Annotated in this window: 47 protein-coding genes and 4 pseudogenes (2 of these 51 running past the window's edge); 28 read left to right on the forward strand and 23 right to left on the reverse strand. The window is 64.1% G+C overall.

All coding sequences use genetic code 11. The features are described from left to right. From tssF to tssB, 5 genes are all read right to left on the reverse strand, one after another. Positions 1-89: the start of a type VI secretion system baseplate subunit TssF gene (gene tssF, locus BHE01S_RS02965; protein ID WP_042260396.1), read on the reverse strand. The gene continues 1,699 nt to the left of window position 1, outside the view; 89 of the gene's 1,788 nt are visible here — the first part of the coding sequence; its start codon is at positions 87-89; the stop codon falls past the left edge of the window. Further along, positions 73-567, reverse strand: a complete 495-nt coding sequence (gene tssE / locus BHE01S_RS02970) for a type VI secretion system baseplate subunit TssE (RefSeq protein WP_042260399.1) — start codon at positions 565-567, stop codon at positions 73-75. The genes tssF and tssE overlap by 17 nt, the downstream gene beginning before the upstream one ends. Before the next feature lie 12 nt (positions 568-579). Then, positions 580-1,083: an Hcp family type VI secretion system effector gene (locus BHE01S_RS02975; protein WP_042260401.1), complete on the reverse strand. Its 504-nt coding sequence runs from the start codon at positions 1,081-1,083 to the stop codon at positions 580-582. A 134-nt stretch (positions 1,084-1,217) separates the two neighbouring features. Continuing rightward, positions 1,218-2,693, reverse strand: coding sequence for a type VI secretion system contractile sheath large subunit (gene tssC, locus BHE01S_RS02980; RefSeq protein WP_042260403.1), 1,476 nt, complete (start codon positions 2,691-2,693; stop codon positions 1,218-1,220). Between the two features lie 21 nt (positions 2,694-2,714). Continuing rightward, a complete protein-coding gene (tssB, locus tag BHE01S_RS02985; RefSeq protein ID WP_042260404.1) occupies positions 2,715-3,290 on the reverse strand; it encodes a type VI secretion system contractile sheath small subunit in 576 nt (191 codons plus the stop codon). Between the two features lie 546 nt (positions 3,291-3,836). Between tssB and BHE01S_RS02990 the strand changes: the two genes are divergently transcribed. The 5 genes from BHE01S_RS02990 (at position 3,837) to tssA (ending at position 11,901) form a co-directional block, all read left to right on the forward strand. Further along, on the forward strand, positions 3,837-4,331 hold the full coding sequence (locus BHE01S_RS02990; protein WP_052405669.1) for a hypothetical protein: 495 nt from the start codon (positions 3,837-3,839) through the stop codon (positions 4,329-4,331). Positions 4,332-4,432: 101 nt separating this feature from the next. Next, positions 4,433-5,797, forward strand: a complete 1,365-nt coding sequence (tssK, locus tag BHE01S_RS02995) for a type VI secretion system baseplate subunit TssK (RefSeq protein ID WP_042260406.1) — start codon at positions 4,433-4,435, stop codon at positions 5,795-5,797. Then, positions 5,790-6,848, forward strand: a complete 1,059-nt coding sequence (locus BHE01S_RS03000) for a DotU family type IV/VI secretion system protein (RefSeq protein WP_052405672.1) — start codon at positions 5,790-5,792, stop codon at positions 6,846-6,848. The genes tssK and BHE01S_RS03000 overlap by 8 nt, the downstream gene beginning before the upstream one ends. Beyond that, on the forward strand, positions 6,845-10,795 hold the full coding sequence (locus tag BHE01S_RS03005; protein WP_042260409.1) for a type VI secretion system protein: 3,951 nt from the start codon (positions 6,845-6,847) through the stop codon (positions 10,793-10,795). Before BHE01S_RS03000 ends, BHE01S_RS03005 begins: the two co-directional genes overlap by 4 nt. After that, positions 10,792-11,901, forward strand: a complete 1,110-nt coding sequence (tssA, locus tag BHE01S_RS03010) for a type VI secretion system protein TssA (RefSeq protein ID WP_042260411.1) — start codon at positions 10,792-10,794, stop codon at positions 11,899-11,901. The genes BHE01S_RS03005 and tssA overlap by 4 nt, the downstream gene beginning before the upstream one ends. Positions 11,902-12,021: 120 nt before the next feature. On the opposite strand, the gene BHE01S_RS03015 is transcribed toward tssA, so the two are convergent. Then, entirely contained in the window at positions 12,022-13,320 is a 1,299-nt protein-coding gene (locus BHE01S_RS03015; RefSeq protein WP_042260415.1) for an L-fuconate dehydratase, read from the reverse strand. Between the two features lie 85 nt (positions 13,321-13,405). Between BHE01S_RS03015 and BHE01S_RS03020 the strand changes: the two genes are divergently transcribed. The 4 genes from BHE01S_RS03020 to BHE01S_RS03035 all read left to right on the forward strand — a co-directional run bounded on the left by BHE01S_RS03020 (position 13,406) and on the right by BHE01S_RS03035 (position 17,876). Continuing rightward, complete coding sequence (locus BHE01S_RS03020; protein ID WP_042260416.1) at positions 13,406-14,167, forward strand: GntR family transcriptional regulator; 762 nt, start codon at positions 13,406-13,408, stop codon at positions 14,165-14,167. 115 nt (positions 14,168-14,282) lie between these two features. After that, entirely contained in the window at positions 14,283-15,794 is a 1,512-nt protein-coding gene (locus BHE01S_RS03025) for a sugar ABC transporter ATP-binding protein (protein ID WP_042260418.1), read from the forward strand. Positions 15,795-15,813: 19 nt separating this feature from the next. After that, on the forward strand, positions 15,814-16,839 hold the full coding sequence (locus BHE01S_RS03030) for an ABC transporter permease (protein ID WP_042260421.1): 1,026 nt from the start codon (positions 15,814-15,816) through the stop codon (positions 16,837-16,839). A 95-nt stretch (positions 16,840-16,934) separates the two neighbouring features. Beyond that, a complete protein-coding gene (locus BHE01S_RS03035; protein WP_042260424.1) occupies positions 16,935-17,876 on the forward strand; it encodes an ABC transporter substrate-binding protein in 942 nt (313 codons plus the stop codon). Between the two features lie 129 nt (positions 17,877-18,005). Here BHE01S_RS03035 and BHE01S_RS03040 read toward each other — a convergent pair whose 3' ends face one another. Together BHE01S_RS03040 and BHE01S_RS03045 are read right to left on the reverse strand one after the other, a co-directional pair. Continuing rightward, entirely contained in the window at positions 18,006-19,451 is a 1,446-nt protein-coding gene (locus BHE01S_RS03040; RefSeq protein ID WP_042260427.1) for an aldehyde dehydrogenase (NADP(+)), read from the reverse strand. An 18-nt stretch (positions 19,452-19,469) separates the two neighbouring features. Then, a complete protein-coding gene (locus BHE01S_RS03045) occupies positions 19,470-20,645 on the reverse strand; it encodes a fumarylacetoacetate hydrolase family protein (protein ID WP_042260429.1) in 1,176 nt (391 codons plus the stop codon). 224 nt (positions 20,646-20,869) lie between these two features. On the opposite strand from BHE01S_RS03045, the gene BHE01S_RS03050 reads away from it, so the two are divergent. From BHE01S_RS03050 to BHE01S_RS36280, 5 genes are all read left to right on the forward strand, one after another. Continuing rightward, positions 20,870-21,595 carry a haloacid dehalogenase type II gene (locus tag BHE01S_RS03050; protein ID WP_042260742.1) on the forward strand — a complete coding sequence of 242 codons (726 nt, stop codon included), beginning with the start codon at positions 20,870-20,872 and terminating at the stop codon, positions 21,593-21,595. A 190-nt stretch (positions 21,596-21,785) separates the two neighbouring features. Next, the gene (locus tag BHE01S_RS03055; RefSeq protein ID WP_042260432.1) at positions 21,786-21,986 is read left to right on the forward strand and encodes a hypothetical protein; all 201 of its coding nucleotides are present in this window, start codon (positions 21,786-21,788) and stop codon (positions 21,984-21,986) included. Between the two features lie 55 nt (positions 21,987-22,041). Continuing rightward, on the forward strand, positions 22,042-22,290 hold the full coding sequence (locus tag BHE01S_RS36430) for a hypothetical protein (RefSeq protein ID WP_157025088.1): 249 nt from the start codon (positions 22,042-22,044) through the stop codon (positions 22,288-22,290). A 104-nt stretch (positions 22,291-22,394) separates the two neighbouring features. Next, entirely contained in the window at positions 22,395-22,700 is a 306-nt protein-coding gene (locus tag BHE01S_RS03060) for a DUF4148 domain-containing protein (RefSeq protein WP_042260435.1), read from the forward strand. A 328-nt stretch (positions 22,701-23,028) separates the two neighbouring features. Beyond that, on the forward strand, positions 23,029-23,376 hold the full coding sequence (locus BHE01S_RS36280; RefSeq protein ID WP_084068506.1) for a septal ring lytic transglycosylase RlpA family protein: 348 nt from the start codon (positions 23,029-23,031) through the stop codon (positions 23,374-23,376). Between the two features lie 47 nt (positions 23,377-23,423). Here the strand turns inward: BHE01S_RS36280 and BHE01S_RS03070 are convergent, their stop codons facing one another. Next, positions 23,424-23,630: a hypothetical protein gene (locus BHE01S_RS03070; RefSeq protein ID WP_157025090.1), complete on the reverse strand. Its 207-nt coding sequence runs from the start codon at positions 23,628-23,630 to the stop codon at positions 23,424-23,426. Between the two features lie 473 nt (positions 23,631-24,103). Between BHE01S_RS03070 and BHE01S_RS03075 the strand changes: the two genes are divergently transcribed. The 3 genes from BHE01S_RS03075 to BHE01S_RS03085 are packed head-to-tail and all read left to right on the forward strand — an operon-like array spanning position 24,104 to position 30,115. Next, a complete protein-coding gene (locus tag BHE01S_RS03075; RefSeq protein ID WP_084068508.1) occupies positions 24,104-25,390 on the forward strand; it encodes an efflux RND transporter periplasmic adaptor subunit in 1,287 nt (428 codons plus the stop codon). Positions 25,391-25,401: 11 nt separating this feature from the next. Continuing rightward, positions 25,402-28,620, forward strand: a complete 3,219-nt coding sequence (locus BHE01S_RS03080; protein ID WP_042260444.1) for an efflux RND transporter permease subunit — start codon at positions 25,402-25,404, stop codon at positions 28,618-28,620. A 1-nt stretch (position 28,621) separates the two neighbouring features. Then, positions 28,622-30,115 (forward strand): efflux transporter outer membrane subunit, encoded by a 1,494-nt coding sequence (locus BHE01S_RS03085; protein WP_042260447.1) that lies wholly within the window; start codon positions 28,622-28,624, stop codon positions 30,113-30,115. A 631-nt stretch (positions 30,116-30,746) separates the two neighbouring features. Here the strand turns inward: BHE01S_RS03085 and BHE01S_RS03095 are convergent. Beyond that, positions 30,747-32,096 carry an ATP-binding protein gene (locus BHE01S_RS03095; RefSeq protein WP_042260745.1) on the reverse strand — a complete coding sequence of 450 codons (1,350 nt, stop codon included), beginning with the start codon at positions 32,094-32,096 and terminating at the stop codon, positions 30,747-30,749. Beyond that, positions 32,096-32,758, reverse strand: coding sequence for a response regulator (locus tag BHE01S_RS03100; RefSeq protein ID WP_042260450.1), 663 nt, complete (start codon positions 32,756-32,758; stop codon positions 32,096-32,098). Before BHE01S_RS03100 ends, BHE01S_RS03095 begins: the two co-directional genes overlap by 1 nt. Here BHE01S_RS03100 and BHE01S_RS03105 point away from each other — a divergent pair. From BHE01S_RS03105 to BHE01S_RS03120, 4 genes are all read left to right on the forward strand, one after another. After that, positions 32,693-33,364 (forward strand): PepSY domain-containing protein, encoded by a 672-nt coding sequence (locus BHE01S_RS03105; protein WP_245639624.1) that lies wholly within the window; start codon positions 32,693-32,695, stop codon positions 33,362-33,364. The two genes, BHE01S_RS03100 and BHE01S_RS03105, sit on opposite strands and share 66 nt — an antisense overlap. 75 nt (positions 33,365-33,439) lie before the next feature. Further along, on the forward strand, positions 33,440-33,907 hold the full coding sequence (locus BHE01S_RS03110) for a DUF2271 domain-containing protein (RefSeq protein ID WP_084068542.1): 468 nt from the start codon (positions 33,440-33,442) through the stop codon (positions 33,905-33,907). Between the two features lie 8 nt (positions 33,908-33,915). Next, a complete protein-coding gene (locus BHE01S_RS03115; protein WP_042260452.1) occupies positions 33,916-36,132 on the forward strand; it encodes a PepSY domain-containing protein in 2,217 nt (738 codons plus the stop codon). Next, positions 36,113-37,096, forward strand: a complete 984-nt coding sequence (locus BHE01S_RS03120; protein WP_042260453.1) for an FAD:protein FMN transferase — start codon at positions 36,113-36,115, stop codon at positions 37,094-37,096. The genes BHE01S_RS03115 and BHE01S_RS03120 overlap by 20 nt, the downstream gene beginning before the upstream one ends. A 260-nt stretch (positions 37,097-37,356) precedes the next feature. Here BHE01S_RS03120 and BHE01S_RS03125 read toward each other — a convergent pair whose 3' ends face one another. After that, positions 37,357-37,737: a hypothetical protein gene (locus tag BHE01S_RS03125; RefSeq protein WP_042260454.1), complete on the reverse strand. Its 381-nt coding sequence runs from the start codon at positions 37,735-37,737 to the stop codon at positions 37,357-37,359. A 328-nt stretch (positions 37,738-38,065) separates the two neighbouring features. Between BHE01S_RS03125 and BHE01S_RS03130 the strand changes: the two are divergent. Continuing rightward, a pseudogene (locus tag BHE01S_RS03130) lies at positions 38,066-38,581 on the forward strand (LysR family transcriptional regulator); the annotation flags it as partial. Between the two features lie 62 nt (positions 38,582-38,643). On the opposite strand, the pseudogene BHE01S_RS36435 reads toward BHE01S_RS03130, so the two are convergent. Continuing rightward, positions 38,644-38,919: pseudogene (locus tag BHE01S_RS36435) on the reverse strand (oxidoreductase); the annotation flags it as partial. A gap of 171 nt (positions 38,920-39,090) precedes the next feature. Here BHE01S_RS36435 and BHE01S_RS39485 point away from each other — a divergent pair. Then, positions 39,091-39,216 (forward strand): hypothetical protein, encoded by a 126-nt coding sequence (locus BHE01S_RS39485; protein ID WP_281177736.1) that lies wholly within the window; start codon positions 39,091-39,093, stop codon positions 39,214-39,216. A 132-nt stretch (positions 39,217-39,348) separates the two neighbouring features. Here the strand turns inward: BHE01S_RS39485 and BHE01S_RS03140 are convergent. After that, positions 39,349-40,155 (reverse strand): annotated as a pseudogene (locus BHE01S_RS03140) (HipA domain-containing protein); the annotation flags it as partial. A gap of 460 nt (positions 40,156-40,615) precedes the next feature. Between BHE01S_RS03140 and BHE01S_RS03145 the strand changes: the two are divergent. After that, positions 40,616-42,031: an ISNCY family transposase gene (locus BHE01S_RS03145; RefSeq protein ID WP_042260455.1), complete on the forward strand. Its 1,416-nt coding sequence runs from the start codon at positions 40,616-40,618 to the stop codon at positions 42,029-42,031. Between the two features lie 385 nt (positions 42,032-42,416). After that, positions 42,417-42,557 (forward strand): annotated as a pseudogene (locus BHE01S_RS36440) (helix-turn-helix domain-containing protein); the annotation flags it as partial. 107 nt (positions 42,558-42,664) lie between these two features. On the opposite strand, the gene BHE01S_RS03150 reads toward BHE01S_RS36440, so the two are convergent. From BHE01S_RS03150 to BHE01S_RS03160, 3 genes are read right to left on the reverse strand one after another with little or no spacing between them, the layout of a single operon-like run. Further along, positions 42,665-44,137, reverse strand: coding sequence for an NAD-dependent succinate-semialdehyde dehydrogenase (locus tag BHE01S_RS03150; RefSeq protein ID WP_042260457.1), 1,473 nt, complete (start codon positions 44,135-44,137; stop codon positions 42,665-42,667). A 29-nt stretch (positions 44,138-44,166) separates the two neighbouring features. Next, positions 44,167-45,564: an aminotransferase class III-fold pyridoxal phosphate-dependent enzyme gene (locus BHE01S_RS03155; RefSeq protein ID WP_042260459.1), complete on the reverse strand. Its 1,398-nt coding sequence runs from the start codon at positions 45,562-45,564 to the stop codon at positions 44,167-44,169. A gap of 57 nt (positions 45,565-45,621) precedes the next feature. Beyond that, positions 45,622-46,920, reverse strand: coding sequence for an NAD(P)/FAD-dependent oxidoreductase (locus BHE01S_RS03160; RefSeq protein WP_042260752.1), 1,299 nt, complete (start codon positions 46,918-46,920; stop codon positions 45,622-45,624). A 388-nt stretch (positions 46,921-47,308) separates the two neighbouring features. Between BHE01S_RS03160 and BHE01S_RS03165 the strand changes: the two genes are divergently transcribed. Further along, positions 47,309-48,835 carry an ABC transporter substrate-binding protein gene (locus tag BHE01S_RS03165; RefSeq protein WP_052405691.1) on the forward strand — a complete coding sequence of 509 codons (1,527 nt, stop codon included), beginning with the start codon at positions 47,309-47,311 and terminating at the stop codon, positions 48,833-48,835. A gap of 67 nt (positions 48,836-48,902) precedes the next feature. On the opposite strand, the gene BHE01S_RS03170 is transcribed toward BHE01S_RS03165, so the two are convergent. The 6 genes from BHE01S_RS03170 to BHE01S_RS03195 form a co-directional block, all read right to left on the reverse strand. Beyond that, a complete protein-coding gene (locus BHE01S_RS03170) occupies positions 48,903-50,552 on the reverse strand; it encodes an ABC transporter ATP-binding protein (RefSeq protein WP_042260461.1) in 1,650 nt (549 codons plus the stop codon). Between the two features lie 2 nt (positions 50,553-50,554). Beyond that, positions 50,555-51,409 carry an ABC transporter permease gene (locus BHE01S_RS03175; RefSeq protein ID WP_042260462.1) on the reverse strand — a complete coding sequence of 285 codons (855 nt, stop codon included), beginning with the start codon at positions 51,407-51,409 and terminating at the stop codon, positions 50,555-50,557. Positions 51,410-51,413: 4 nt separating this feature from the next. After that, positions 51,414-52,364: an ABC transporter permease gene (locus BHE01S_RS03180; RefSeq protein WP_042260465.1), complete on the reverse strand. Its 951-nt coding sequence runs from the start codon at positions 52,362-52,364 to the stop codon at positions 51,414-51,416. An 81-nt stretch (positions 52,365-52,445) separates the two neighbouring features. Next, entirely contained in the window at positions 52,446-53,720 is a 1,275-nt protein-coding gene (locus tag BHE01S_RS03185) for an NAD(P)/FAD-dependent oxidoreductase (protein WP_042260467.1), read from the reverse strand. Then, the gene (locus tag BHE01S_RS03190) at positions 53,717-54,385 is read right to left on the reverse strand and encodes a haloacid dehalogenase type II (RefSeq protein WP_042260756.1); all 669 of its coding nucleotides are present in this window, start codon (positions 54,383-54,385) and stop codon (positions 53,717-53,719) included. Before BHE01S_RS03190 ends, BHE01S_RS03185 begins: the two co-directional genes overlap by 4 nt. Positions 54,386-54,420: 35 nt before the next feature. Then, positions 54,421-55,890, reverse strand: a complete 1,470-nt coding sequence (locus BHE01S_RS03195) for an aldehyde dehydrogenase family protein (protein WP_042260469.1) — start codon at positions 55,888-55,890, stop codon at positions 54,421-54,423. Between the two features lie 157 nt (positions 55,891-56,047). Between BHE01S_RS03195 and BHE01S_RS03200 the strand changes: the two genes are divergently transcribed. Next, positions 56,048-56,932, forward strand: coding sequence for a LysR substrate-binding domain-containing protein (locus BHE01S_RS03200; protein WP_042260471.1), 885 nt, complete (start codon positions 56,048-56,050; stop codon positions 56,930-56,932). 336 nt (positions 56,933-57,268) lie between these two features. Beyond that, a protein-coding gene (locus BHE01S_RS38915; RefSeq protein ID WP_245639626.1) for an MmgE/PrpD family protein crosses the window boundary here: on the forward strand, positions 57,269-57,479 show its 5' portion. Its footprint extends 92 nt past the window's final position; 211 of the gene's 303 nt are visible here — the first part of the coding sequence; the start codon lies at positions 57,269-57,271; its stop codon lies beyond the right edge, outside the window.

Consider the following 57,479-nt stretch of genomic DNA (forward strand, 5'->3'; position numbering starts at 1 on the left):
CGCTGCGCAAAGCCTTCGCTCGCGCGGCGCAGATAAGTCAGCTCGCGCTGGTAGTAGTCGAGCAGTTGCGCATCAAGCGAGTCGTTCATCGACGATCCCGATGGACTGCGTTTCGCCGTCCTGCCCGGCGACGTAGGTGACGACGTGCTCCACGCCGTCGCTGCCCCGCAGCGTTCCCCGAATGCGCAAGCATAGGCGCCAGGGCGCGGCGGCGTCCGATTCGATCTTCACGCGCGGCTCGCGAAGGCGCGGCTCGAACGCGCGGATGGCCTCAGCCACTTCGCGCTCGATCACCGCCCGGTCTTCCGCACGCGCCGCGCTTTGGCCGCTCCAGTCGGGCAGGCCGTAAAGCAGGACGTCCGGCGCGCGCGGCATGCGGGGCGTACCGCGGCGCGTGTTGAGAAGGCGCAGCAACTCCGCGCGCACCGACGCGCGCAAGCCTGCCGCGTCGAGGGTGCGCGCGGCGAGTTCGTCGACGGACTCATGCGCATCGAAGGGCGCGTCGTCGGCCAGCCGCTCGAAGAGCGGCATCGGCGCGACGGCGATAAAGGCGCGGGCGTTCGCCATAGGCGCTGCGCGCTAGCTCGCCTTCACGACCTTGTTCGCGGCCAGGTCCCACGTGGTGGCCGCCGTGCCTTCCTTGGTGGCGTCGTCCTTCTGCGCCGTGAATTCCCACTTGATCTTCGTGAAGTTTATCGAGAGCGTTTCCACGGGTTTGCCACCTGCGCCGCCCGACACGCTCACGTTGCTCAGCACGACATTGTTCAGCGTATAGGTAATGAACGGCATGATCTTGCCGTCGCTTTCGGCGGCGTTGCGGCCCACCACGACGGTCGCGCTCGCAATGGCCTTGCCGGAGCAGCAATATTCGTTGAGCGTGGGCGTGGCGACATCGACGAACTTCGTCACGGTGAATTCGCCGATATGGGGCTTGCCCGACGTGCGCTCCGAGTTGCTGACGTCATTGGTGACCTGCATCGCCACGTTGTGGCTGTACGACATCAACTCGATCTTGTCGGTATAACCTTCCAGCGTGCACTCGCCTTTGATGTCGCTGCCCAGGTCGAGAATGATCGAATCCATGGTTTGCTGCTCCCGAAGCAGTAAAGAATCGCGCGGGCCGCGCATGCGGCGCGAGGCGCGTTCAGGGACCAGGGGCGCTCATGCGCCGCCTGGCCGTCGTCTCTTCAATAAAATTGCTTTTTTCCGCAGATGGATCAGGCGGCCGCCGGCGGCGGCAGCGTCGCCACGAGCCGGATCGACGCCGTGAGTTCCTCGAGCTGGAAGTGCGGCCTCAGAAACACCGTCGCGCGGTACGCGCCGGGTTTGCCCGGCACCTCGGTCACGTCCACGCGTGCCTCGCGCAGCGGATACTGGGCCTTGATTTCCTGCGGCGCGTTGTCGTTGACGAGCACGTAGTCGGCAATCCACGTGTTGAGATAGCTGCGCACATTCTCGCGCGTCATGAAGCTGCCGACCTTGTCGCGCATGATCGCCTTGATGTAGTGCGCAAAGCGCGACGCCGCGAGGATATACGGCAGCATGGCCGAAATGCGCGCGTTCGCCGTGGCCTCGGGCGTGTTGTAGAGCGCCGGCTTGCAGGCGGTCTGGCCGCCGAAGAACACCGCAAGCCCTTCGTTTTTCTTGTGCACGAGCGCAATGAAGCCGAGCGAGTCGAGCTCCTTTTCGCGGCGGTCGGTGATCGCCACTTCCGTGGGACACTTCATGGCCTTGTCGCCCGAAGCCGTCTGGAAGATATGGTCCGGCAGGCGTTCGACCGCGCCGCCGCCTTCCACGCCGCGAATCGCCGCGCACCAGCTGTACTGCGCGAACGCGTTGGTAATGCGCTGCGCGAGGGCGTAGGCGGAGTTGCCCCATAGATACTTCGAGTGGTCGGTGCCGTCCACATCCTCGAAAAAGTTCATGCCCTCCACCGGATTGCTGTCCGGATGATAAGGACGCCGCATCAGAACGTGCGGGAGCGTGAGCGCGACATAGCGCGAGTCTTCGCTCTTGCGGAATTCGCGCCAGCGGGCCATGTCGATCGTCTCGAAGACCTTGGAGAGGTCGCGCGGCACGCCCAGCTCCGTGAAGCTCGACATGTCGAACAGCTGCGGGTGCGCCGCCGAAATGAACGGCGCGTGCGCGGCGGCGGCGACCGAGGCGAGCTTTTCGAGCAGGCTCACGTCGGGCGTCTGGCGCGTGAAGTAGTAGTCGCCCACCAGCACGCTGAATGGAAAACCGCCGAACGTGCCGTATTCCTCTTCGTAAATCTTCTTGAAGAGCGCGCTCGTGTCGACGTCGATCGCCTTCTCGAGATCGTTCTGCAGGTCTTTCTTCGAAGCGTTCAGGAGGCGCAGTTTCAGGCGCGTGCCCGTTTCGGAGCCTTTCACCAGAAAGTGCAGCCCGCGCCACGACGACTCCAGCGCCTGCATGTCGGGATGGTGCAGCACCTCGTTGAGCTGCTCGCTGATCAGCTCGTCGATCTTGCGGATGTGGTCGTTGATCATCGCCACCGTGTCGCGGCCGATGGTCATGTTCTTGTCGAGCACCTGCAGCGCGAACTCGGCGAGCAGCTCGCGCGCATGCTGTTGCTGCTCTTCGTATTGCGCCATGCGTCCTTCGTGCACGATGCGGTCGAGCAGCGTGACCGTACCCGCCTGCGCGGTCGCGGCGGCCTGAATGTCGGACATGATCGTCTCCTCGCGTTGGGCTTAGCTGGCCGGCGTGTCACTGGAAGGGCTGGCGGGTGCAGGGGCCTCGCCCGCGGGCGGCGGCAGCTGCGCAGTCGGCGTGTCCTGCGGGTGCGCTGAACGGATTTCGCTCAACCCCTTCGGGTCATGCACCACTTCCTGGAGAAGCTTGTCCAGTTCGTCGTTGCCGTCGAGCTTGGTGAGGAGGTCGCGCAGGCGCAGCCGCGCGTCGTAGAGCTGTTTGAGCGGGCCGATCTGCTGAACGATGCTCACGGGATCGAAGTCGTCGATATGCGCGAACTTCAGCTCGACGTTGATCTTGCTGCCGTCCGCGGCGAGCGTGTTGTCGACCTGCAGCGTCACGCGTGGCCCGATCGACTTCATCACGTCGTTGAAATTGTCGCGGTCGATGTCGACGAAGCGGCGCTCCGTCATTTTCGGCAACGGCTCGACAGGTTTGCCGGACAGGTCGGCAAGGATGCCCACGACGAGCGGCAGCTCGCGTTTTTCGATGGCATTGCCCGTTTCGACGTCGTACGTGATCTGGACACGCGGCGGTCGGTTCCGTTCGAACCAGTGCTGGGTACTGTCGGCCATGGTCACCTCGGTGGCGGTCGTTCTTATTGCATTGTGTAACGGGAGAGATGCGCGCTTTTCGTCAATCTGCCCTTTTCATGATGCATTTTCTTCAGGACGACAATGCCCCGCAAAACGTAATTAAACGATTGCCACGTGCATTCCCGGTCCTTCAGAAAAAACACTGCTAAAGCATGCCCCGGATTCGTCAGACGAGAGCATTCACGGCGTCAGGCGTTCGCGCTGATCGGTTCTTCAACTTGTCCTTCGTCGCGCGCGTCGTGAAGATGGACGGTCACGACTTTAGGACAGTAAACGGGGAATTTCAAAGTATATTTACGGCGCATAGATCCATCTCCTTTCAAGTTTATTTACGAATTGTTTTTTGAATTGATCGATAAAAATCGTTATTGCAATGTCGCACGGGGCGCTTGTAGACTACGCGCGAAACAGCTTGCGCAGGGCAACCATGCGTCTTGATTAGAAATACGAACTAGCATGAATTCTCCTGCGCGCGGGCAGGAGGCATCGCAGACAAGAGGCGACGCACACAATGGGGATTGCGCAGTGATCACCACGTTATTCGCCGGCGCTTCGCGCGCAGCGAAGCCGTACGGCTGGCGTGCCGCCACGCTGGCGTTCGCGCTCGCGCAGGGGCTCGCGGCGTGTTCGTCGCTGCCCAAGGTCCAGGTAGATACCCTGGCCATTGCCGTTTCCACTCAAGCGAATCAGGACACGCCCATTGCCGTGGACGCCGTGCTCGTGCGCAACCAGCAGCTGCTCGACGCCTTGCTCGGCCTGCCTTCGGCGAAGTGGTTCGTGCAGCGCGATCAATGGCGCCGCGATCATCCCGAGGACATCACGGTCGTGTCGTTCGAAGTCGTGCCGGGCCAGCAGATCGCCGCGGCCCCGTTTCCGTTTGGCGGCAAGCGGGGCGCAGGCGTGGTGGTGTTTGCCGACTACCAGACACCGGGTGCGCACCGCGTGAGGCTCGACACGGGGCCCGCTCACGCGTTGCTGCTGCTCGGCGACCAGGACCTGAGCGTGCAGGCCGCGCATTGAGTAACGAAACTGTGTGACGCAACGGTGTCACACGACGATGTCATACGACGGCGCGGCAACACTGAACGACGAAACGCTTAGCAATAGAAAGCAAACACATCATGCGAACTTCGTTTCCCGATCCGGTCTGCTGGTTCGACGGCATGCCCTTGCTGCCGCAGCATTTCCAGACCCAGGCGCTGCACGCGGCGGGGCATGCCGCCTTGCTCGCGGGCGCCGCGCGGGCGCATTACTGGGGCGTGCTAACGCTCGAGCACGACGCCGCGGGGCTCGCCCAGGGGCTCGTGCGCATCAGCGCGCTGGAGGCGATACTGGCCGATGGCCTCGCCGTCCGCCACACGCCGCACGATCCCGTCCTGGAGATCGATGTGAGCCACGCATTCAGCGCGCCGGACGAGGAAGTCACGATCTATCTCGCGGTGCCGCCGTTGTATCGCAGCGGCCAGCTCGATCCGCAGGCCGGGCGCTACACCCAGCGCGAGAGTCCGGACGTTCCCGACCTTGTCTCGGGCGGCGAGCCGGCTTCGATCACGACGTGGACGCCGCGCCTGCATCTCATGACGGATCTCGGCCGTCACGAATTCGACCGCTTGCCGCTCATGCGCGTGAGACAGCAGGGCGGCGGCGTGGCGATTGCGGACTATGCGCCGCCTTGTCCGTTCGTGCGCGCCGACTCGTTGCTCGGTCAGCGCGTGATGCAGCTGCTGCTGCGCGTGCGCGAAAAATGCGTGTTCCTGGCCGGGCGTCTGCAAGCGGCGCAACGCGCGGAAGAGCGCGACGACGCGGGCCAGATCGAGCGCCAGCTTTGCGCGCTCTGGAGCCGCCTGCCCGAAGTGGAGGCGACGCTCGTCACCGGCATCGCGCATCCCGCCGAGCTGTATTGCGCCGTCGCCGGCATGACGGGCGCGCTCGCGGCGCTGCGTCCCGCGCGTGGCGTGCCCGCCTTCGCGACGTTCGATTACATGGCGCTGCTCGCGTCGTTCGATCCGCTGCTCGCCTGGGCGGACGAAGCGCTCGCGACGATCCGCCAGGGGTATCGCGTGCGTGCGTTCACCGAGGAGGGCGGCAGCTTCTGGATCGCGCCGCCGTTCGAAAGCGGCGGCAACGTGGCGCGCGAACTGGTGATCGGGTTGCGCATGCCGCCCGACGCGGGCGAGCACGACGCAAGCGCGTGGCTCGATCATGCCGTCGTCGCGTCGCGGCCCTATGTGCCCACGCTCGCGCGCCAGCGGATGCGCGGCCTCGCGCGCCGGCGGCTCGCGCGCGAGGAGCGCGCGGCCTACGCGACGGGCGACGACACGACGCTCTTCGCGGTGGCCGTGGAGGATGCGTGGTTCGACCGCGCGCAGCCGCTGTGCATCGAGGTCCGCACGAACGTGCCGGGCCGCGCGCCCTGGGCCGTGCAACTCTTCACGCCCACGGACGCCGCCGACGACGCACCCCCGGCGGGAGCCGATCATGCTTGATGCCAGCGACCAAAGCGACGAGCGCCTGCCGCTCATGCGTGCGTTCGTCGTGGCATTCGCGTTCGCGGAGAACGCGCGCCTGGGTGCGGTCGCGCAGGCGGCGAATGCAGCCAGCGCGGCGAACGCCGCGAGCGCCGAGGCGCCCGTCGATCCCCAGCGCGATGCCGACGCGCTCGCCACGCAGCTGCAGTCCGCCACACGCAAGCTCGCGCGCGACGCGATGGCCTGGACCGGCGCGGCGGGCGAAGCGGACATTGCCGCCGCGCAATACGCCTATGTCGCGCTGCTCGACGAATTGCTGCTGTTTTCGGCGTGGAATGGCGCGAGTGCGTGGGAAACGTATCCGCTCGAAGCGCGCATTTTCGGCACGCGTGCGGCCGGCGAGCGTATTCCGGCTGCCATCGAAACCTTGCTCGCGCAACGCGATCCGGCGCAGCGCGATCTCGCCAACGTCTATCTCGCCTGCCTCACGCTAGGCTTTCGCGGCCGTCTGCGCGGCGAGGCGGGCGCCTTGCGTCACGACCAGTTGCGCCACGCGCTGTTCGCGTTCGCCATGCAGCGCGACCCCGAACCCGACCGGCTCGGCGCGCCGCTCGAACGTGCCGCGCTGGCGCCGCGCGAAACACGTCCGCTCACACAGATGTTTCCCGACCGCGCCCGCCTCGCGCTGTTCGTGGGCGGCGGTTTCGCCGTGCTGCTCGGCGTGTCGCAACTGCTGTGGCTCTACGCGACAGCACCCGTGCGGCCGTCGCTCGAACAGTTCGAAACCGTGTCGATGGCGCAAGGGCGTCCGGCGCAGGCGAGCCATACGAGCACCACGGGCAGGGTGCTGCCGCACGCACGCACGGTGCGCAGACTGCGGGCGGCGGCGCCTGCCGATGTTCGGAGCATGCTGCAAACTCAGGACATCGCCGCGGCGCCGACGGTTTCCACGACGGCGCCCGACACGCTTGCGCTTGCGGCACGGCGCATCGTCACGGTGAGCGCGCAGGACGCCGCCGAAGGCGGCGAAGACAGCGCGGACGCCATGCCACGCGGAACACGGCCATGACGACCACACTGATAGTCGTCCTGATCGTCCTCATCGCGCTGTTGATCGTGGGGCTCGCGGCCGTGCTCGTGGTGCGCTGGGTGCGCGGGCGCGACGAACGCAGGCCACTGCGCAACTTCTCCGCCATGATGCGTGCGGCGCACAACGCGATGGGCGTGCGCGATCCGTACTCGGTGCCGCGCGTGCTCGCCACGGGCGCACCCGCCGCGCTCGACGCGCTGGCGCTTGGCTGGCGCCTCTCGCCCGTCGGCGAGCCGGCCTGGTTCGGCAGGCTCTGGCACGACGCCGAAGGCATTCTGATCGCGGAGCCCGGGGACTCGCTCGGCGCGCGTGCGGCCGCCGAGCGCCGGCGCGGCTCGACCGGCGGGCGTTTGCTGCGCGGCCTGCTGCGCAACCGGCCGGGCCGGCCGCTCGACGCGCTCGTGTGGGTGATCGCGCTCGATACGCTCATCGACGAAAGCGGGAGCGCGCGCACGGATACCGACGCGGCGCTCGAAGCCTCGCGCACGGTGCTCGCGCTGCAACGTCAACTGGGTCAGATGCTGCCGCTCTACGTGGTGGTGACGGGCTGCGATGCGCTGCCGGGCTTCGATGCGCTCGCAGCACGCCTGCGCCGCGAGCGCATCGAAACGCCGCTAGGCTGGGCCTCGCCGTATGCGCCGCGGCGCGCCTTCGAACCCGCATGGATGGACGAAGCCTTCGCCGACATGAGCCGGGCGCTCGCGGCGACGGTCACGGAAATGGGCACGCTCGACGGCGCCCTGGACGGTGACGTGTTCCTGCTGCCGCAGCGCCTCGACACACTGCGCGAGCCGTTGCGCGAGTACATCGAGCCCACCTTGCGCGGCGCCGCCGACGGCACCGCACCGCTCCTGCGCGGCATCTGGTGCGTGGGCGCGATGCCGCAGGCGCAGGAGCGCGCGGAACCCGCCATCACGAATACCGCGCGCGGCGAGGCGCGCGCGGCGGCGGCGCCGGCCTTCGCGTCGCGTCTCTGGCACGACTTGCTGATGCCGGGGCAGGGCCTCGCGCTCGCCATTCCGCGCGTGCTCGCGCTGCGCATGCGGCGGTACCGTATTGCCACGTTCGCCGCGCTCGCGCTCGGCGTGTGCTGGTGCGTGGGCCTCGGCGTCGCCACGTGGCACGTGCGCAGCGATGCGCGCTTGCTCGCGGGCAGCTATGACGCGCTCGCGCTCGCCAGCGTCGCCTGGCACGAAGCGGGCGCGAGCAGCAGCGAAACAGCGGCGGCGAACGCGCTGGGCAGCGCCGCGGACGCCTTCGTCAAGGTGCCGCGCTGGCAGCTCGCCACGCCCTTCATGCCGCTATCGTATTTCGGCCTGCGCCACCGGCTCGACGAGGCGCAATACCACGTACTGAGCGGGCTCGTGTTCACGCCGTTGCACGCACGGCTCCTCAGCCGTCTCGCCGATCTGAACTGCGACGGCGTCATCGGCTCGGGCGAGAACGCGAGCCTCGCGGCGGCCGCGCGGCGTCCCCAGGACCTGCCCGAGTACGCGCGGGGCACGCGGCTCGTCACGAATGCGGCGCAGACCGAGCGGCTGATCACGAACTACAACGAACTGGTGGAACGCGATTCGGGCAACACCGTCATGCTCGCGCAGCTCATGCGCGGCGCGGTGGGCGTGAGCTTTTCGCCCGATCATGTGGCCGACCGCGCGGGGCTGGACGACGCCGTTCGCGCGACCGCGGTGGAGGGCGGCGAGCTGTCGTTCGACGGCACCGAGGCGCGCGCCGCCCAGGCGCGGGCGAGCGTGTGCTTCGAGGACACCTTCGATCGCTGGTTCGACGATATTTATCAGGACTCCTCGCTCACCACGAACGCCGCGCAAATCCAGGCCATGCTCGCCGATCTCAAGGCGCCCGGCGCCGTGCCGACCACCGCTTCGCTCTCCGAACTGGCCACGCGCATCGACACGCTCGCGACTCAGGTCGACACCGCGGACCACGGCTGGGCGGGCACGCACGGGCAGGAACTCGTGCCGGGACTCACGGCGACCTTCGACACCGCAAAGGGGCTGCGCCTGATCGGCGCGACGCCCGTGGCGAGCGTGCTGGAGCACGAACAGAGCGAACAAAGCGCGTTTGCGGCGCGCTGGCTCGCAAGCGGCAACCTGCCTGGCGTGCTGGCCTCCAATCCCGCCACAGGACTGCAACTGGCGCCGGACCTGCTGCCGCTGCGCGACGCGTTGCGCACACTGCTCGGCCAGTCGTTCGTCGCGGGCGAGGGCAGCGCGTCGGCCGAAATTCGCGGCGTGGATGCCGACTCGGCACAGCGCGCGCTGGCGATCCTGCCGGCCTACAAGCAATACTCCGCCGGTCTTCTCGCCCAGGCGCCCGAAGCGTGGCGCGGCGCGCTGCTCGCCGCGGCGGGTAACGCGACCGTGCACAGCATGGTGGCCGCGCTTTCGGCACCGGTTGCAACAACGGCAACGACGGGGATGCCGGCAGCAGGCGCGCGCAATGTCGCCTACGCGCCGCAGACGCAGGGCGCATCCTTCGACATCCTGCGCAAGAACGCGACCGATCTCGTGGAAGCGTTCGACTCGCTCGGCCGCGCCGATCTTGCGCAAGCGGTTGCCCTGCGCGTGAGCGACGCCGCGCTGGACGTGCTGCGCTCGACCGATGGGCAACTGCAATCGCTCGAACCGTTTCGACCGCTGCGCGGCGACTTCTCGGCGTGGAACGGCAACGCCGGCGGCTCGATGCGCGCATTCGGCGCCGCCACGCCTGAAGCGCTGCAAACCTACCTTGCCGCGCAGTCGAGTGCGGTGGCGGATACGGCCACGCTCGCGTCGAGCGCGCTCGACTGGCTGACTACGCAGAATCCGCCGCTTTCCACCGCGGACGCGCGCCTCGTGGCGCGCTGGAAAGCGCTCTTCGCGGACCTCGCGCAATACCGCGCCCGCAGCCCGGCGAGCGCGCTGGTGGCGGTGCCGTCGATCATCTCCAACCAGCTCGACAAGATGGACCTCGACACGTGCGGCGCCTCGCTCGCGCAGGTGGACGTGCCGGGCTCGGGCGACATTGTCGCGAGCGCGGGTATGCGGCTCGTATCGTCCGCGCGCGAGCGCTGCTACCGGCTGCAGATCGGCACCGGCGGGGAGGCCTACGAACAGCTGCGCAGCTATTTCGCGCGCTATCTTGCCGGCCGCTTCCCGTTCTCCGCGGATGCGAACGCGCAGGCCGCCGACCTGCGCCAGACGGCGGCCTTCGTGGCGCTGCTCGACGCGAAGCTCGCGGACGCGCAACGCGGCATGAGCGCCGCGGCGGCGAGCGGCGGCACGCAAGCGCTCGCGCAGCAATTCCTGGCGAAGCTCGCGCGCGCGAAGCCCTGGCTCGACGCGCTGGTGGCGCGCGGCGCGGACGGCGCACTCGTGGGCGTGGACGTGGCGGTGGATTGGCGTATCGATCGCGCCGACGAAGCCGGTGCGGACCAGGTCATCCAATGGTCGCTCGCGAGCGGCAGCCAGACGCTCGCCTGGCCCGCCGCGGCTGGCGCGCCGCTGCGCTGGGCGCCGGGCCAGCCTGCCGCGCTGAGCCTGCGCTGGGCGAAAGACGGCCCGTGGCGGCCCATGCAGGACGCTTTGCAGCCGACGCTCTCGGTCGACGGCGAAGCGGCCACATGGGCGGCAAACGACACGTGGTCGCTATTGCGCCTCGTGCGCCTGCACGCGGTGCCGGACGACGGCGCGGATAGCGGCACGGGTGCGGGCAACGCGCGCATGGTGCTGAGCGTACCGGTGCGCGACCGCAACGGCGGCACGCAAACGGCGCGCATGTTCATGCGCGTGGGGATGACGGGCGCCTCGAAAACGGCGCTCGCGTGGCCCGACCTGCCGTACGCGGCGCCGGGCTACAGCGCATACGGCGCCCCTGCGGTCACCTACGGACCGTATCCGTCGAACACACAAGCGGGGCGCGGATGAACCCGGCATTCGACATCGAGGCACTCGTTCAACCGATACCGGGTGGCGCGCCGGCCGGCGTCTCCCTCCTGCACGATGCCGCCTTCGACGCGATCAAGGCGGCGCGGCGCGAGGACGATCCGGCATTGCCGGCCGGCATCTGGCAAACCGCGCTCAAGGTCGCCGACTGGGCCGCCGTCGAAGCGGGCTGCGAGGACCTCCTCGCATGCCGCAGCAAAGACTTGACGCTCGCAGCATGGCTGGGCGAGAGCTGGCTGCATCGATACGGATGTATTGCCTTGCCCGACAGCTTCGTCTTGCTGAGCGAATTGTGTGCGCGCTATTGGGACGACATTCATCCGTTGCCGCGCGATGGCGATCTGGGCTTTCGGGCCGCGCCGCTCGCGTGGGTTGCCCAACAGTATCCGGTCTTGCTCGGTGGCCGGATCGCGTTGTGCGCGGGGCCTGAAGGATCCGCTCTGACGCTTGCGCGTTGGCAGGCCGCACAGCGCGAGGCGGTTGCGTTGAAGGACCGCAAAGATGTGCCGGCCGCGAAGCGCGAGGAGGCCGCACGCGTGGCGCAGGCGTTGACTCAGGCCGCGCATGCGGCGGAGCCTGCCGTGTTGCGCGACCAGTTACAGGCGCTGCGCGCGGCACGCGCGCCCATCGTGAAACTCGATGCCTGGTGCACGCAGCGGCTCGGCATGGAGGCGCCATCGTTCGGAGCGCTGCTGGAGACGCTGGAGCGCATGGAGAGCGTGTTGCGCGACTGGCTTACGACGCATCCCGAGTGGGAGGACGTATCGATGGTTGATGGCGCAACGATTTCGGAACAGGCGGTGGCTGAACCTGCAGCGGTTCAGGTTGCCGCGGCGGGCGCGGTGCAGGAGCCGGTTGGCCCGCGGAGGCTGGACGCGCCTCAGTCGCGCGATGAGGCGTATCGGTTGCTCGCTAGCGTGGCGGACTATCTCATGCGCTATGAGCCGCATAGTCCTGTGCCTTATATGCTCAAGCGTGCGCTTGATTGGGGGGGCAAGCCGTTGCCGGAACTGCTGGCCGAGTTGACGGCCGGTGAGCGCGGCAGGGCGTTGGGGGCGGCGCTTGGGTTGCTGCCTGAGAGTGAGTAAACGTTGGCGCGTTTTGGTGCCTGCCTGTTTGGACTTTTTTTTGGCATTTCCTTGAATTCGCGTCGGGACGCGAATTCAAGCTACAACCAACCCGCGGGGAACCGCAAAAAAATCCATCCCTTAACTCCTCCAGGCCTCTCCCTCAGGAAAATGATATCGACCAAGCGATTCAGCCATCATCTCGATGCTATACCCAGGCCTCTGCGGCGGCATATACCGCCCATTACGAATGACAACAGGATCAACAAAATGCTCATGCAAATGATCGACATACTCGAGCACACGATTCTCGAGCGAAGCCGAAACGCACAAATAATCGAACAGCGAAATGTGCTGCACGTACTCGCACAGCCCAACGCCACCCGCATGCGGACAAACTGGCACACCGAACTTCGCCGCCATCAACAACACGACGATCACTTCGTTGAGTCCACCTAACCGACAGGCATCCACCTGACAAAAATCGATGGCCTGCGCCTGCAGCAACTGCTTGAACATCACGCGATTGTGACAGTGCTCGCCCGTGGCAACTCCGATCGACCCCAAACGCCGGCGAATCTCCGCATGGCCGAGAATATCGTCGGGGCTCGTAGGCTCCTCGATCCACCATGGATCGAACTCCGCAAGCCGCCGCATGTTCGCCACCGCTTCGTCCACGTCCCACACCTGGTTGGCGTCCATCATCAGCTTCAGGTTCTCGCCGATCTCCTCGCGCAGAATGCGCGCGCGCCGCACGTCTTCGTCGAGATTGCCGCCCACCTTCTGCTTGAAATGCGTCCAGCCCAGCGCGACGCCCTCCCGCGCGAGGCGCCGGATCTTGTCGTCGTCGTAGCCCAGCCAGCCAGCCGAGGTCGTATAGGCGGGGTAGCCCTGCGCGAGCATTTCCGCTTCGCGCACGCCCTTGGTCTTCGCGTGGCGGTGCAGGATGGCCAACGCTTCATACGGCGTGATCGCATCGGTCACGTAGCGAAAATCCAGACAGCGCACGAGTGCCTCGGGGCTCATGTCCGCAAGCAGTTTCCATACGGGCTTGCCAACCGATTTCGCCCACAGGTCCCACACCGCATTCACGACTGCCGCCGTAGCCAGATGAATCGCGCCTTTATCAGGGCCGATCCAGCGTAATTGGCTATCCGAAGTGAATGCGCGCCAGAATGCGCCCATGTCCGCGGTAATGTCTTCGAGCCGTTTGCCGACGATGAGAGGCGCCAGTGCGTTGACCGCCGTCACGCAGATCTCATTGCCGCGCCCGATGGTGAACGTGAGGCCGTGCCCCGTGAGTTTGTCTGGAGAATCGGTTTCGAGCGTGACATAAGTCGCGGAATAGTCCGGCGCGGCATTCATGGCGTCGGAACCGTCGAGCGAACGCGAAGTGGGAAAACGGATATCGCGAACGGACAGACTGCTGATCGTGGTCATTCGAACTCCCTCTGGAAGGGACGGCTTTCGGGTAGGGAAAACCAGGCGTTTGCACGCGTTGACAACGCTGAATCCGCTACCTAGCATGCTAGCATGTCTTCTCAAAATCAAGCGCGCCGTGAACTCTTCATCAGAAGTAGCGAGTGTCGCCGGCAGTCCTTATGTCGCACTGCAAAAGATCGGCGGCAATGAGCGCGGCAGCCTGACCGATGCAGTGGAGCAGGCACTGAGAGAAGCGATCGTGACGCTTGCGCTCGAACCCGGAATGATGATCGACAAAATGGCGGTCTGCGAACGCATGGGCGTGTCGCGCTTTCCGGTTTCCGCTGCGCTGGCGAAGCTCGCGCATGCGGGTCTCGTCGAAGTTTTGCCGCAGCGCGGAACGCGCGTCAAGCCGATCGCGCTCGACGATATTCGCCAGCATCTGTTCATTCGCAGTGCGCTCGAAGTCGAAACGGTACGCGGTGTCGCTCGCATGAAGGACAGCGCCACCATCGACGCACTGGCAGCCAATCTAGATGAGCAGCGCAAGATCGCCGGCAATGGCCAGCGTATCGAATTTCATGCGCTCGATCTGGCGTTTCATGAAATCCTGCTCGACGCGGTGAAGCTGCCTCGCGTGAAAGAGATCGTCGCGGTGTCGCGCAACGCGCTGGACCGCGCGAGGCAATTGCTGGCAAGTCCCGAGCGTCTCGTGCACACGCTCGACGAGCACGAACGGATTTTCGCGGCCATTCGCGCCGGCCGTGCCGACGCGGCGGCAAAAGCGATGCACGACCATCTCGATCAGGTGATCGAGGAATTGCACCGGTCCGCGAAAGAACGGCCAGATCTCTTTGCACCTTGAGCACGCCAGCCAACGCCCGCCCTTCAACCCCCTTCGTGCGGCGCTGCAAGCCACGCCGCGCACGCAATCAGGAGGCCCCGGTAATGTGTCTGGCTTTTCTTCGCGGGTTAGCGCCATGACGCCGCTCATTTCCGTCAACAAGCTGAGCAAGCGCTTTCCCGGCGTGAGAGCGCTTCACGAAGTGCAATTCGAGCTCATGGCGGGCGAGGTGCACGCGCTGATGGGCGAGAACGGCGCGGGCAAGTCGACCTTGATGAAGATTCTCGCGGGCGTCTATACGCGCGATTCGGGCGACATTCTCCACGATGGCCAGCCTGTCGCGTTCGCGAGTCCGGGCGAGGCCCAGGCCGCGGGCGTCGGCATCATTCATCAGGAACTCCAGCTGATGAATCATTTGACCGTCGCGCAGAACATGTTCATCGGCCGCGAACCGCGCGGGCGTCTCGGGCTTTTTCTCGACGAAGACAAACTCAATGCGCAGGCGCGCGCGATTCTCGCCCGCATGCACGTGCAGCTCGACCCGCGCACCGTGGTCGGCTCGCTCACGGTCGCAAGCCAGCAGATGGTCGAAATCGCCAAGGCGCTGTCGTTCGATTCGCGCGTGCTCATCATGGACGAGCCGACTTCCGCGCTCAACGACGCGGAAATCGCCGAGCTTTTCCGCATCATTCGCCAGCTGAAAGAGCGGGGCGTGGCGATCGTCTACATCTCGCACAAGATGGACGAACTCAAGCAGATTGCCGATCGCGTCACCGTGCTGCGCGATGGCGAGTACGTCGCCACCGTCGCCGCCGCCGACACGAGCGTGCAGGCCGTCATCGGCATGATGGTCGGCAGAACGCTCGCCGATGTCGCACCGTATCAGGGTCCGGCGCACCAGGGCGAAGTCGCGCTCGAAGTGAAGCATCTGAACGCAGGCCCGCTCGTGAGGGATGTGAGCTTCGCGTTGCGCAAAGGCGAAATACTCGGCTTTGCGGGACTCATGGGCGCGGGCCGCACCGAGGTCGCGCGCGCCGTGTTCGGCGCGGACCCGGTCGAATCCGGCGACATCTTCGTGAAAGGCGCCAAGGCATCGATCAAAACGCCGAGCGACGCGGTCGCGCACAGCATCGGGTATCTCTCCGAGGACCGCAAGCGCTTTGGTCTCGCGACCGGCATGGATGTCGAATCGAACATCGTGATGTCCAATCTCGGCAAATTCCTCTCGCTGAACGTGTTCCTGCGCCGCATGCAGATCCGCAAGACGGCGGCGCATTTCATCAGTCTGCTCGCCATTCGCACGCCTTCCGCAACGCAGCCGGTACGTCTGCTTTCGGGCGGCAACCAGCAGAAGATCGTCATTGCGAAGTGGCTGGAGCGCGACTGCGACGTGCTTTTCTTCGACGAGCCCACGCGCGGCATCGACGTCGGCGCGAAAAGCGAGATCTACAAGCTGCTGCGCGCGCTCGCCGAGCAAGGCAAGGCGATCGTGATGATCTCGTCGGAACTTCCGGAAATCCTGCGCATGAGCGACCGGATCGTGGTGATGTGCGAAGGCCGTATCACTGGCGAGCTTTCCGCCGGCGAGGCGACCCAGGAGCGCATCATGCATCTCGCGACCCAGCGCGAAACCCTGCAAGCGGCATGAGCCTCAAGAGGTCGAATCCATGACTATGCAACCGGATACTGCGGCGCTGGCCGACCAGAAACGGTCGTCCGGGTTGAAGGCGCGCATTTTCTCGCCCACTGCGCTGCAGAAAATGCTCGCCTTCGCCAGCCTGATCCTGCTGCTGATCTTTTTCAGCTTCGCTTCGCCTGCCTTCATGCAGATGGACAACATCCTCGGCATTCTGCAGGCAACCGCCGTGAACGGCGTGCTCGCCATTGCGAGCACCTTCGTCATCATCACGGGCGGCATCGATTTGTCGGTCGGTACGCTGATGACCTTTACGGCCGTGATTTGCGGCGTGTTTCTGACCTACTGGCATTTGCCGATGTGGATCGGCGTGCTCGCCGCAATCGGCACGGGAGCGGTGTGCGGAACCATTTCCGGCACGCTGACGGCGAAGATGAAAATCCCGCCGTTCATCGCCACGCTTGGCATGATGCTGCTGCTCAAAGGGCTCTCGCTCGTCGTCTCGTCCGACAAGCCCATCTATTTCACCGACACCGAAAACTTCTACATGATTTCACAGGACTCGCTGATCGGTTATTTCCTGCCCAGCGTGCCCGTGCCGAATGCCGTGCTGATCCTGTTCGTGCTCGCCATTGTGAGTTCGATCACGCTGAACCGCACGGCGCTCGGCCGCTATACGTTCGCGCTCGGCAGCAACGAAGAAGCCGTACGCCTTTCCGGCGTGAATGTCGATCGCTGGAAGATTGCGATTTATGGTCTCGGCGGCGCGATTTGCGGCATTGCAGGGCTCCTGATCGCTTCGCGCCTGAACTCGGCGCAACCGGCGCTTGGCCAGGGCTACGAGCTGGAAGCCATCGCGGCGGTGGTGATCGGCGGCACGTCGCTGAGCGGCGGCTCGGGCACGATACTCGGCACCATCATCGGCGCGTTCATCATGAGCGTGCTGACCAACGGCCTGCGCATCATGTCGGTCGCGCAGGAATGGCAGATCGTGGTGACGGGTCTCATCATCATTCTCGCGGTGTACGCGGATATCCTGCGCCGCAAGAAGCGTTAGCAGAGGAGACGGCAGGGGCACGAAAAGAACGGGGAGTCGAACAAGGCTCCCTCAACGGCTGGAGGTCTATGGCCTACCTTAGGAGGAGAAATGTCATGTTGAAAAGAAAACTGATCAGTGCCGTGATCGGAGTGGGCGCGCTCGTGGGCGCGTCCAGCCTGACCTATGCTGAGGAACCCTACATTCCGATCATATCGAAGGGATTTCAGCATCAGTTCTGGCAAGCCGTGAAATCCGGCGCGGAACAGTCGGCGAAGGCGAACAACGTCAGGATCACGTTTGAAGGTCCTGAAACCGAGGCCATGGTCGACAAGCAGATCGACATGCTTTCGGCCGCGCTCGCCAAGAAGCCGCAGGCGCTCGGCATTGCCGCGCTCGACAGCAAGGCCGCCATTCCGCTGCTCAAACGCGCGCAGTCCAGCAAGATTCCTGTGATTGCATTCGACTCGGGCGTCGACAGCGATATTCCGCTCACGACCTGCGCCACGGACAATCTCGCCGCCGCCGCGCTCGCCGCCGACAAGATGGCGGGGATGATCGGCAATTCCGGCGAAGTCGGCGTGATCGTGCACGACCAGACGAGCCGCACGGGTATCGACCGGCGCGACGGCTTTCTCAACGAGATGAAGACGAAGCACCCGGGCATCAAGATCGTTTCCGTGCAGTACGGCGCAGGCGACCACCTGAAGTCGGCGGAAATCGCCAAGGCCATGATTCAGGCGAATCCGAACCTCAAGGGCATTTTCGGCGCCAATGAAGGCTCGGCGGAAGGCGCGGCGATCGGTGTGAAGGAGTCGGGCAAGAAGCTGGTGCTGATTGGCTTCGACTCGGGCAAGGAGCAGAAGGAAGCCATCATGTCCGGCCTGATGGCGGGCGCGATCACGCAGAATCCGGTCGGCATCGGCAAGTGCGTCGTCGATTCCGCGGCGAAGGCGTTGAAGGGCGAAACGCTGCCGAAGAAAATCGACACGGGCTTTTACTGGTACGACAAGACCAATATGACCGACCCGAAGATCGCGGCGGTGCTTTACGACTGATTGGTAGTGGTGTGGGTCATGCGCAAAGATCGGCGTCGCCGGGAAAGATAAAGGCCCGACGCTGAAAGGAGACCGGATTCGACCTCCGGTCTCCGTTTCTTTTGACGTTTCGATCCTGCTTGCGCTGCCTTATGCCGTTGCCGTTCCACTCGTCGCGGCAACGGCCCACTGCGGTGCATCCTGCAACGCAACGGGGCGCAGGAAACGCTCGATCGCCGCATAGCCCACGGAGGTGGTTTGCGGTTGCGTCGAAGCGGGCCACGGGCCGCCGTGCTGCTGCGCATCGCACACGGCAACGCCCGTTGGCACACCGCCGAACAGCACGCGCCCTGCAATACGTTGCGCAGCGGTTGCGAGCGCGCGATTGCCCGGCGTATCGGCCTGCGCGCCCCACAACGTGACCGTGAGCGAACCTTCCACCGCACCGAGCACGTCGAGCGTCTGCGCTTCGTCGCGCACCTTCACGATCAGGGCGGCCGGGCCGAACATTTCTTCGTGCAGCGCCGCGTTGGCGATGAACGTCTGCGCGTCGGTTTCGAACAGACGCGGCGCGGGCGCAGCGGCTTCTTCGTCGTGTGCCGGCGCGGCGAGACGCACGCGCACGCCCGCCTGGCTCGCGATATGCGCGGCGGCATTTTCGAAACCGTGACGCATCGTGGCCGTGAGCATGGCGTGCGGCTTTTGCGCGGACAACGCTTGTGCCAGCGCATGTGCAAAGCGCTCACCATCGGCGTCGTCGCGCACGACGATCACCCCGGGGCTCGTGCAGAACTGCCCGCAACCCATCGTGATCGAGGCGGCGAGGGTAGCGGCAGGCGTGTCGACGCCGTCCGCAAGAGCTTGCGGCAGCACGACGAGCGGATTGATCGAGCCGAGTTCGCCATAAAACGGAATCGGCCGGCGACGCGCATTGGCCGCGCGCCACAGGGCCACGCCGCCCTGATACGAGCCCGTGAACGCCACTGCCGCGACATCGGCATGACCGACGAGGTGCACGGCCGCTTCGCGCGAAGCCTGGTCGACGAACGCGATCACGCCTTCCGGCAGGCCCTGTTCGCGCAGCACGCGCGCGGCGAGCGCATGCACGCGGCGCGACAGTTCGGGATGGCCCGGGTGCGGCTTGACGATCACCGTGCAACCCGCAGCGAGCGCCGAAGCCGTGTCGCCGCCGAGCACCGAGAACGCAAACGGGAAATTGCTCGCCGAGAACATGGCGACAGGTCCCAGGGGCAGTTGGACGCGCGTGAGGTGAGGGCGGCCTGCGGGCGGCGCGCCGGGCACGGCTGCGTCGTCGACGTGGCGGTTGGCGATGCCCGCTTCCACGCGCTCGGCAAAGCCGCGCAGCTGAAACGCGGTGCGCGCGAGTTCGCCATTCAAGCGTGCGGCGCCAAGCGACGTTTCTTCGTCGGCGAGGGCGACGAGCTGGGCGGCGTCGCGTTCGAGCGCGTCGGCGAGGCCACGCAGCAGGGCGCTGCGCACGGCGCGCGAAGCGGCGCCGTAAAGGGCCTGGGCTTCGTGTGCGAGCGCGGCGGCTTCGTCGATACGCGCGAACGTCACGTTGTTTTCTGTCTGCATTACGGAATCCATTCCAGATTAAAAAAGACCGCGCTCGGCGAGATTGGCATAAAGGGCGCGCACGCCGAACGTCCACGGTTCGATTTCGGTGCAAAGGCGCACGGTGTTGACGATGGCGCCAAGCGGCGGCGCGCTGATCGTGACGCGGTCGCCGAGGTGATGTGTGAAGCCGCCGCCGGGCGCATCGCGGTCCTTGATCGGCGAGAACATCGTGCCGAGGAACAGCATGAAACCGTCCGGATACTGATGGTGGCGGCCCCACGCCTGCGAAACGAGATCGAGCGGATCGCGGCTGATTTCCTGCATATGGCTCACGCCTTCGAGCAGGAAGTTGTCGTCGGTGCCTTCCACGCGCAGCGAGACGCTGGTGGCGCGAACCGTGTCGAGCGTGAAGTGTTCGTCGAATAGACGAATGAACGGACCGATCGCGCACGAGCCGTTATTGTCCTTGCATTTGCCGAGCAGCAGGGCCGAGCGGCCTTCGATATCGCGCAGATTGACGTCGTTGCCGAGCGTCGCCCCGACCACCTCGCCCCGGCTGTTGACCGCGAGGACAACCTCGGGCTCGGGGTTATTCCACGCCGAGGCGGGATGCAGGCCGATATCGGCGCCAAAGCCCACCGCGGACATCGGCTGGGATTTCGAGAACACTTCGGCGTCCGGACCGATGCCGACCTCCATGTATTGCGACCACGCGCCACGGCGCTGAAGTGCTTCCTTCAGCTTGCTCGCGGCCTCGGAACCCGGCTTGATCTTCGAAAGATCGGCGCCGATCAGCTTCGTGATTTCGGTGCGCACGTCCTGGGCTTTGGCGGGATCGCCGCCGGCCTGTTCTTCGATCACGCGTTCCAGAAGACTCACCGCGAACGTCACGCCGCAGGCCTTGATGGCCTGCAGGTCACACGGCGCGAGCAGCCAGGGGCGATCCGCGGGGCGATCGCCCGCGAAGCTGTGCTCGAGCAGCGCCTCCACCGTGCCGAGCGGCACGCCGGCCGTATGCTGCACGACATCGAGCAGATCGTCGTAATCGAACAAGTCGGCCGTGGTCGGGGCCACTTCCGAAATATCGAAGACCATGCCGCCGCGCACGGCGACCACGCAGGGCCCATCGCCCTCCGGGGTGGGCCGCCAGACACGCCCGACGAGCAGCGCACTATCGAGATCGTGCGGGAGATAAGCGGATGTTGAGGACATGGCGGGCGTTTCGGAGTGAGCGTGGCGACACGCATCGTAGGGCGGATGCGCGTGCGCGTCCAAAGGAACATCTCTTTGTCCAACTGGCTGGACGATCGCGCCACCCCTGTCGACAATGAGCAAGAATCCTGTTCGAGTGCTTCAATGTACTTTGCTACGCCTCTGCCGGTTGGCCCAGGCGTTTCACCATGTCGTGCTTCGATCCACTGCTCATCCTGACCGCTATGACGAACCGTACCGAAATCAAGGCGCTTGTATTCGACGTATTCGGCACCGTCGTGGACTGGCGAAGCGGCGTCGCGAGGGAAGCCGCCGTTTTCTTGCAGCGCCATGCACCGCATCTCGACGCTTTCGAGTTCGCCGACGCCTGGCGACGCGAGTATTCGCCTGCCATGGAGGCAATCCGCAGTGGCCGCCGGCCCTACGTGCGCCTCGACGTTCTGCATCGTGAGAACCTCCTGAAGGTGCTGGCGCATAGCGGTATTGCCGGCGTGACGGACGCCGGGATCGACGAACTCAACCTGGCCTGGCATCGTCTCGATCCATGGCCGGATGCGCTCGGGGCACTGAATCGCCTCAAACGCCGCTTCATCATCGCCCCCTTGTCGAACGGCAACATCCGGCTCATGGTGGATATCGCGAGGCGCGCTGGCCTGCCATGGGACGCCATTCTCGGCGCCGAAGTGGTGCGCGCTTACAAGCCCTCGCCGCAGGTGTACACCGAAACGGCGGACATTCTGGGCCTCGCGCCCGCCGAACTGTGCCTCGTCGCGGCGCATAACGGCGACCTTGCCGCGGCGCGCCGGCTCGGCCTTTCGACCGCTTTCGTCGTGCGGCCGACTGAGCACGGTCCCGATCAGACAACAGACCTGAAGGCGGAGCAGGCGTGGGACTTCATGGCGAACGATTTAAACGAGCTTGCGAGTCAGCTTGAAGCCTCGATGGACTGAGCCGGCCTGTTGGCGATTGCCCAACATCGTCCGGCCAGATGACGGCCGCGCCCAGACTCGCATGATCGCGATGCACGTGGGGACGGGCGCCGCGCGGATCGCACCCGGATGGCATGACATCTGCATGGCGTGCTGCAAGCGGCTTGCCGCTTGACTGTTCCTGCAACCGTCCTGCTCAAGGAGACCCACCATGACCACGCTCACCATCCGCGATCTTCAAACGTCGGTTGAACTCGATCACCGGAAAATGGCCAGTTGCCAGGGCGGCCGGATCAAGATCATCGGCCAGCACCCCGGCTCACTGCTCACGTCCGCCGATGGCGATCCCGTTGGCGTATATGTCGACGGCGTGCTGCAAAACTCCGTCGGCGACGGCTACTACCACGGCTGAGCGTCCAACGGCACATGAAGTGCGCAAGCGCCGCGGCGTAACCGGGGAGGCCGACGTGGACCCAACCTGGCTGGGCATCGCTACCGGCACGATCGTACTTGCGATCGCTGTGGCCGGCGTGGCGGCGCACTACTTCCGTGAGCGTCGCCGCGCCGATTATCTGCGCAATTTCGATCATCACGCATGGTGGCAACGCACCCACGGTGCAGCCTGCGCTTCAGGTGGCGTCGGCGCAGGCCGCTGGGCAGCGCAAACAAAAACGTGGCGGACACAACGAACGGGGAATCAGGCCTCCGTCAAGTGATGGAGGTCCGCGGGGGCGCGGGAAAATTTGCGATAGCGTATTGAACCTGCGTATCGGTTCACGTTTTTCGCACCCTACGTGGCAATCGTTAGAGGAATCTCATCATGAAATCCCTTGGTAAAACATTCGCTATCCTTAGCATTATGGCTGCCCCTGCTGCCTCGTTCGCACAATCGAACAGCGCCGTGACGCCTGAGCAGGTCCGCGCCGAGCTTGTCCAGCTCGAACAGGCGGGCTACCACCCGGGTGACGGCGACAACACCAGCTACCCAGCCGATATCCAGGCGGCCGAAGCACGCGTCGCGGCACAGAACGGCGCGAGCAGTTACGGCGGGATGGCAGGCAGTACGTCGGCCTCTGGTGCACCCGCCGCCGGTGACAGCATGAAGCCGGTTTACTTCGGTCAGTAAGCGATGGTGTTGACGAGCCCCTTCCTCGCATCGAGGGGGCTCTTTCCGAGAACCTGCCACGAAATGAGGGTCGGACTTACGAGCCCATTCTTACGAGCCCATTGCGTGAAACCTGAAAGGTTGCCAGCATTTTGTGTCGGCCGGGAACGCGGTATGCTCGGCACCTTTGAGAACGTTGAGCCATCGCTCATTGACTGACATGTGGTCCACGATGCCATCACTGCGCTATTTGAGCGTTTTCGCAATCTGTGCATTGTTCACAGCGTGCGGACAGATGGCGTCCCGGCAAGCGGCGTGCAGGGGGGAGTCCTGCCATCTGCGGCACGAGATGGTGCAATCCGGCGAGGCATCCTGGTATGCGCAGAAGTTCCAGGGACGTGAGACCGCAAACGGAGAACGCTTCAATACCGGCGCATTCACGGCTGCCCATCGAACCTTGCCGCTCGGCAGCTATGTGCGCGTCAGATCCGTGGCGACCGGCAAGTCGGTTGTGGTGCGCATCAACGATCGCGGACCCTACGTGAAAGGCCGAATCATCGATCTCTCATACGCCGCGGCGAAAGCGCTGGGGTTGACAGACGCACGGTCAATGCAGGTGCAGATCGAACGTGTAGGGAACACGCCGAACGCACAGACGGCGTCGGACGGCGACGGCATCCTGACGACAGGCAGGTGACGTGAGGGGGCGCGTCAAGGCATGCGCCAGTCGCCACGTCTTCGACTTCACGCCCCCCACCCCCGAACAAGCCCGCTGCCTCGCCCGGTAGTCTGAGCGGCGTTTGCGCTGCTCCGCCTGAAATGACCCGGCTTCAGGGCCACCACGGCCACGAGACTGAGTGCGATGCCGATCATCACATAGAGCACCGGCACCAGCGGCGAGCCCGTGATCGGCGTCATCGCTGCGAAGACGGTGAAGTCGACCCATTCCATCGCATTGGCCAGCACGGTGGCGGCGACCCGCTGTTCGTTGTGCCGTGAACAGCAGAAGGCATGCGCAACAGGATATCGGACCAAAGTCCCATTGTTTTTGCCGCGGACGGCTACCAAACTTCACGACTACGAGCGCCGTGACAACGCGGCGCCGATACCCGGGCGCTGAGCGGCTCCGGTGGCGCTTTCGAGCGCACCCGATGCCTGGCACCGCAACCAGAGGACAAAAAAGTCATGCCAGTCATTGCGTAAGCAACGGGCGCGATGTATCGAGAAAGTCATAACCGGCATGGGCATTTCGTTCGGCAGCGGCAAGCCGGCGGGCCCCGTCCTGTTCTGGCCGGCGTCACATCCAGTGCAGGGTACGGATCCGTGCCGGTCCGGATCGCGAACAGTAAGCGGGCAACGAAAAGGCGACCACGGCGCGCGCACTGGGGCGATGCGCAGGTCCGGCGCGTTGCGGGAGGCCATTCATGAGCGGACCGTTTTTTCCCGAGCATCCCCCGTTTCTCCGGGTTGCGTCGCGCCGAAGCGGCCTGCCGCTAATCCTCGTCGCCGTTGTGCTGACGCTCTTCGCCGGCTGCAAGAAGGCATCGGGGCCGCCGGCGCCCGGCGCCCCGGAAGTCACGGTGATGACGGTCACGGCTCGGGACACCCCGGTCCAGCTCGAGTTCACTGCACAGACGCAGAGTTCGCGTGAAGTCGAAATTCGTGCTCGCGTGGACGGCTTTCTCGACCGGCGGACGTATTCCGAAGGCGACAAGGTGAAGGCCGGCCAGACGATGTTCCTGATGGATCCGAAGCCGTTTCAGGCCGCGCTGCAGACCGCGCGCGGCGAGCTTGCGCAGCAGCAGGCGCGCCTCACGGTGGCGCAGCAGAATCTCGGCCGGGTCAAGCCGCTCGCGGCGCAACGGGCATTGAGCCAGAAGGATCTCGACGACGCGGTTGGCAACGAGAAGCAGGCCCGGGCCGCGGTGATTTCCGCGCAAGGGCAGGTGGAGACCGCGGAGCTAAATCTGGGTTATACGACGATCAAGTCACCCCTGGACGGCCTCGCGAGCTATGCAAGACAGCAGGACGGCAGCTATCTGATCGCCAATTCATCTGGCCTCCTAACCTACGTCTATCAGCTCGATCCGGTCTGGGTGAACTTCAGCATTTCCGAAAACGAAATGCTCCACTTCCAGGACGAGATTTCGGCAGGCAAGCTGCAATTCCCGCCGAACAGCGAGTTTGTCGTAGCGGTGATACTCGCTGACGGCACGGAATTTCCGCAGCACGGCACCATCAGTTTCGCCAATCCGGCGTTCAACACCGACACCGGCACGTTCCTCGTGCGGGCCACGCTCGCGAACCCGAAGGGGACGTTGCGGCCTGGGCAGTTCGTGCGCGCGCGCGTGTCGGGTGCCACGCGGCCGAATGCCATCCTCGTGCCGCAACGGGCGGTGCTGCAGGGCGCAAAGAGCCACTTCGTATGGGTGGTGGACAATGAGTCGAAGGCCAGGCAGCGAGTGGTCGAAGTCGGTGACTGGAACGGCGACAACTGGTTCATCAACGATGGACTGAAGGCCGGCGAGCGTATCGTGGTGGATGGCGCAATTCGCGTCGTGCCCGACGTGCCGCTCAAGATTGCCGCAACGCTCCCCTCTACGCAGACCGGCGGCAAGGCGATCGTCGAGAAGGGCGGCGCGTCGGCGCCGCCGGCGGGCGAGGGCGCGCGAGCCATGGCGCCGGCCGCGACCAGCGGCGCTTCGCAGTAAGGGGCAGCGCGATGAATATCTCGCACTTCTGCATCGACCGGCCCATCTTCGCGTCCGTCATCTCGATCGTGATCACGCTTGGCGGCGCGTTGACGTTGTTCTCGCTGCCCATCGCGCAGTATCCGGACGTCACACCGCCACAGATCACCGTCTCCGCGACCTACCCGGGCGCAAGCGCGGACGTCGTGGCGAACAATGTGGCCGCGCCGATCGAGCAGCAGGTCAACGGTGCGGACAACATGATCTACATGTATTCGTCCGGCTCGTCCACGGGCAACTACACGCTCAACGTCTTCTTCGGTATCGGCACCAATCCGGAACTGGCCCAGGTCGACGTGCAGAACCGCGTGAACCTTGCATTGCCGCAGCTGCCGCAGCAGGTCCAATCGCAGGGCGTCCAGGTCCAGAAGAAGTCGAACGCGTTCATGATGGTGATCGCGATCTACTCGCCGGACGATCGCTTCGATCCGACCTATATCGCCAACTACGCGAATGTGTACGTGCTCGACACGCTCAAGCGGATTCCGGGTGCGAACCAGTCGTCTATCTTCGGCACTCCAGATTACGCGATGCGGATCTGGCTGAAGCCCGATCGCATGGCCCAGCTCGGCATCACGGCAGGCGACGTGCAGAACGCCGTGCGCGCCCAGAACCAGCAATTCGCGGTCGGCACCGTCGGCCAGGCGCCCACCGGCAACCCGGTCGAGCAGTCGTTCGCGGTGACGACCACCGGACGGCTCGCGACGCCCGCCGAGTTCGACAACGTCATCATTCGCGCGGCGAGCAACGGCGCGGCGATCGTCCGCCTGAAAGACATCGGCCGGGCCGAGCTGGGGCAGAAGAGTTATTCGAATCGCACCACCTACCAGGGCAAGCCCGCGACGATCATAGCGGTCTACCAGCAGCCTGGGGCGAACGCGCTCGACGTCTCGAAGCAGGTACACGAGACCCTCGCGCAGCTCAAGACGGCGTTTCCTGAAGGGCTCGACTATCAGATCGCGATGGACACGACGGATTTCACGCGTGCATCGATCGCCGACGTGATCCATACGTTCTTCGAGGCGCTCGTACTGGTGGTGATCGTAGTGTACGCGTTCCTGCAGAGCCTTCGCGCGACACTCATTCCGGTGCTGGCCGTACCCGTGTCGATCGTCGGCACGGCCATGGGAATGGCGGCGCTGGGCTTTTCGATCAACATGCTGACGTTATTCGGCATGGTGCTCGCCATCGGCATCGTCGTGGACGACGCAATTGTCGTGATCGAGAACGTCGAGCGCAACATGACCGTGTTCAAGCTCAGCCCGAAAGACGCGGCCAAGCGGGCGATGGACGAGGTGTCGGGCCCGGTTGTCGCGATCGTCCTCGTCATGTGCGCCGTGTTCGTGCCGGTTGCGTTCCTTGGCGGCATCACCGGACAGTTGTACAAGCAGTTCGCGATCACGATCGCGATCTCGGTGGTGTTCTCGGGCGTCGTGGCGCTCACGCTGTCGCCCGCGCTGGCCGCCATCCTGCTCAAGCCCACGCACCATGAGAAAAAGGGCTTCTTTCGCTGGTTCGACCGCCAGTTCGAGCGGATGACGGCCGGCTACGGACGCGCCGTGCAGTTCATGATCCGGCGTTACGTGCTGGGCCTGCTTGTTTTCGGCGCAGTCATCGTGCTCGCGGTCATGATGGGGAAGTCGATCCCCGGCGCTTTCCTGCCGCCCGAGGACCAGGGCTATCTGCTCGGTGCGATCATCATGCCCGACGCGGCGAGCCTTGACCGTACCGCGGCGGTGGGCGACAAGGTCACCGACTATTTCATGAAGCAGGCCGCGGTCAGCAGCATCACGATCGTGAACGGCTTCAGCCTGCTCGACAGCCAGAACAAGAACAACGCGGGCACGTTCTTCGTGGGTCTGCGGGGTTTCGACGAACGGTACAAGTTCTCGAACATCCGGGAACAAAACGCGCGCGCCGTGCTGATCAAGGCTTACGAAACGCTCTCGAAGATTCAGGAGGGCATCGTCGTCCCGGTGAATCCGCCGTCCATTCCGGGCCTCGGTACGACGGGCGGCAGCGAGATGTGGATCGAAAGTCACGGAGACAGCTCGATTCAGCAGCTTGCGGGCGTCGTGCAGGACTTCATGGCGAAGGCGAGGGCGCGCCCCGAGCTGACCGGCGTGACCACGACGTTCAACGCGAGTTCGCAGCAGTTGCTCGTGAACGTCGACCGCGACCAGGCGGAGACGCTCGGCGTGCCGGTCGAAGAGGTGTACAGCGCGATGCAGACGATGTTCGGCTCGCTTTACGTGTCGCAGTTCAACAAGGACTCGCGGCTCTGGCAGGTAATCGTTCAGGCCGATCCGCGCTACCGGCTCACGCCCACCGACCTCAACCAGATCTACGTGCGCAGCCGCTCGAACAACATGGTGCCGATCAAGGCGGTGATGACCTACAAGTACGTCACGGGTCCCGACCTGATCACGCGCTTCAACAACTTCCCGGCGGTGAAGATTACCGCGAACGCGGCGCCGGGTTATAGCTCGGGCCAGGTGATCGGGACCTTGAAGGAACTCGCTGCGCAGATGCCGCCGGGCTACGCCGTTGGGTGGAGCGGCGAGGCGTTCGAGGAGATCAAGTCAGGCTCGACGGGCGGGCTCGTGTTCGTGTTCGGGATCATCATGGTGTTCCTGATCCTCGCCGCACAATACGAGAAGTGGTCGCTGCCACTCGGCGTGCTCATGGCGGTGCCGTTTGCCCTTTTCGGCGCACTGCTCGCGATCCTGCTGCGCGGATTGAACAACGACGTGTACTTCCAGATCGGGCTGACCATGCTGATCGCGCTCGCCGCGAAGAATGCGATCCTGATCTTCGAGTTCGCGGTGCTGAACCGCGAGCAAGGCAAGTCGCCGTACGACGCCGCGCTGACCGCCGCGGAAGAGCGCCTGCGACCGATCGTAATGACTTCGCTGGCATTCATCCTCGGCTGTGTGCCGCTCGCCATCGCGCTGGGCGCCTCGCAAAACAGCCGTCATTCGATCGGCACAGGCGTGATCGGCGGGATGCTGGGTGCAACCGCGATCGCCGTGTTCTTCATTCCGATGTTCTACTGGGGAATCGAGTCGCTCGGCTCGCGCAAGGGCGGCGGCAAGGACACACCCGTGCCTGGCAGCGGGACGCCGCCGCCCGCATCAGGCGGCTCGGGATCACCGACCGTCACGCCGTCCGCGCGGCATGAGGACGACTGACATGCGCGCCGCAGCCTTCGCGCGTGTCGCCGCGCCGGTCCTGCTCATCGGGTTGCTGAACGGCTGCCTGCTTGGCCCCAACTACGAGCGGCCGAAAGTGGCCGTGCCGGCAACGTACCGGTTCGCGTACCCGGACGCCGCGGACGTTGCCAATACCGCGTGGTGGGAGCAGTTCGACGACCCGGTGCTGAACGATCTGGTGAAGACCGCGCTCGAGAACAACCTCAATGTGAAGCAGGCGGCCGCGCGTGTCGACGAGTTCATGGGCCAGTTCGTGAGCACGCGCTCGGCGCTGTTCCCGCAGGCGAGCGCCGGTTTCAGCGCGGCGCGCGAGCGCGCGTCGCAGAACGGGCCGACGCCGATACCGGCCGGCGTCTCGCCGGTCTTCAACGAGTTCCAGGCGAGCTTGTCGGCATTCTGGACCATCGACCTGTTTGGCCAGGTACGGCGCGAAACCGAGGCGGCGCGGGCCAACGTGAACGCCGCCGAACAGAGCCGCCGCGCGACGATCCTGACGCTCGTCGCATCGGTGGCGACGTCCTATATCACGCTGCGCAGCCTCGACGCGCAACTCGAAATCGCGCAGAGCACAACCGTGAGCCGGGCCGATTCCGTGCATGTGTTCACGCTGCGCCAGCAGTTCGGACAGACCTCGGATATGGAGCTTGCCCAGAGCCAGTCCGACTATGCGGCGACGAAGGCGACCATCCCGCAATTCGAACAACAGATCGCGCAGCAGGAAGACGCGCTCTCGGTGCTGCTCGGCAGCAATCCGGAGCCGATCCTGCGCGGCCGCGCACTGGTGGATCTCTCGACGCCTGCCGTGCCTCAGGGCATGCCTTCGGACCTGCTCGAACGCCGGCCGGACCTGCTGCAGGCCGAGCAGAACCTGGTCGCGCAAAATGCGCTGATTGGCGCGGCGCGCGCACTGTATTTCCCGCAAATCTCGCTCACGGGGCTGTTCGGATCAGTGAGTACGCAGTTCTCGAGTCTCTTCACGGGACCTGCGCGGGTATGGTCGTTTGCCGGCTCGGCGGCGATGCCGCTGTTTACGGGCGGCAACATTTACGGCCAGAACCGGCAGGCCGACGCGCGTCAGCAGGAGGCGCTGTTCGCCTACGAAAATGCGATCAAGGTTGCGTTCCAGCAGGTCGACGACGCGCTGATCTCCGTGCAAAAGTCACGCGAGCAGTTTGAGATTCAGAGCCAGCAGGTCGAATCGCTGCGCAGGTATCTGCGGCTTGCGCGGCTGCGCTACGAGGGCGGCTATACGAGCTATCTGGAGGTGCTCGATGCCGAACGCAATCTGTTCAACGCGGAACTGCAGCAGACACAGACCCGGGCCGCGACGCTGACGAATCTCGTCAACCTCTATATGGCGATGGGCGGCGGCTGGGTCGTACAGGCGGAGCAGATGAGCGTGCCGCAGCCGGCAAGCGGCCCGATGCCGGCGCAGCCCGCTACGGCGCAACCCGTTGCGCAGGTGCCGCAATGAACGCAGGGGGCCGATGCTTGCCACAAAGACGAGCGCCGGCCCATCGCTACGGTGGTTCTCGACTCTCTCGCGGGTCGGGAGCACCGGGCGATACGTGCGCGTGCGGCTATTCGTTGGAAACGTCGTGCAATGTGCTGGACCCGACGTGCAAACGCAATGCAGCGCAGCCCGACGAGCGCGCGGCGTTCGAGGTGTGGGGCGTCACGGATGGCCATGCGCTCGTGCATCTCGCATACAGCGAAGATGATGCCCGCGAATGGGTTTTGTCCGCGAAATCGGAATACCGAAACCGGAGCATGTCAGGGCCCGCGTATAGCGTGATCTCTATGCGCGCTACCGCACCACAAGTCGCGGTGAAGGGCGATCAGCGGGCAGAGCGGCAGTAGTGAATAAACATCGATCGATATCGGATAGGTCTTCGACCTGATACCGCTTCGCCTCTTTGCCCGGATGCGGGCGGTGACGATACCTCATGACCCATGAGCGCCCTCGTCCGACGATTCTGCGCGTGGACAAAGAACAAAGCAGCCGAAGACAATTCCTTCATCGCCCAGGTGTCCCGGCTCCTCGTTGCGCTTTTTGATGAAAGCACCACGCAGGTCGCATACGCGCCCAACGTTCGTGCTGCTGTTCACGTGGACGGGCCGTGATGGGATTCGCTGTCTCTCAAGTTTTCGACAAGCGCCTCAAAACCATCCGTCATTCCAGGAGGGGGCGAGTGCAGGGTTAGACGCGCCCCTGCCGCCTGAGCGATTGCATTCGCGATTGCCAGCCCGAGGCCGCTACCCCTGGCTGTTGTCACACCGCGCTCGAATGGCTGGATCAAACGAGAAAGTTTGTCGGTGGCCACGATGGGGCCGTGATTTGTGACGCTCAAGCGGCCTTCGCTGGAAAGCGCGATACGGATCGCCTCCGCCGTCGTACCGTGCCTGATCGCATTCTCGATGAGATTGCGCGCGAGTATCGCGAACGCATCCGGGTCGATGCGCGAGTGCACGGCCTGTTCTGGCAACGTCAGGCGAAGCTCGCTGGAGCGCTCGGCGCGCCCGATGTCTTCGACCACCATCTGAAGAATTGGCCGCAAGTCCTGCGTTGCCTCTGAAAGAATGCTGCCGCCCTCTGCCCGGGCCAGCTGCATGAGCTTTTCGCTCAGGCGTGCGAGTGTGTGCAACGCCGCCTCGACGTTCTGCGCGCGCGTTTCGATCGATGTCCCTCTTGTTTCGGATATCAGGCGCTGTGTTTGAGCAAGGGCCGCGGCAATGGGCGTACGAAGTTCATGCGCGCTATTCGCAGTGAAACTGCGTTCGGCGGTCAGAGCCCGGTCCAGTCGCTGCATCAAATCATTGACCGAGTCGGCAATGGGCTCAATTTCGGCAACCATCCCCGCCTTGCCCAGCGGACTAAGGTCGTCGCGTCCTCTTGCGGCTATGCCATCGCAAAACAGGCGTATGGGGCGCAGTCCAGAACGGACCACGAGCCACGCGCCGATAACGCCCAGCGGAACAACAAGCAGGAGCGGCTTCACGACAGCAAGTGCGGCTTCGATCCCGGCGCGGTGGCGGGCCTCTAACGCCTCGGCAATGGTGAGCGACACCGTTCCCTGAAGTACCGTCTCCGTGTAAAGCCGATGCGTACGGGTGGACGTAAATCCGGGTTTCAGCGCGGGCGGAAAGATGGCCGGGTTCGCATCGTGAGACTGGAGTAGGGTCGCGCCTTTCTGATCGCGAACGATATACGTCAGCAATTCGCCGTGCGGTCGCACGCCCGCGATGCGCTCGGTAGAGTTCTGTTGCTCACGGTCGAGGATATCCTTCACCGCAAGCGGCACGATGCGCTGTGCGGTCTCCTGCAACGCACTATCAGACATCCGATCGATCTCTTCACGCAACACCCGAAACGCCGCTGTTGCGGCGATGAGGGAAAGCACGGCGAGGCCAATGGCCAGCATCGCGGCCAGGCGCGCCTGAAGGCTGTGGAGGATCACGAGGATGGCCTTAGCTTGTATCCGAGCCCGCGCACCGTCTCGATGAGGTCGCCTCCAAGCTTCTTGCGCAATCGGCTCATATGCACCTCGATCGTGTTGCTGCCGATCTCGTCGCTAAACGAATAAAGACGCTCCTCAAGTTGTGCCCTGGAAAGAATCGCATTAGGATGCCGAACCAATGCCTCGAGCAATGCCCATTCGCTGGCAGTGAGAGCAACGTGACGGCCGGCTCGGGCGATACTGTGTGCAGCCAGATCCAGCTCGAGATCGCCCAACGTCACCAGCGGATTGGGATTACCCGCATATCGTCGCGCCACCGCATGCACGCGCGCGGACAGCTCAGAAAGGTCGAACGGTTTGACCAGGTAATCGTCCGCGCCGGCATTCAATCCAGCAATACGGTCCGCAACCTGGTCAAGCGCGGTGAGGATGATGACTGGAACAGACGAACCACCCACGCGCAATTCGCGCAGAAAGTCGATCCCTTTGCCGTCCGGCAGCAGCAGGTCCAGCAGAATCAGATCGTAGTTCGCGGAATCAACATAGCGTCGGGCGTCACGGAGCGTCGTCACATGGTCGGTGGAGTGTCCATCATGCGTGATTTGCTCATTGACCGCCTCTCCGAGCAGATTGTCGTCTTCGACAAGCAGCACTCTCATGCTTTCTTCCTGGTGGAGTTGATCCTAAGTCTGCCTCGTCAAGCTTACGCCAGAATGAAGAAAATTCCTTGCGATCGCAAGGTTCGCTTCAGGTTCCGGTTGCATCGTATCGACTGTCACGATACACCGGAGACCCGCATGATGCGCCGCTCACTTCTCAACAGCCTTGCAGTCATATCCCTTGTCACAGTCTGCGCAGGGAGTGCCGGTATGGCGGCGGCCGAAGATGCCTGCAATGTGCCGCTCTCCGACTGGAAGCCGCTCAAGGAGCTCGATGCCTTTGCCAGCGCGCGGGGCTGGAACGTCACCAGGATCAAGGCCGATGACGGCTGCTACGAAGTCCGCGGCACGGACCGTCAGGGCCGACGCTTCAAGGCAAAGCTGAACCCCGCCACACTCGCCATCGTCCGGATGAAGACCGATGGCGACGATCGATCCCATGAGGGGCGTGGCGAGCACGAAGGTCGTCACGCCGGCGATGCAGGCGATGCAGGCGACGCAAAGCCAGGGACGCCGAACAGTGCGCACGGCAATCCCGCAAGCACCGCTGCGCCTCCGGGAGGGATTCTGACACCTGGAACACGACCACAGGTTCAGATTCAGTAGCGGCGTGATGCGGTTGCCCAAGGTGTTCCAGTTTTGGAGCCAGTATTCTCACTATCGAAAGGTCAGGTCATGAGCATCAAGTTTGCACTACCTCTTGCAGCTATCGCCGGCGTACTCGCGATTCCGTTGACGGCCTCGGCGCGCCCGGTCACGTTCGAGACGCAATTGAGCAGCTACGGCGGAGACGGCGCGTACGTCGTCATGTATGTAACCGACCGGGCCGGGCGCTATCAGGGAACGTTGTGGATGGCCGGGGACAACGCCAAATACTACAGGCACCTTCGGGACTGGTATCGAATGTCGGGCGGGCGGGCCACGCTCGACGGCGTGACGGGAGCCAGCGTGGGCGCCGGCAGAACGATGCGGGCAACGCTGGACATTGCCGACGCGCTTGTCGACGCCGGATATGAAATCCACATCGACACGGCGGTGGAAAAGATGAACGAGAACCCGTCCGAGGTCGTCGTTCCCCTCGCGACGTCCGGGGTTGGGAAGCCGGTCAAAGGCCGCGGCTATGTGAAATCGTTCCGTTATACCTTCTGAGAATCGAAATGCTTCGCAAGCTTCATTCAGTGCCCGGATTAATTGCGGCGATCGTGCTTACGATCATGGCGCTTTCGGGCACAGTGCTGTCGATCAACCCTGCGGTCGAGCTTGCGCGGACACCCGCGCTCGCCCCGGGGACGCTGGACGTCGCCACGCTCGCCGCACGGGTGAACGCGCAGTACCCTTCGCTAGACAAGATCGTGCGCAGGCCATCGGGCGAAATCATCGCCCATTATGAATCCGGTGGCGAGTTACGAGCTTCCCGAATCGATCCGTCGACTGGCGCGGGCGTCGGGCCCTATACGCCGTCGCCCACCATACGCTGGGTCACGAACCTGCATCGAAAATTGCTGCTTGGCGACGCAGGCCGCATTGCGGCAGGCATTGCGGCAGGCTTCATGTTGCTGCTGGGCGCGTCGGGCCTCGTGCTTCTTGCCCGGCGCATGGGAGGATGGCGCCATCTGGCGGGGCGAATCCGGGGGAGCGGTCTTCAACGCGTACATAACGAAATCGCGCGCGTCGCTCTCATTGGACTGGCGCTTTCAGCGACCACGGGACTGATCATGTCCCTGACGACCTTCGGGATCGTTCCCGATAGGCACACGGCGGAGCTTGCCTATCCGGATTATGTGGGCGTACATGCACCGCTTCCCGTGGCCGGGCTGGCCGCACTCAGGGCGGTGGACGCGACAGCCTTGCGTGAACTCGCCTTCCCAGCCCCTCAAAACCCACACGATGTCTATGCGCTAACCACTTCGAAGGGTACCGGATATATCGATCCGGCCACCGGAACGTGGCTCGCCTGGCAGGACTCCGATGCATGGCAGCGTGTCCATGAAACCGTGCTGATGTTGCACACAGGTGAAGGGATCTGGTGGCTGGCGCTGTTGCTTGGCGTAACGAGCGCTTCGATTCCGGCACTCGCCATGAGCGGAATCTGGCTGTGGGCTCGCCGCCGTCGCGCGATGCCCAGGTTCACCTGCAATGTGAGCGTGCGGCGGGCGGATACGGTCATCCTTGTGGGCAGCGAGTCGAACGCTACCTGGGGGTTCGCGGCGGCCATTCATCAAGCGCTGACCCGGGTGAATTTCAGGGCGCATGTCGCTTCGATGAACGATCTTTCATCGCGCCACGGCGCGGCGAAGCGGCTGATTATTCTAACCTCGACCTACGGCGACGGAGACGCGCCATCGAACGCGACGCACTTCCTTAAGAAACTGGCCCGGATGAACGTCCCCCCGCAAATGCAGTTTGCCGTTCTCGGTTTTGGCGACCGCCAGTTCCCGAACTTCTGCGGCTTTGCGCAGAAGGTCCATGAGGCGCTGTGCGAAAGAAAGATGAGTCCGCTAATGGATATCGGGATGGTGGATCGTCAGTCAGAAAGTGCGTTCCGGGAATGGGCCGGCAAATTGGGCGCCGCGCTGGACGCCGAGATCGAGGTTCAATACCAGCCATCGTTGCCTCGGACCATCGCGCTTCAACTGATCGAGCGCAAAGATTATGGGGCCGGGTCCGAGACGTTGACCTCCGTATTGCGCTTTGTTCCCATGCCGAAGGCGGATTCGGTATGGCAAAGACTGATGGGCACCTCACTTCCGACGTTCGAGGCCGGAGATCTGCTCGGCATTGTGCCGCCGGGGAGCATTGTGCCGAGATTCTATTCGTTGGCGAGTGACTCGCAGGACGGCTTTGTCGAGATCTGTGTGCGCAGGCATCCAAACGGGTTGTGTTCGGGGTACCTGACGAGTCTGAAACAAGGTGACCCAGTCAACGCATTCATCCGCACCAATCCCGGTTTCAGACCGACTCCAAATGCTGTCCCGCTCATCCTCGTTGGTGCCGGTACTGGCATCGGCCCGTTTGTGGGATTCATCCGGCGGAACGAGACGAGGCGCCCGATGCACCTGTACTTCGGCGCCCGGCGGTCCGGTGATTCGTTCCTTTACGACGAGGAGTTACGTAGCCTCGTGGGCACGCGCCGGCTGACCACGCTCACGACCGCCTTGTCGAGTCCGGTGGAGAAAACGTACGTGCAGGATCGACTCCTTCGGGATGCCGTGATGCTTCGTGCGCTCGTCGCGCATGGAGCACGAATCATGGTGTGCGGGAGCAGGGACATGGCACGAAGCGTCGCAGCAGTATGGGAGAGGATTCTAACCGGGTCGGGCAAGACGGTGGCTGACCTGAAATTGAGGGGAAGTTATGTCGAAGATGTCTATTGAGAAAAAGGGACAAGGTGATCTTCGCCGCTATACATTCAACGGCGAAACAATGGGGACTCGCTACAATGCGCAATGTTACGCAGAGCGAGACCTTGATCCCTCGCCGCTTGCCGCCGAACTCGAAATGGCGGTACAGGGAGTCGACCAGGAGATGTCAAACTGGAAGGCGAACTCGGACCTGACCCGCCTGAACAACGCGCCGGTCGACGTGTGGGTGCCGATACCCGGCAACCTCGCAACCGTGCTTGCTCGTGCAGCCGAGATCGGCTGTGAGACCGGGAACGCGTTCAACGTCGGCGTGGGTGACCTGGTCGACCAATGGGGGTTCGGTCCACAAGGCACTGGTCAGCCGGACATGTCGGACCTGTCGTCACGAAGGACGCGTATGCCAGTCGGCGAAATGCTCGAGATCGATATCGCACGAAGTCGCGCACGCAAGCGCGCGCCGCTGGCGCTCGACCTGTGCGGCATTGCCAAGGGATTTGGCGTTGACGAACTGGGCCGCGTCATGGATCGCAGCGGCATTCGTTCGTGGCTCGTCGGAATCGACGGTGAGATGCGCGCGAAGGGAACGAAGCCGTTGGGGGCTTCGTGGACACTCGCAATCGAACGGCCGGAGTACGACTGCAGGGACGCGTTCGCCGTGATTGAAATTACCGACGTTGCGATTGCGACTTCGGGCGACTACCGGCACTGGAGTGAATACCAGGGCATGCGAATATCACACACGATGGACCCGCGCACAGGTGCGCCTCTGAGTAACGGGGTTGCCTCAGTGACTGTGCTCGCGGCTACGTGCATGAACGCCGACGCGTATGCAACTGCGCTTATGGTGTTAGGGGATGAACGCGGGGTACAGTTCGCTCGCCGAAAAGGATTGGATGCACTTTTCCTTGTACGCGAGGGTAAGGGGCTTAGGGCTACGGGGACGGGCTGCTTCGCGCGGGAATCGCAGGTCGCCTGATACGCATCAGCAAGGCAACGAGTGTGATGACGATTCGCACATTGGCAGGCGACACAAGGCTGGACGCCAGTCTTCGACCTGGGTCCTGCAAACTTGGCCTCAGTATCAACGGCGTGAGAGAGGTGTCGGGCGCCTGATACTTGAACTGATGCCGCTTTCGAGTGAATAGACGACGCTCTAGTGTCTGCGAGGGGATGCGCGTGAACGGCAGGAACTGGCCGTATCTCGACTCATGCGAATCGCCAGATTTGGGGACTCGATCATTGATCGCCGTCGCCGCCCACCGGACCTCCGAGCCGCAGGCGACGATCCTCGATCCAGCCCTCGAAATCCTCGCCAGTTTTGCGGTTGACATACATGACCTGGTACCAGCTCTTGTATGGCTTGTAGACCGTCACGTTGTCGCCCGGAATGATGAACAGACGCTTGGTTATGCACTCTGACTCGGGCGCAGAATGGAAATAGGCGCGTCCAATACCGGTTACCGTTGCCATAACCGGCGGCCTGAAATTGTCGTCAGGGCCACCGGTGGCCTTGCCGAGTTTCGCGCAGTCCACTGCAGCCAGCGAGTACGTTGCGGCGAGGCTCGCACACAAGATGAAGACGACGCGAATAATCTTCACGGAAACGTGATTCAACATGTTTTACGCAGGACTATGACTGAGGAGATTCGTTCGCTCTTATGTTAATTCGGCCACGGCGTGAGCTGCCGAACAAGTCTCATTGTCAACGATCGATGTCGATTCGTCGACTGACTGTTTGTGGCCGACTGTCGCCCCAGGCGCCTCCGCCGTAGCCGGCCCGCTTCGGTCATGAGCCACGCATTTGCACCGGCAGCGGGTGGCTTTGGTGGCGCGTCTCCCGATGACAGGCGCTATGTCCGCGAGCAGCTCGAGCTAGTCATGGTGTTCTTCCTGGTCGCATGGCTTGCAAGGCCTCGATTCGAATCATGCCAAAAGAGGATTAGCGATGGATCGTATGACAGCCATGGAGACCTTCATTGCCGTCGTTGAGTCTGGCTCCTTTTCTGTCGCGGCGAGGCGCCTGAACGTGGGGCAACCCGCCGTCTCCAAGTCGGTCGCGCAACTCGAGGAACGGCTGGGCACGCGCTTGCTGCTGCGCTCGACGCGTGGCCTCAATACGACCGATGCCGGCCAGCGCTTCTACGAGCACGCGCGGCTCGCCATCGAGGAGGCGGACGAGGCGGAAAACGCCGCGAAGGAGTCTTCGGAGAGCGTGTCCGGGCGGCTGCGCGTTTCGGCGGCGCCGACGTGCGCGCGCCTGCACGTCATGCCGGCGCTCAAGCGCTTTCTCGACCAGCATCCGCAACTCGAGATCGATATCGTGCTGGACGACCGCAACATCGATCTGCTGGAGGAGGGCATGGATGTGTCCCTGCGCATGGGCAGCCTCGACGATTCCGGCATGACCGCGCGGCGCATCGGCCGCAGCCCGCGGCTCGTGGTAGGCACACCTGCGTATTTCGAGGGTTTCCAGCCGGCAACCTGCTCGCGCGTCCACATGCCCGGCGCGTCCACATAGGCGATGCCACGTGGCGTGACCGCCGTTGCGTCCGTAATGAGCAGACCGCCTTCGGACACCCGCTGGGTGTAGTACTCGACCATCAGATCGCCGGGCACGTTGCCGGGCTCCGTTCGCATGCGGGTGAGCGGCGGGGGCACGACGCGATGCTTGAGAGCGAGCGATCCGACGCGGATTTGACTGAACAGCTTCATTTGGGCCCTTGCCTGGAGGAATGGGGTGACGCCATGCTCGCCGCAACCGCATCGGGCAAGAAGACAGGTGGTGGCGATAGCAGTCATTCCTCCAGGGCATGGGTGTTCGGCCAGTCCGGCATACCCGCCAGGAATCGCTGATTTTCACCTCCACCGCGGCGCCGCCGACCCAAGACAAAACGATGCCACTTCGGTCAACGTCGCACCGTCGACAAGTCACCCTTGCCATCAGGAGAAAGCTTAAGGAGCACGTTCAACGTGCCCACCCGCGAAACCGTCTCGCCCGCCAATCAGTCCATCTTCGACAAGCTCAAGTCGGGTCTCGGCGTCTTGCCGAACCTCTATGCGACGTTCGCGTATTGCGAGCATGTGCTCGGCAGCTAGCTGGCCTTCCAGAACGCAAAGAGCAGCATCACGGGCCAGGCGCGGGAGGTCGTCAACCCGGTCGTGAGCTAGGTGCCTGGCCACTACAATCGTTGGTCGGTAGGTGGGGTGCAGAACCCGGACCTGCAGGGGTCAGCTCTTTCTCGCAGGAGCGAGAAGCTCGGAACGTGCAATCACGTCTCTCGTGCTCCCCGGCTTGTCTGAATCCGAGAATCCGGCCGCCTCAAGAATGGGCGTGAGGCCCTTGAGCTCTGCTTGTAGCCTGGCGCTTCGCACCGTCGCCATGCCCTCGTTCCACGCGTGCAGCATCTGCTTCGCTATCCAGTGCCATCGAGATTCGTTCTTCGCGGCTTCGATAACCTCTTTCCCTGTCGACACGGCCGAATCGCAGAGTACCTCGACCATTTCGCGATAGCGCCGCGGCGGGATGCCCAGCCGCGTGTTGAAGAATCGCTCCAGCGTTTTGCCCGGCGCCCAGGTCTTGCGCCCGTCGACGCTAAGCCCGGGTGGATTGCCGGCAAAGCGAGGGTAAGCCTGGGTGGTCACGATGTCGTACACGGGTGTGTACACGACGTCGTCGATGTTCGAGTAGAGAAGAGCAACGTTCTTCGAGTGGCAGTCCGCGTTGCGAACAACGTAGTTGGTCAGTATCAGCCAGCCAAAATGTTCGGCCTGCTGTCTCCAGTTCGCGCCGCTGATGTAGGGCTTCGTTGCGTTCAGCACCTGCTCAGTCGAGGGCCGATACTTCTCATGCGGTGGGAGACCGAGGAGACTGCATGCGTCCTCGACGCCGTATGCAGGCATGCCATTTTCATCGACATCGAAGCGGTCGACGACCAGCACACGCCCGTCGTCAGACATGGTTGTTTTTGCCACTCGAGCGACGTCGAGCCTTGCGAGCACCCGCATTGTGTAATGCTCATTGAACTGATTATGTGGTGCACCACATAACAGATCAAGGGCTACGAGTCAGCAAAGCGGGCTAGTGTCCCTTAGGCTACAAAAATTGGAGGACTGGTCTATTTTGTGGCTCATCGGCTACAAAGGCATTGCCGCTGCGTAGGCTCAGCCGGCCCCTCCGAAAGACCGTTACCTGGTTGGCCAGTAGGCAGCCCCGCTGAAGTCACGGGACAAATGTGTGACGGGGAAAAATGCAGTTCGCCGTAAGCATCGGCCTCGATGAGTGGCACCTCGTGTTTGGCGAGCGGTTCGACCGGGCTCTGGACTCGATCAGGTTGTGGCGTAGGTTTCATCGAGAAGGATATTTAACATAATGCAAATTATCGCAGTTTTTGTTGTAGAAGCAATATGAGAATGTCGTGTTCTAGCAAGATACAAATGTCGCGTTTTACCGTGGCTGGCAAGCTGGCAGTTTGCTGCGTGATCGCAGGAGCCAGTTATGAGCCCAGCCGCACTGGTGACATTGAACATGCGCGAACTCGACCGTCTGAAGGTGATCCAGGCCGTGGTGGACCTCGGGCTCAAGCCCGGGCGCGCCGCCGAGCGACTTGGCCTGACGGTGCGTCAGGTCGAACGGCTGGTGGCGCGGTATCGTGAATCCGACGCGGCAGGACTGGCCTCACGCAAGCGCAAGGCGCCTGGCAATCGGAAGCTCGATGAAGGCTTGGCGCTGCGTGCGCTGACCACCATTCGCGAGCGCTACGCCGATTTCGGGCCCACTCTGGCCTGCGAGAAGCTGCGCGAATGCCATGGCCTCGTGCTGTCAAAGGAAACCGTGCGGCACCTGATGACGGACGCAGGACTCTGGGTGCCGCGCAAACAGCGCCTGCCTGGGATCCATCAGCCACGTGCACGGCGCGCGTGTTTCGGCGAGCTCATCCAGATCGACGGCAGCGACCTCCGCTGGTTCGAGGAGCGCGCGCCGGCCTGCACGCTGCTGGTGTATGTCGACGACGCGACGAGCCGGCTGATGCACCTGCACTTCACGCCGACCGAATCGACGTTCAGCTATTTCGAGGCCACGCGTGCGTATCTGGAGCGCCATGGCAAGCCCGTGGCGTTCTACAGCGACCGCGCCAGCGTCTTTTACGTGAACCGCCGCGCGCAAACAGCAGGCCAAGGCGTCACGCAGTTCGGCCGGGCGATGTATGAGCTGAACATCGACACCTTCTGCGCGAACTCGAGCCCCGCCAAAGGACGCGTGGAGCGCGCGCACCTGACGCTGCAGGACCGCCTGGTGAAGGAATTGCGGCTGCGCGGGATCCAGGGCATGGAAGCGGCCAGTGCGTGGGCGCCCGCCTTCATGGCGGCGTATAACGCGCGTTTCGCGAAGCCACCGCGCAGCACGTTCGATGCGCACCGGCCGCTGCGTGCCGACGAGGATCTGGATGCGATCCTGACGTGGCGGGTCCGCCGCAAGGTATCGCGTTCGCTGACCGTGCTGAACGACCGCGTGCTCTGGCTGCTGAAGGACACGCCGGCAACCCGCCGGCTGATCGGCCGCTACATCGAGGTATGGGAGTATCCGGACGGTCGCATCGAGCTGCGGGCCGGCGGTACCGCACTGCCCTGCGTGCCGTACGACAAGCTCTCGGAAATCGACCAGGGGGCCGTGATCGAGCACAAGCGGCTCGGTCATGCGCTGGCAGTCGCGCAGGCGCTGCAGGCGCAGCGTGACAACCGCCGCGCCTCGGGCTCGCCCTCGCGCACGAATCGCGGCGCTGCGGTCCGCAAACCGAAGCCCTTGCCCGGCACAAGGAAGCAGCGCGAAGTGACGCTCGAAGACTGGAATGCGGCGGTAATGGGGACGCACCGGAACCCGGGAGCCTCGGTGCTAAAAACCCCCTCCAGATAGATATGGAGGACTTAAACCCCGACATCTGTATTTAGCCGGAACCCCGACATTTCAAAATAGCTTTGACATTGTTTGTAGTCGCTTTATAGATGGAATGGTCGCCTCCCGCCTTAACGGGCCATCCGACGCCACAGACTCATGCCCAGAGGCGTGCCACATTGCTGGTTCGGCAGATCCTGGACCTTTGCGGCGAAATCCATCGGGGCCGGCGGGCATGCCCGCGATCGAGTCCGGATATCAGTCCGCAACCACCCTCCTCGCCACACATAAACACCTTGCAAATGGGAGGCGACCATATAAGAAATGTCGGGTTCTGGCTATTTACAGATGTCGTGTTTTTGAGCGCTGGCAAGCTGGGCGGCGCGTGCGAACTGCGGAGCCGGCCATGCGACCAGGCGAACTGGCGACACTGACGATGCGAGAGCTTGACCGACTCAAGGTGATCCAGGCGGTGGCCGAGACGGGTTTGAAACCCGGGCGCGCCGCTGAACGGCTGGGCATCACTCGTCGCCAGGTCGAGCGATTGTAGAACGGTCGGTGGGATCGGGCTGGCCATTTCAATATGTCGGGTTCGGGGGTGCGGCGGACATATCCTCCTGTCCGCCACCCAGGCAATCGATGAAGATAAAAAGATCAAGCGAGCCCCCCCTGGCACACGTACTTGATCGCCAGATAGTCCTCGAGGCCGTAACGCGAACCTTCGCGGCCATAGCCCGATTCCTTGATGCCGCCGAACGGCGCCGCCTCGCTCGATACCGCGCCCTCGTTCACGCCGATCACGCCCGCTTCCAGCGCCGCCGACACGCGCTCGATGCGCCGCATGTCCTGCGTATAGAAGTACGCGGCGAGGCCATACGGCGTGTCGTTGGCCGTGCGAATCACCTCGGCTTCGTCGTCGAACGAAAAGAGCGGCGCGACCGGTCCGAAGGTTTCCTCGTTGCAGAACAGCATGTCGGTCGACGCATTGACAAGCACGGTCGGCGCGTAGAAGTTGTCGCCGAGCGCGGACAGGCGCCTGCCACCCGTCAACACCTTCGCGCCGCGCTCGACCGCATGATCGACGTGACGTGCGATCTTTTCCACCGCGCGCGCGTTGATCATCGGACCGATCTGCGCGGACGGATCGGCGGCGCCGGCGACCTTCAACGCGCCGACGCGCTCGGCCAGCATCGACGCGAAACGGTCGTACACCGACGCGTGCACATACACGCGATTCGGGCACACGCAGGTCTGCCCGCCATTGCGGAATTTCGCAGCGATCACGCCGTCGACGGCGGCGGAGAGGTCGGCGTCCTCGAACACGATGAACGGCGCGTTGCCGCCGAGTTCGAGCGACAGCTTCTTCAGCGTGCGTGCCGAATCGCGCGCGAGCCGCTTGCCGACCGCGGTCGATCCGGTGAACGTGATCTTGCGCACGCGGGAGTCTTCGAGCCAGTCGGCCACCGCTTCGATGCCGCTCTCGCGCGACGCCGCGATGATGTTGAGCACGCCGTCCGGCACTCCCGCTTCCTGCGCGAGCAGCGCTAGCGCTAGCGCGGTCAGCGGCGTGTCCTCGGCCGGCTTGGCGATCACCACACAGCCCGCCGCGAGCGCCGGCGCGATCTTGCGCGCAATCATCGCGAGCGGAAAGTTCCACGGCGTGATGGCCGCGACGATCCCGACTGGCTCCTTCACCGCCGTCATCTTCTTGCCGCGCTGCTGCGCCGGCAGGATGTCGCCGTGAACATGCGCGGCTTCGTCGGCGAACCACGCGACGTAGCCCGCGCCATACGCAACTTCACCGCGCGCTTCCGCCAACGGCTTGCCTTGTTCCGACGACATCAGCCGCGCGAGGTCCTCAGTATTCGCAACGATCAGCGCGTGCCAGCGGCGCAGGATTTCGGCGCGCTCGCGCGGCAGCCTGGCGCGCCACGCGGGAAACGCGGCATGCGCGGCATCCGTGGCGGCGCGCGCGTCGGCGGCGTGGCTGTCGGGAATGCGCGCAAGCGTGTCGCCGCTGGCCGGATTGGTGACGGTGAAGGTGCGGCCGCTCACCGAGCGCAGCCAGCGTCCGCCGATCAGGTTGGCGTCGCGAACGAGGTCGGAACGGGTCAGGAATTCGATCATGTAAATGTCTCTGCGATGAAGACGCGGCCTCAGACGGCCGCGCGCTGGCGCAGCGCGGCGCGCACGTCGTCGGCATCGAGCACGTCGTCGAGGGTTTGGCGCACGCGGCGGAACATTTCGGCACATTCGTCCTCGCCCAGACACAGCGCGGGCGCGAAGCCGAGGATGTTGTCGCCGAACGCGCGGAACACCACACCGTTGCGATAGGCCGCCTGCGCGATGCGGCCCGACAGCTTCAGCGAGGCGTCGAACGGTGCGCGAGTCGTTTTGTCGGCGACCAGTTCGAGTGCGCCGAGCAGACCGCGATGGCGCGAATCGCCGGCGAGCGGATGATCGAGCAGCGCGTCGAGGCCCGCTGCGAACTGCGGCGCCCGCGCGGCGGCGTTGGCGAGCAGCCCGCCTTCGTGATAAAGGCGAATGACTTCGAGGCCGATCGCCGCGCTGACCGGATGCGCGGAGTACGTCTGGCCGTGGCCGACCGGCACGCCGGGCGGCGCCGCTTCGGCGATCGCCGAATAGATCGCTTCGCTCATCAGCACTGCGCCCATCGGCGCGTAACCGGCGGTCAGCCCCTTCGCGATCGTCATCAGATCCGGCTCGACGTTTTCGTCCTGACACGCGAACAGCGGACCCGTACGCCCGAATCCGGTGATCACTTCATCGGCGACGAACAGGATGTCGAGCCGCTTGCACGCATCGCGCATCGCCTTCAGCCACCCGCGCGGCGGGACTATCACGCCGCCCGAACCCTGGATCGGTTCGCAAAAGAACGCGGCGACGTTCTGCGCGCCGCCGAGTGCTTCGACCTTGTTTTCGAGCGCTTTCACCGACGCGGCGATGATCGCCTGTGGATCGCCGGGCGTCGCGCTGCGGTACGGATACGGCGACGGAATGTGATGCTGGGTGCCAAGCGGCAGATCGAAGTTGCGGTGAAACGCGGGCAGCGCGGTCAGACCCGAGCCGAACGACGACGAGCCGTGATAGCCGCGCTCGAGCGCGATGAAATGCTTTTTCCGCGGCTTGCCGAGTGCATTGTGGTAATGCGTGATGAAACGCATCGCCGAATCGACCGCATCCGATCCACCGAGCGAAAAGTACACGCGCGTCAGCGACTTCGGCGCGAGCGACACGAGCTTGTCCGCCAGTTCGATGGCGGGTTCGGAGCCGAAGTGGAAATAGCCGGTGGCGTACGGCAATTTCGCCATCTGTCTGCTCGCCGCCTCGACGATGCTTTGCTGGCCGTAGCCCGTGTTCACGCACCACAGGCCCGCGAAGGCGTCGAGCAGTTCGTTGCCGTCGGCGTCGTGCAACCACACGCCCCTGCCCGACTCCAGGATCGTGACGCCGCGCGCTTCGTGCGCGCGATAGTCGACCACCGGATGAATCAGGTGTCGACGGTCGGATTCCACGAGATCGTGCTGGTTCATACGTGCTCCTGAAATGGCAGAGGCGGGACGCGCATCCGGGGTCTCGCGAGTTGATCGTCAGTAGATGATGTTCGGCGCGAGCGTTTCTCCCGTCATGAAACGCCGGTGTGCCAGGTGTTTCAGATCGTCGGACATCCTGCCCGTCGCGATCGCCTCTGCCAGCATGCGCCCCGCGCCGAGCGAGCTGCTGAAGCCATGTCCGCTGAAACCCGTACAGAGATACACGCCGGGATGCTCGCTGCATTCGGAGACCACCGGAATGCCGTCGGGCGTGTTGTCGATCGCCCCGCCCCACGCGATATCGACTTTCGACGGATCGAACTGCGGAAACACCTTCTGCGCCTCGTCGTACGCCGATCGCACCAGCGATAAATCCGGCGCCGGATCGAGCACGCGATTGCGCACGAAGGGCGATCGTCCGAGATGCAGGTAGCTGAACTCGTTCCACAGCTGCCGGAAGAACTCGCCGCCGAACCGCACCTTGATGCTGTTGCGGCGGCTCGCGTAGAGCCCTTTGAAACGCATGCCGTAGCGCAGGCTGTTGGGCACCACGTGGACCGTGCCGCGTCCGCTCTTCGCGAGCGTATAGCCGCCGTCGGCCCGCTCGCGCAAGGCGAATTCCGGTGTTTTCAGCGGCCCGTTGAACGCGAGCCGGATGTCGCTGCATGACTTCGACGCAGACGAATACACGTTGAGCGTCGGCAATACGATTTTGTGCTTCAGGCAAAACAGCGACGACCACGCGCCCGCGGCGATCACGACCGCGTCGGCGCGCACGCGGCCACGCTCGGTTTCGATGCCCGCGACGCGCCCGCCTTCGATCAGCAGGTCGTTGACCGCGCAGTGCTGCAGGATCGATACGCCTTGCGCGGCGGCGCGCTGCGCGAGTAATGGAATCGCGCACGACGGATCGGCGTAACCGTCGTCGAAGGTGCGCACGCCGCCGATCCACGGCTCGCCGCCATCGGCGTAGACGCGATTGGCCTGCTCGCGCGACAGCATCTCGGTTGCGACGCCGCTTCTGCGCGCGAAATCGAACCAGGCCTGCCAACCCGCCAACTCCGCTTCGCTGCGCGTGACGAAGGTGATGCCGGTCTTGCGGAAACCGACGTCCGCGCCGATTTCGTCGGCAAGGCAGGTCCAGCGCTCGACGCTCAGTCTCGCCATGCCGAGTTCGCGCAGATCGCGGCCAAGCGTGCGGCACCAACCCCAGTTGCGGCTGCTCTGCTCGGCAGCGACGCGGCCCTTTTCGAACAGCGCGACGCGCCTGCCGAGCCGGTTGAGTTCGTAGGCGGTCGCCACACCCGCCGCGCCGCCGCCGATCACCGCGACGTCGACGTGCTTTGGCAACGCCATGTCGGTGTCGATTTTCAATAACGGTTGTTTCACTTTCGAGCAGGACCTCAGGAAGATGCGTGCAGTAGAACGTTGAAATGAGGTCGTAGTGTAAGAACCCATATTCGCGATGACAAATTCACAAATATTCGGAGGACATCCTTTTTTGATATGGTGAGCGTCGCGCGAAACCCGGCACGTCGGCGTCGAGTTCGCGCGACACGGACGTGGCGCGTTCGCTCGCGCAAGCCCATATCAAAAAGCGATTGGGGGTCAAAAATGGCGCATTTGAGTCCGCCGCGGATCCGTCAATAAAATGGATCGCAGAGCGACCGGATCAGGGGATCGTGCGACGCACGACATTTCGTGCCGCGAGCTCGTTGATCACCAGAGACAGGAGGACAACATCATGAAAACCAGCAGAAGAGATTTCCTCTCGATGCTCGCGGCAGCAGGCGTGGCAAGCGCCCTGCCGGGTATCGCGGCGGCGGACGAGGCGCCGCGCAAGGGCGGCAACGTGCGCATGGCGGTGCAGAACGGATCAGTGTCAGACACGCTCGATCCGGCCAAGGGCGCACATTCGGGCGACTGGACCAAGCAGTTCTGCGTGTTCAACGCGCTCACCGAGTTTAACGGCACACTGAGCGCCAGCAACGCGCTCGCCGACAAGCTGGAAAGCACCGACGGCAGCAACTGGCACATCGTCCTCAAGCAGGGCGTGCACTTCCACGACGGCGCCGAGATGACCAGCGAGGACGTCGTCTACTCGCTCGCGCGTCACAAGGATCCGGCCAACGCATCGAAGGCTTTTGCGATCGCGAGCGAGTTCAAGGAGATCAAGGCAGCCGGCAAATACGAAGTGGCGCTGGTGCTCGAGCGACCGAACTTCGATCTGCCTTCGGTGCTCGGCAGCAGCTATTTCCTGATCGTGAAGAACAACACGAAGGACTTCGCCAAGCCGGCCGGCACAGGTCCGTTCATCGTCGACAACTTCACGCCGGGCGGCAAGTTCGCCGCCCGGCGCAATCCGAACTACTGGAAGTCGGGACTACCGTATCTCGACACCGTCGAAATCATCGGCGTGCCCGACAACGCGGCGCGCGTGAACGCGGTGCTGGCGGGCGACGTCGACATCTGTTCGCTGGTCGACCATCGCTACGCCGCGCAGGTGAAGGGTAATCAGAACGTGCAGCTGGTCGCGAACAAGCTCGGCATCTATACGGATCTGATCCTGCGTCAGGACAACCCGATCACCGGCAACGCCGATTTCGTCTCGGCGGTGCGTTATCTGCAGGATCGCACGCGGATGGTGAACGACGTGATGCAGACGTACGGCGTGGTCGCCAACGATCATCCGGTCGCGCCATGGGATCCGTACTTTCTCGAAGGCCTGCCGCAACGTCAGTTCGATCTCGACAAGGCGAAATTCCACATCAAGAAGAGCGGCTGCGCCGGCCAGTCGATGGAGATTTTCTGCCAGCCTGGCATCGCGTCGTCCGTCGAAGGCGCACAGTTCCTGCAGAGCTTCGGCGCTCAGGCGGGCTTCAATTTCGTGGTGCGCCAGGTGCCGACCGACGGTTACTGGTCGACGTACTGGACCAGGCGTCCGATCACCTACGGCTCGATCTCGAACCGGCCGAACGTCGGCATGATCTTCGAGCTGTTCTATACGTCGAAATCGCCGACCAACGAAGCACGCTGGCAGAATCCGAAGCTCGATCAACTGCTCGATTCGGCGCGCGCGGAAGGCGACTTCAAGAAGCGCAAGGCGATCTACGGCGACATGCAGACGCTGGTCCACGACAGCTCTGGCACCGTCGTGCCGGTGTTCGACGTGATTCTCGACGGCGTATCGAAGAAAGTCCGCGGCTACAAGTCGAACCCGTCCGGGATGAACATGGGCTACCGGTTCGCCGAGGCGGTCTGGCGCGCCTGATCTCTTGAGCCTTGCTGCAAACGCAAACGCCGTTCAGTCGTGAGGCCGAACGGCGTTTTAACACGCTTCACGCCTTCGCGCGCAACGCCGTTTCCTCCAGCCAGTTCACGCGCATTTCCGGCACCGAATCGATCAGCAGCGACGTGTACGGATGGCGCGGCTGGCTGAACAGCGCGCTGCGATTGCAGGCATCGACTTTCTGGCCTTTGAACAGCACAACGATATCGTCGCAGATCGAGCGCACGGTCGAGAGATCGTGGCTGATGAAGAGATACGACATGTTCAGCTCGTGACGCAGCTCGACCAGCAGATCGAGAATTGCCGCGCCGACGACGGTATCGAGCGCCGACGTCACTTCGTCGCAAATGATCAGCTCAGGGTCGGCGGCGAGCGCGCGCGCCAGATTCACGCGCTGCTTCTGCCCGCCCGACAGCTCGGCGGGACGCCGCCGCGCGATCGAGGCCGGCAGCTTCACCAGATCGAGCAAACGGGCGATGCGCGCCGGCACTTCGTTCGACGCGCAGCGCTCGAACAGCCGAAGCGGCCGCGCGAGGATCGTGCCGACATCCTGCGCCGGGTTGAGCACCTTGTCGGCGTTCTGGAACACCAGCTGGATGCGGCGATAGAGATCGCGATCGCGTTTCGCGTGCGTACCGGGCAGCGGCTTGCCGACAAAACGGATGTCGCCCCTCGCCGGCGCGAGCAGCCCGGCAATCACATACGCGAGCGTCGATTTGCCCGACCCCGATTCGCCGATCACGCCGAGCGTGGTGCCGCGCCGCAAGGTCAGATTGATGTCGTCGAGCACGCGCACCGCGGGCATGCCCGCACGATCGCGCTCGCCGTAACCCGCGACCAGGGCGCTGATTTCGAGCAGCGGCGGCTGTTTGACCGCCTGATCGGCGTCGGCTTCGGTCAGACGGCACGACGGCTCGGCGGCGGCCATCAGGCTGCGCGTGTACGGATGCGCGGGCGCCTCGATGATCTGCCCGAGCGCGCCCTCTTCCTGGATTTCGCCGTTGCGCAACACCAGCACGCGATCGGCGATCTGCGCGACCACCGCGAGATCGTGCGACACGTACACCGCGCTGATGTTGAAGTCCTCGATCGCGCGCTTGAACGCGCGCAGTACCTCGATCTGCGTGGTCACGTCGAGCGCGGTGGTCGGTTCGTCGAACACCACGACTTCCGGGTCCGACATCAGCGCCATCGCCGCCATCAGGCGCTGCAGCTGGCCGCCCGAGACCTGATGCGGATAACGCTCGCCGATGGTGTCCGGCGACGGCAACGCGAGCGCGCGGAACAGTCGGACCGCCTTCGTGCGTGCCTCCTTGCGACTCATCAGACGGCGCACGCACACGCCCTCGATCACCTGATCGATAATGCGCAGCGCCGGATTGAACGACGCCGACGCGCTCTGCGCGACATACGCGACGCGGCGGCCGCGCAGATCGCGCAAGGCCGCCGGCGACGCCGTCAGCACGTCGGTCCCGCCGACGCCGACGTGGCCGCCCGCGATCCGGCAGCCGCGCCGCGCGTAGCCGAGCAGCGTCAGCGCGATGGTCGTCTTGCCCGAGCCGGATTCGCCGATCAGCGCCAGCACTTCGCCGCGCTGGATCGAGAAGCTCACGTCCTTGACGATCGGCACTTCGTTGCCGTCGTCGCCGCATGCGACCACCTGCAGGTTCGAAACTTGCACCAGACGTTCCGTCGACATGGTTACCCCCTTGCACCGCCGTGCCTGCGCACGGCCAGACTGTCGATCAGAAGGTTCACGCCGATCGTCAAGGTGGCGATCGCGAGCGCCGGCATGATCACCGCCGACGCACCGGAAGACAGGCCCGAGAGGTTCTCACGCACGAGCGAACCCCAGTCGGCATACGGCGGCTGCACGCCGAGACCGAGAAAACTCAGGCCGCTCAGCATCAGCACGTTGTAGACGAAGCGCAGACCGAAGTCGGCGAACATCGGATGGATCATGTTCGGCAGGATTTCGCGGCAGGCGATATGGAGCGTGCTTTCACCGTTCAGCCGCGCGACCGTCACGTATTCCATCGCGTTGATGCCGACCGCCTGCGAACGCGCGATGCGAAACGCACCCGGCATGTAAATCACGCCCGCGGTCAGCACCAGTACACGAAGATCGGAGCCGTAGATCGCGATCACGAGGAGCGCGAGGATCTTGCTCGGTGTCACCAGCAGCGCATCGACGACGCGACAGACGATCTCGTCGAACCAGCCGCCGATCACCGTCGACACCAGCGCGAGCAGCGTGCCGCTCGTGCTCGCGATCAGCGTCGCGGCGAGCGCGAGCCCAATGGAATAACGCGCGCCGAACAGAATGCGGCTCAACAGATCGCGGCCGAGGAAATCGGTGCCGAGCGGATAGGCGAGACTGCTCGACGCGAATACCTTGCCGCCGCTCATGTCCATCATGCCGTACGGCGCGATGGCTGAACCGAAGATTGCGATGAAGATCCACGCGATCGAAATGATCAGGCCGATGCGTCCGAGTCCGCTCAGCGAGAGGAAAAAGCGGCCGAAGCGGCGCGGCGAAGAAAGAAGACAAGTCATGGCGTCACCGCAGTTTCGGATTGCAGACGATCGTCACGATGTCCGCTATCAGCAGCAGAAGCAGATAACACGTACTGAAAAACAGCACGCAGAACTGCACGATCGGCAGGTCACGGTTGCTGACCGCATCGACCAGCGTGCTCGCGAGACCTGGATACGAGAAGATCGCCTCGACGATGATCACGCCGCCGAGCAGATACGACAGGCTCAGCGCCATCGCGTTGACGATCGGCCCGATCGCGTTGGGCAGCGCGTGCCGCAACACCGTGCGCGATGGACGCAGGCCCTTGAGCACCGCCATCTCCGCGTACGGCGCATCGAGCTGGTTGATCAGCGCCGCACGCGTCATGCGCGCCATCTGCGCGACCACCACGCAGCACAGCACCAGCACCGGCAAGCTGTACGACCTGAGGAATTCGCCGACGCTCGATACGTCCGGGTTCACCGACACCGCCGACACCCAGTGCAGCTTGACCGCGAACAGCAGCACCGCGAGCGTCGCGAGCAGAAATTCGGGCACCGCGACCACCGACATCGTCAGTATGCCGATCACGCGGTCGAGCAGCGTGCCGCGCACCATCGCCGCGACGATGCCGACCACCAGCGCGATCGGCACCGAAACGGCGGTCGCCGCGCCGGCCAGCATCAGCGTGTTCGGAATGCGCGCCAGCACGATCGTCCTGACGGGCACCTGCGCCGCGTACGACGTGCCAAAATTGCCGTGCAGCAATGCGCCGAGCCACGTGAAAAAGCGCAGCACGAGCGGCTCGTCGAGCCCCAGCTGCTTGCGCAGCATCGCCACCGTTTCCGGCGTGGCGTACTGGCCCAACGCCATCTGGGCCGCGTCGCCGGGCAGGAGGCTCGCCATGAAGAACACCAGGCCGGAAACCAGAAACAGCGTGAGCACACCTATTGCGATACGACGGCTCACCATGCGCAGCACGACACCATTCATCACCCACCTCGATATGCAAATACGCCGATCCGGCTCGCGACATGCCGAGCCGGATCGCTCCCGGTCAACGCGGTCGGGCAATCAGGAGACCGCGTCCTTGAAGCGGAAATAAGCGCCCACGAGCGGCAGGAACCACTCTCGTCCCGCATAACCCGGCAGCGCCTTCCACTCCTGCCGCGCCCATGGATTGACGCGCGCGGCGCCCGTCACGATGTCGGCCATCACGTCGCCCATGTACGTCGACATCTGCGTGCCGTGTCCGCTGTAGGCGACCGAGTAGTACAGCCCGTCGTGCTTGCCCGCCGACGGCAGACGATCGGCAGTCGCTTCGACGAGGCCGCCCCAGCAATAGTCGATGCGCACGTCGCGCAGATCCGGCAGCAGCCTGTCCAGCGAATCTTTCAGGATTCCTCCGCTCTTGCGATCCGATGCCGGATTGCTGCGTGCGAACTGCGCGCGGCCGCCCCACACCAGCCGATCGTCGTCGGACGTCCTGAAGTAGTTGCCGAAATTCAGGCTCGTCACGTAGTTGCGGCGATTCGGCAACGCGCGATCGAGCCGTTGCGTGATCGGCTCGGTGACGATCACGAAGCTGCCGACCGGCACGATGCGCCGCTGCCACCATCCGAACGGTCCGTGATTCGAGCAGCCCGTGGCGAGCAGCACGCGCCCCGCTTCGATCTCGCCTTTCGCCGTGACCACGCGATGCCGGTCGCCGCCGAGGCAGGTCAGTTTCGTGACCGCTGCGTTTTCGAAGATGCGCGCGCCGTGACGCGCCGCCGCCGTCGCGAGTCCGGTACCGAAGCGGCCCATGTGCATCTGGGCGCCGCGCCGGTCGAGCATGCCGCCGTGGAATGCATCCGATGCGATCTCGCGGCGCACGTCGCTCGCCGACAGCAGTTCGACGTCCTGGCGCAGATGCTTGCGCAGCGCTTCGTAGTTGCGAGCGATGCCGGCCATATGGCTCGGTTTGCTGGCGAGCTTGAGCTTGCCGTGGCGCACGAAGCTGCAATCGATCTGCTCGCGCTCGATCAATTGCTCGACGTAATCGACCGCATCGGTGTAGACCTGATAGTGCTGTTTGGCGGTCTGTTCGCCATAACGGTCGATCAGATCGGGCAGGCTCTGCGCGGTGCCCGGACTGCAATGGCCACCGTTGCGGCCCGACGCTTCGCCGTGAATCCGCGACGCCTCGAGCAGCACCACGTCGACGCCTTTGCGCGCGAGCGACAGCGCCGCCGACAGCCCCGTGAAGCCGCCGCCGATCACCACCACGTCCGCGCGTGCCGGAAGATCGCCGGTCGCGCCGGCGTCGAAGCGCGGCGCGGTCGCCAGCCAGAAAGATTCGAGTTTCATAGACCGACGACGGCGGCGAGACCACCGATATCCCTGATTTCCGTATAGCCGTAGTACGGGTTGGCCGGCTCGTGACCGCGGTTGACCCACACCTTGTTTTTGATACCCATGTCGTGCGCGGTCATCAGGTCATAACGGAAACTCGACGACACGTGCAGAATGTCTTCCGGATTGCAGTTCAGCTGGCCGAGCAGATATTCGAACGCCTTCATCTGCGGCTTGTACGCCTGCGCCTGCTCGGCGGTGTAGACCGCATGAAACGGCACGCCGATGCGCTCGATGTTGTGCGGAATCTGCACGTTCGCCGCGTTCGTCAGGCCGACCAGCGGAAATTCCTTCGCGACTTTCGCGAGACCGGCGCTGGTGTCCGGATGCGGCCCCCACGTCGGCACCTGGTCGTAGATGGCCTTGCCGTCGCCTTCGCGATACTCGACGCCCATGCGCCTGCAGGTGCGGCGGATCGCGTTGTCGACCACCTGTTCGTAGGGCTTCCACGCGCCCAGCACTTCGTCGAGACGGTAAGCGGCAAACGCGTCCGTGAACGCGCGCATCTTGTCGGCGGGTACGCGGTCCTTGTAGAGCGCGGTCGCGGCCGGCGCCATCTCGAAGTAGATCAACGTGCCGTAGCAGTCGAAGGTAATGAACCTGGGCTTGAACAACGACATGGTGTGTCCTTGCAAACTGGGCGCGAAGCCCGTCATTAAAAATCGATCAGCACGGACTTGTAGCGAAGGTTGGCTTCGAAGGCCTGACGGCCGAGATCCTTGCCGAGACCCGAGCCTTTGAAGCCGCCGGTCGGAATGATGAAGTCCCACGTGCGGCCGAAACGGTTGATCCACACGGTGCCCGCCTGAATGCGGCGCGTCGCGCGCAGCGCGCGACCGATGTCGAGCGTGTGGACGCCGGCCGCAAGGCCGTAGGTCGCGTGATCGGCGAGCGCGAGCGCTTCGTCTTCGTCGTCGAAGGTTTGCACGGTCAGCACGGGACCGAAGATCTCCTCGCGCACCGCGAGCGATTCGCCCGTCACGTCGGTGAGCAGCGTTGGGCGGTAGTAGTGGCCGCCGCCGTCGTAATCGAAGAAGTCGGCGCCGCACAGCGCGCTCGCGCCGTCGTCGATGGTCTGCCTGACCGCCGCGTGAATCTTGCGCGCCTGCGTCTCGCTGATGATCGGCGGGAAACACGCCGGTTCGCGCCAGGTCGGCCCCGGCCGCAGCGCGCCGGCCTTCGCGATGACCGCTTCGATCAGCAGGTCGGCGATGCCGCGTTGCACAATCAGCCGCGTGCCGGACACGCAGGCCTGCCCCGCGTTCGACGTGAAGCCACGCACGATACGGCCGGCAACCGCGTCGACGTCGCCGGCATCGTCGAACACGACTTGCGGACTCTTGCCGCCGAGTTCGAGCGTAACCGGCTTGGTGCCGTGCTGCGCGGCGTCGCTCATGATCGCGGCGCCAGTGCGCGTCGAGCCGGTGAACGACACCTTGCCGATCAGCGGATGCCTGACGAGCGCCGCGCCCGCGCTCGCGCCGCGGCCCTGCACGATATTGAAGACGCCGGGCGGCAGGCCCGCTTCGATCGCGAGTTCGGCAAGACGCATCACCGAGTACGGCGTCAGCTCCGACGGCTTGAGCACCATCGCGTTGCCGGCCGCGAGCGCGGGCGCGCATTTCCACGACGCCATCATCAGCGGAAAATTCCATGGCGCGATCGCGGCGACCACGCCGTACGGTTCGGGCAGCACGAGACCCAGGCTGTCGCGTTGGGTCGGCACCGCGTCGCCGCCGAACTTGTCGGCGCACTCGGCGAAAAAGCGGAGGCACTCGGCGGTGAACGGCACGTCGAACGCGCGCGCTTCGGCGACCGGACGCGTCGAACCGATCGCTTCGAGACGCCCGAGTGCATCCGCATCGGCATCGATCAGATCGGCCCAGCGCGACAGCACACGCGCACGCTCGCGCGGCGCACGCGTGCCCCAGCCGCTCGCGAGCCAGCTGCGATGCGCATCGCGCACGGCCTGATCGACCAGATCGTCGGATGCGTCGGGCAGCGTGCCCATTACACCGCCGTCAGACGGGCGCAAGACCTCGATTTCCGCGCGGCCTTCGACGCGTTCGCCGCCGATGAAATGTCCGCCCGGAACGGAATCGAGATGGAAAGTGTCGTCCTTCATGGCGTTTGGTATGGACCTCTCATGGACATGGAAGGAACGCTGCGAAGGCTGTCGCGGCATCGTTTCATCATGTTCTGGCGAGTGTATGAACGACAATTTTTTTTGACAAATGCGCATATAATCGTGGGTCATTCCTTTTTGATATACCCATCAGCCGATGCTGAATTTCCGTGAAATTCAGGCCTTCCGCGCGGTCATGCTGTCGGGTTCGATGACGCAAGCCGCCAAGGATCTGCACACCTCGCAATCGAACATCAGCCGCGTCATCGGCCAGCTGGAACGGCGCCTCGGTATCAAGCTGTTCGAACGGCAGATCGGCAAACTGATGCCGACGCTCGAAGGCCAGGTGTTCTTCCGCGATGTCGAACACACGTTCGCGAGCCTGCGCGGTCTCGAAGAGAAAGCCGAATCCATCCGCAAGCGCGGCAGCGGCCGTCTGCGCGTCGCCGCGGTGCCGTCGATGGCGATCGTCGCCGTGCCCGACGCGATCCACCTTTTTGCACAGCGCTTTCCGGATGTCGATGTCACGCTGCAGGTGGCCGACTCGCTGACTGTTTGCCAGTGGCTCGCGACCGGTTACGCCGACGTCGGCATCGCGTCCGAAATCTTCAACGGCACCAGCGTCGCCTCGGAGGTGGCGCGCAAGAGCCAGGGCGTATGCATCGTGCCGTCCGACCACCGCCTCGCGCAGCGCGAAGGCGCGGTCACGCCCGCGGATCTGATCGGCGAGCGCTTTCTGTCGCTCAAGTCGAGCGACGTGATGCGCAAGCGGATCGACGATGCGTGTCTGATCGAAGGCGAGGACAAGCGCATTCTCGCGTACGAATCGCACTTTGCCGCGGCGATCTGCCGAATGGTCGTGCGCGGCATGGGCGTGAGTCTGATGAATCAGCTGGTCGCGCGCGAATACGCGGACCAGCTCGCCATCCTGCCGTTCTCGAAGCGCATCGAATTCGCCACCTACGTCGTCTATCCGCTCAACATTCCGATGAACATGCTGGCGAAATCTTTCGCCGACGCGTTCCGCGAGAGCAGCGGATAACGGCGGGCCCGTCCCCGCGCTTACCCCCGCGTTTATCTCATATCAAACGATGATCGCCGCATCTCGAATGCGTGTTTGACGTGCGATTTCGTCCTTCGTAGCCTCGTCACGTTTTGCTTCGGACACCGGCCAGCGCGTTGATCACGCTATCGCGCCGTCGTGCCGGTCAATCGGAACGAGGAACCATGTCGGATCACCACGGCTTTGCCGGCCTCGCGCGCTGGCTGATCGCGCACCGCTTCGAAACCATTCCCGCCGACGCGCTGACGGCGGGCAAACAATGCGTGCTCGACGGCGTCGCATGCCTGCGGGCCGGACACGGTGCAACTGCGGGCGATGCTGCGCGCGCTGGCGCCGCATTCGGTTGCCGCCGAAGGCGCGATTCCGCTCGGCGGCGGCCTGCTCGACGCCGCGCTCGCCTGCGCGCACCAATCGTCGAAAAGCGGCCGCGATCTGCTGCACGCGATCGTCGTAGCTTACGAAGCGTCGCTGCGGATCGGCACGATGCTCTGCCCAGGCGAGGCCGCGCCGTCGAAGGACATCGGCT

Origin of the sequence: Paraburkholderia heleia NBRC 101817 (assembly GCF_000739775.1) — a bacterium.
GTDB classification, from domain to species: Bacteria; Pseudomonadota; Gammaproteobacteria; order Burkholderiales; family Burkholderiaceae; genus Paraburkholderia; species Paraburkholderia heleia.

Coding starts and splice junctions, on each gene's coding strand:
- tssE (WP_042260399.1), bottom strand. CDS start 567: ATGGCGAACGCCCGCGCCTTTATCGCCGTCGCGCCGATGCCGCTCTTC.
- BHE01S_RS02975 (WP_042260401.1), bottom strand. CDS start 1,083: ATGGATTCGATCATTCTCGACCTGGGCAGCGACATCAAAGGCGAGTGC.
- tssC (WP_042260403.1), bottom strand. CDS start 2,693: ATGTCCGACATTCAGGCCGCCGCGACCGCGCAGGCGGGTACGGTCACG.
- tssB (WP_042260404.1), bottom strand. CDS start 3,290: ATGGCCGACAGTACCCAGCACTGGTTCGAACGGAACCGACCGCCGCGT.
- tssK (WP_042260406.1), top strand. CDS start 4,433: ATGCGAACTTCGTTTCCCGATCCGGTCTGCTGGTTCGACGGCATGCCC.
- BHE01S_RS03000 (WP_052405672.1), top strand. CDS start 5,790: ATGCTTGATGCCAGCGACCAAAGCGACGAGCGCCTGCCGCTCATGCGT.
- BHE01S_RS03005 (WP_042260409.1), top strand. CDS start 6,845: ATGACGACCACACTGATAGTCGTCCTGATCGTCCTCATCGCGCTGTTG.
- tssA (WP_042260411.1), top strand. CDS start 10,792: ATGAACCCGGCATTCGACATCGAGGCACTCGTTCAACCGATACCGGGT.
- BHE01S_RS03015 (WP_042260415.1), bottom strand. CDS start 13,320: ATGACCACGATCAGCAGTCTGTCCGTTCGCGATATCCGTTTTCCCACT.
- BHE01S_RS03020 (WP_042260416.1), top strand. CDS start 13,406: ATGCTAGCATGTCTTCTCAAAATCAAGCGCGCCGTGAACTCTTCATCA.
- BHE01S_RS03025 (WP_042260418.1), top strand. CDS start 14,283: ATGACGCCGCTCATTTCCGTCAACAAGCTGAGCAAGCGCTTTCCCGGC.
- BHE01S_RS03030 (WP_042260421.1), top strand. CDS start 15,814: ATGACTATGCAACCGGATACTGCGGCGCTGGCCGACCAGAAACGGTCG.
- BHE01S_RS03035 (WP_042260424.1), top strand. CDS start 16,935: ATGTTGAAAAGAAAACTGATCAGTGCCGTGATCGGAGTGGGCGCGCTC.
- BHE01S_RS03040 (WP_042260427.1), bottom strand. CDS start 19,451: ATGCAGACAGAAAACAACGTGACGTTCGCGCGTATCGACGAAGCCGCC.
- BHE01S_RS03045 (WP_042260429.1), bottom strand. CDS start 20,645: ATGTCCTCAACATCCGCTTATCTCCCGCACGATCTCGATAGTGCGCTG.
- BHE01S_RS03050 (WP_042260742.1), top strand. CDS start 20,870: ATGACGAACCGTACCGAAATCAAGGCGCTTGTATTCGACGTATTCGGC.
- BHE01S_RS03055 (WP_042260432.1), top strand. CDS start 21,786: ATGACCACGCTCACCATCCGCGATCTTCAAACGTCGGTTGAACTCGAT.
- BHE01S_RS03060 (WP_042260435.1), top strand. CDS start 22,395: ATGAAATCCCTTGGTAAAACATTCGCTATCCTTAGCATTATGGCTGCC.
- BHE01S_RS36280 (WP_084068506.1), top strand. CDS start 23,029: ATGGTGCAATCCGGCGAGGCATCCTGGTATGCGCAGAAGTTCCAGGGA.
- BHE01S_RS03070 (WP_157025090.1), bottom strand. CDS start 23,630: ATGGAATGGGTCGACTTCACCGTCTTCGCAGCGATGACGCCGATCACG.
- BHE01S_RS03075 (WP_084068508.1), top strand. CDS start 24,104: ATGAGCGGACCGTTTTTTCCCGAGCATCCCCCGTTTCTCCGGGTTGCG.
- BHE01S_RS03080 (WP_042260444.1), top strand. CDS start 25,402: ATGAATATCTCGCACTTCTGCATCGACCGGCCCATCTTCGCGTCCGTC.
- BHE01S_RS03085 (WP_042260447.1), top strand. CDS start 28,622: ATGCGCGCCGCAGCCTTCGCGCGTGTCGCCGCGCCGGTCCTGCTCATC.
- BHE01S_RS03105 (WP_245639624.1), top strand. CDS start 32,693: ATGCGTGATTTGCTCATTGACCGCCTCTCCGAGCAGATTGTCGTCTTC.
- BHE01S_RS03100 (WP_042260450.1), bottom strand. CDS start 32,758: ATGAGAGTGCTGCTTGTCGAAGACGACAATCTGCTCGGAGAGGCGGTC.
- BHE01S_RS03115 (WP_042260452.1), top strand. CDS start 33,916: ATGCTTCGCAAGCTTCATTCAGTGCCCGGATTAATTGCGGCGATCGTG.
- BHE01S_RS03120 (WP_042260453.1), top strand. CDS start 36,113: ATGTCGAAGATGTCTATTGAGAAAAAGGGACAAGGTGATCTTCGCCGC.
- BHE01S_RS03125 (WP_042260454.1), bottom strand. CDS start 37,737: ATGTTGAATCACGTTTCCGTGAAGATTATTCGCGTCGTCTTCATCTTG.
- BHE01S_RS03145 (WP_042260455.1), top strand. CDS start 40,616: ATGAGCCCAGCCGCACTGGTGACATTGAACATGCGCGAACTCGACCGT.
- BHE01S_RS03150 (WP_042260457.1), bottom strand. CDS start 44,137: ATGATCGAATTCCTGACCCGTTCCGACCTCGTTCGCGACGCCAACCTG.
- BHE01S_RS03155 (WP_042260459.1), bottom strand. CDS start 45,564: ATGAACCAGCACGATCTCGTGGAATCCGACCGTCGACACCTGATTCAT.
- BHE01S_RS03160 (WP_042260752.1), bottom strand. CDS start 46,920: ATGGCGTTGCCAAAGCACGTCGACGTCGCGGTGATCGGCGGCGGCGCG.
- BHE01S_RS03165 (WP_052405691.1), top strand. CDS start 47,309: ATGAAAACCAGCAGAAGAGATTTCCTCTCGATGCTCGCGGCAGCAGGC.
- BHE01S_RS03170 (WP_042260461.1), bottom strand. CDS start 50,552: ATGTCGACGGAACGTCTGGTGCAAGTTTCGAACCTGCAGGTGGTCGCA.
- BHE01S_RS03175 (WP_042260462.1), bottom strand. CDS start 51,409: ATGACTTGTCTTCTTTCTTCGCCGCGCCGCTTCGGCCGCTTTTTCCTC.
- BHE01S_RS03180 (WP_042260465.1), bottom strand. CDS start 52,364: ATGAATGGTGTCGTGCTGCGCATGGTGAGCCGTCGTATCGCAATAGGT.
- BHE01S_RS03185 (WP_042260467.1), bottom strand. CDS start 53,720: ATGAAACTCGAATCTTTCTGGCTGGCGACCGCGCCGCGCTTCGACGCC.
- BHE01S_RS03190 (WP_042260756.1), bottom strand. CDS start 54,385: ATGTCGTTGTTCAAGCCCAGGTTCATTACCTTCGACTGCTACGGCACG.
- BHE01S_RS03195 (WP_042260469.1), bottom strand. CDS start 55,890: ATGAAGGACGACACTTTCCATCTCGATTCCGTTCCGGGCGGACATTTC.
- BHE01S_RS03200 (WP_042260471.1), top strand. CDS start 56,048: ATGCTGAATTTCCGTGAAATTCAGGCCTTCCGCGCGGTCATGCTGTCG.